Below are 56190 nucleotides of genomic sequence, written 5' to 3' on the forward strand. Positions count from 1 at the left end.
ACGGGTCGAACTTCTGCATGATGACCTTCAGGCCGCGGAGTTCGAGAAGGGTGGCGAGGGAGGATGCAGCGAGACCTTTTCCCAATGAGCTGACGACGCCGCCGGTGACAAAGATGTATTTCATAGGCTTGGAAGTAGGAGGGGTGGGCACGTGTGGGGGAGGTAGGGTCAGGGGGTGGTGGAAAGCTGGCGCTCGATGGCGTCGGCCTGCTCGCGGGTATCGACTCCGGGAGAGAGGTCTTCAGTGAGGATGACGCGGAGGCGGGTGCCGTTTTCAAGGGCACGGAGTTGCTCCAGGGACTCGGTCTGCTCAAGCCGCGAGGGCGGCCAGGCGACGAACCTGAAGAGGAAGTCGCGCTGGAAGCCGTAGAGGCCGAGGTGGCGGAAGTGCTGGGTGTGCGCGCTGGCATTGCGCACGAAGGGCAGGGGAGAGCGGGAGAAGTAGAGCGAGTCGCCATTCACATCGAAGACGACTTTGACGACATTGGGGTCGGCGACCAGGGCCGTGTCATGAATCGGCGCGGCGGCGGTGATCATGCGGATGCTGGCATCGCGCTGCAAAGCAAGGGCGAGCTGGTCGATGAGGGCAGGGGAGATGAGGGGTTCATCGCCCTGGACATTGATGATGGTGCCGTAATCGGGGAAGGCCTGGGCGGCCTCGGCGATGCGGTCGGTGCCGCTGGGGTGGTCGAGGGAGGTGAGGACGGCTTTGGCACCGAAGTCGGCGGCGGCCTCGACGATGCGCTGGTCATCTGTGGCGATGACGATGTCATCCACGGCACGGCATTGCTGGCAACGCTCCCAGACGTGCTGGACGAGCGGCTTGCCGGCGATGAGGTGGAGCATCTTGCCAGGGAATCGGGTCGATCCCCAGCGGGCAGGAATGGCAACGAGTGTGCGTGATTTCTCGGTGGCGGCCAAGGTGGTGTCGGGCGGGTTCGTTTGAGATGGCGCGGAGGGCGCTGGGGTGCAAGGGCGGAGTTTGAGCTTCTCGTGTTTCGGCTTTCGTCGGGAAGGGAGGTGGATGTGAAAAGTCGTGCACGAATGCTGTGCTCGGCCTACTGCTGCGGACGTTACTTTATCCCCTCATGTCTTCTCCCGGCCGCTTTATCCGCTTCGCGCTCATTATGTTTCCATTGGGTCTGGTGATCACCAGCATCGCCTCCTTTGGCATCTGGTGGTGGAAACGGACGCAAGTCGAGGAGCGCAGCTACGGCTATGCGACGGCCCTGCGGCGGGAGATGACGGTGCAGGCGCTGGACCGGTACACGAGCATTTTGCGTGAGGTAATGCAGCCTGAGGGGCAGGAGCGTCTGGCGGCGGTCGCCAGCTTCGTGGACTCCTCGATGAGTGCAGAGAACATGGGCTACGATCCACGGCGGGACCGTTTTTTTCACGGCAGTCTGGAGGTCTCGAATGTGGAGGTGGAGATCACGGGCAAGCCGCGCTGGCAGGAGGTGAGGCTGGTGCTTGTGCCTTACGGTGATTTGGCCCGCACGGAAGCTGAGGTGCAGGCTCTCGCAGGGATGATGGCGCTTGGTCATGCGATGACGGGTGAACGGCGTGAGAGTACGGTGCGCTTTGCTGCCGTCCCTTTAGGCGTGATGGATGCCAGCGGCCAGTCGGGTGTGGCGCGGCTCGGCGCGGCGATGTTTGGGCGCTCAGAACGTGTGATGCAGATCATCGTGCTGGGGGGAGTCGGCGAGGATGTGCTTCGCCAGATCAGGGATGCATTTCGAGCAGAGCAATCCGGCGCTGTCATTGAGGCGCTGCCTGCGACAGAAAAAACTGAGGCCACACTCCAAGCGATGAAGGCTGTGAAAGCGCGGCTTTGAACTGCTTGCAAAAGGCGAGCATGAAAATTTTCATCCATAAAGATTCCGTTGGTGACAAAAAAGTGCTGCCTGCTAGGCTCGTGGCCCATTTCCAAAAAAACCGACCACTTTTTTGCCTCCCACACCCACCATGATGACTCAGGACAGCCCATCGCGAATCGCAATTGTGGCAGATGATAGGTGATTGTGGTCTGTCGTTTAGCACCGTTTATCTCCCCATGTTTGTCATGCGTCATTCCTTCTGCGCTGCATTGATTCTAGTTTCCGGGTCCATCTCGGTCCTGGGACAGGCTCCGCCACCGGCTCCAGCTGCTCCTGCAGCTCCAGGAGCCCCCGCCGCCGCCCCAAGTGGTGCATTGAATATCCAGCAGGAAACCGAGGCGCTGATGAATGCAGGGCTGGCGCTTTTCCAGGAAGGTAAGTATCAGGAGGCACTCTCCAAGATTGCCGAAGTGGAGAAGAACCTCAGCGGCAAACCATTCCCGCAGGTGCTGTTTGTCAAAGGTGCCTCCTATTTCAATCTGAACGACTACCCGAACGCCATCACGGCGCTTGAGGCATACCAGGCCAGCTTTGCCGATGGTGATTACATTAATCCTGTCCGCATGGCCCTTGGTCGCAGCTATATTAACAAGGGTGAGCCGGACAAAGGCATCGAAGTTCTCAAAGGTCTCGTCACCAGCGCGCCAGCCATGAAGGCTGAAGCGGGTCTCTTCGTGGCTGAGGCATTAAAAAAACAGGGCAAGGCTGATGACGCCATCGCCATTCTGAACTCCGTGCTCGCTGATGGCACCCGCAGTGCCGAAGGTATCCAGGCCGCCATGATGTGTGCTGATCTGTATGTGGCCAAGGGTGAGCTGGATAAAGCCGGTGAACTCATGGAGAAGGTCAAAGGCTTCGCCACGGGTGGTGACAATGTCGCCCACATGAATAACATCTATCTGAAGCTCGGTGACCAGATGCTCGAAAAGAAGAGCTTCCGCGAAGCACTCGGAGCCTACCAGCTCGTCCGCCGCAAGAGCGAGATCAGCCGCATTCAGAAAGAGGTGATCGCCAAGATCGAAGAAAGCCTCAAGACCCCTGGGAAAGGGCCGATTCGTGGTACGAAAGAGGAGTTGGAAGAGAAGCTGAAGACGAATAACTCCCTGCTGGAAGAGTTGGAGAAGCGTTCCGATTACGACGCCTCTCTCTACTACCGTCTTGGCCGCTGCTACTTTGAGATGAATCGTCTCTGGGAGTCCATCCTGGCCTTTGATGTCATCGTCAAAGACTACAAGGAATTCGCCCAGCGTGACCGCTGCATGTTCGGCATGATCATCGCCAATGCCCAGCTCAAACGCGTGAGCGCCGCTCGGAAACTTTGTGAGAAGTACATCTCCGACTTCCCGGATGGTGCCGATTTGGGCACGGTCTCCGAAATGTTCGGGATGCTCGCCTATGAGAACGGCCAACTCAGTGAAGCTGTTGATGCCTTTAACAAGGCCGAGGGCTTTCCCAAGGCTGAGAAGGAGCGTCTCCGCTTCCTTCGCGGCAATGTGCTTTTTGAAATGCAGCGTTTCGATGATGCCCGCACGACCTTCGAACTCCTAGTCAATGAGTTCCCCCAGTCCGCCTATAAGGACGATGCCATGTATCGTGTGGCACTGAGCTACTTCTACCAGAACGACTCCGTCAACGTTTCCAAAGCGATCAAGGCTTACCTTAAAGAGAACCCGAAGGGTCAATACGTCATTGATGCCCGCTACCGTCTGGCTTTCATCAAGTTCCAAGCCCGCGAGACGGATGACGCTATGAAGGATCTGGAGAGCATCGTCACAGATGCGCCGAACGATCAGAACATCGGTCAGGTCTATGCGCTCCTCGGCGACGGATACAATCAGAAGCAGGATTATGAAAAGGCTTTGGATAATTTCGCCCAGGCTGTGGACAAGGCCAAATCGGATGACGTGCTGAGCTACGCCATGGACCAAGCGACCGACCTCTACGCCTCCATGGGCAAGTGGAAGGAACTCGGGGACATGTGGGACAAATATCTCAAGACCCACAAGGACAACGAGGAACAGGAACTCAAGGCAGTCCTTTGGATTTCCCGCGCTCGCGTGAAGGAAAACAAGCAAGACGAAGCCAGGAACCTGCTCGCTACGGCAATCAAACCCAAGATTCCCAATCCTGCCAACGAACAGGTCGAAGGACTCATCCAGCAGCTCGTTTCCCTGATGGCGCCGAAGCGCCGTGCTCGCCCCACCGCTGCTCCAGCCGCACCTGCACCCGCCGCAGATGGTGCAAAACCAGCTGATGGAGCCGCTGCTCCTGCTCCCACTCCGGCACCAGTGCCTGCGGCTCCTGTTGTCACCTTTGAGGAAGTCGAAAAGCAGCTCGAAACTCTGCTCACACCGCCTGAGGCTGCCATGAATGGTACCGCTCAGATGCGCATCCTTTTTGCCAAAGCCTGGCTCGCCAAGACCATGCGTGAGCCCGAGAAATCCGAGAAACTCTTCACGATCATCATCGAAGTTGCTAAAGCCGAGGATCTCAGCCCGATGTTGCTTGCCACCGTCGGTGATAATGCTCGCAAGAAGGGGGATCTCGACAAGGCCACAGCCTGCTACAATCGCCTCAACGAGTTCTTCAAAGACACTGAGTATGCCGACGGCGCCGCCGTGGGTCTCGCTGAAATCGCTTTTGAAAAGAAGGAGTATGACAAAGCGCTCGAACTCTTCCGCAAGGCCATGGTGGAATACGAGGGCAGTTCCCGCCTCCTCGATGCCACCCGTGGTGAAGCCAGGAGTCTTTACAAACTCAAAAAATACGACGACGCCAAGAAGATCTACGAGAACATCCTCAATACCAAGGAATGGCGTGGAGAGGCCCATGCTGAAGCTCTGCTCATGCAGGGTGAGATGCTTTACGACCAGCAAAAGTGGGGCGAGGCCATACCCTTCTTCCAGCGCGTTTTCATCGCCCATCAGAAATGGAAACCCATTATGGCGAGGGCCTATGTCCAGTGCGCTCGTGCTTTTGTGAAGTTCAACCGCCCTCAGGAGTTGCCTGATCGTCCAAACTCGGACCGCGAGGCGGCCAAGATTCTCCTTGTTGAAATGACCAAGCGCCAGGATCTCCAGACTCTCCCTGAGATGAAGGAAGCCCAGCAGGAGCTTAGCAAACTGTAATCTGTTCTTTTCCTCCGTCCGATGTCACGCATCCTTCCCAGTCTCATCGCACTCGTTTGCCTCATGGCAGGCGCAGCGCACGGTCAGTTCCTCATTCTTAAAGACGGCAGTCGCATTCCCTCTTCCGAGTTCACCATCAAAGATGGTAAGATCATTCGCACCATTCTTCTCGGTGACGATAAGACTGCCACGACTCAGCTCCCGATTCAAAACGTCGGGTCGCTTGATTGGCCTGAAGTTACTGAAATTGCAGAGGCTCGTGGCCTGATGTCTCAGGGCAAGGCCGAGGAATCACTCGCTATCCTCGCCAAGGCCAAAACATTCTTTGGCGCTTTTGAAACCCTGCCTGGATCTCCCTATACGGAAGTCTTCTTCACTTATGTCGAGCTGCTCAGCCAAGCCGGTAAGTTTGAGGAGACTGTCAAACTCATCCCTCAGCTTAAAATCCTCAGGCTGACTGAGAGCCAGAAGATGCAGCTTCGCATCATTCAGCTCGATATTGATCGTCAGACCTCCTCAGAGTTCACCTCGATTCTTGCCGAGGCTGACAGCATTCTCAGCGAAACAGACGACTCAAGCGTTGGAGCAGCTATCTGGGCGATGATCGCTGACATTCACGCACGTCAGAAGGAATGGGAAAAAGCGCTCATGGCTTATCTCCGAATCCCCGTCTTTTACGGCACACAACTTCAGCGCGTGCCTGATGCAGAACTGAAGGCTGGTCAGATGCTGGCCAAAATGAAGCGTTATGAAGATGCCCAAGCCGTTTTCAAACGCCTCAATGAATCTTACCCCGGCTCTGCTGTGGCCGATCTTGCTTCCAAAGAACTCGCCAAAATCAATGGCATGAAGAATGAGCCCGAAACCGAGGCAGGCAAAGATGGCGCAGCCAAGGAAGGCGAGGCCGCCAAGCCTGCCGAAGCGACGACCGCCCCTGCTAAATAATTTCTTGTTTCAGTCTTTCCCCCAAACACATCCCAATCTAACCGTCATCATACCCTAGCCACCATGCACCTCCGCACCCCTGCCTCCCTGACCCAGTCCCTCGTCCGCGCCGCGGCCTGCGCTCTGATGCTCTTCGGCAATCTCGCCGTCTTTGCCCCTGTCCACGCCCAGGAGCCAGCTCCTGCTGCTGGTACAGAGGCACCGACCAAGATCGAGCATACGCTCATGGATCGTTTCCATGAAGGTGGCTGGGTCATGTATCCCATCACAGCTTGCTCCATCGCTCTCATCTGGCTCACCGTGGATCTCTGGATGCGCACCAGCCTCAAAAAGATGGCTCCTCCTGCCGCCGTGGCTCAGATTCAGGATCTCTTCCGTGCCGGCGACTATGTCGGTGCCTATCAGTTCGCCAAAAACAATCCATCCCCCTTTAGTGATGTGTCCCGCGTTGCTCTCAGTTTCGTCGGCGATGGAGAGGAGGCGGTCGATAACGCTCTGTTCACCGAGTTGAACAAAGTGAACTCCACCATCACCACCCGCATCAATTACCTTTCCGTGATCGGGGTTTGCACGCCGATGATCGGTCTGACGGGCACCGTGACAGGGATGATGAGCGCTTTCGCCACTCTCGGCACCAGCGGCGTGGGTGATCCATCCAAACTCTCCGGTGCTATCGGTGAGGTGCTCATCGCCACCGCGTCTGGCCTCTTCATTGCCGTGCCGGCCTTCATGTTCTTCTACTTCCTGCGCAACCGCCTCCAGTCCGCCATGACCGGACTTCAGGACGTCATCGCTGCTCTCTTCCGCAAGATGCCTTACAGCCATCTCAAAGATGCACACGTGGGCGAAGAAGAGTTCTACGCAGCCATCCCGAACTGGGTCGGTGGCGAGCCTGTGGCTGTCGCTGCCTGATTAGCATTGAACTGTAACACCAACTTTAACCTGATACCACTATGGGCGGAGGAGGCGGAGGCGGCGACGGCGAACCAGAGTTCCAGATCGCTCCGATGATTGACGTGCTGTTGGTGTTGCTCATTTTCTTCATGAGCATCACCTCGGCGCAGGTGCTTCGTATCGACAAGGATATCAAACTCCCTGTCGCTGCTGACGCGAAAAAGAAGGAGGACAAGAACGCCATGTTCGAAGCCGCCATCAACATCCGCTGGCTCTCGGGCAAGCAGGAATCCAAGATCAAGCTCGATGATCGCGAACTTCCAAACGAGGAGATCGTGAGCACCCTCACCGAGCGTAAAAACAACAATCCGACCTACCGCGTCGTCATTCGTGGAGATCGCGATACTCCAGCGGTGGAAATTCAGAAGGTCATGGCCTTGATTGCCCAGTCGGGCATTGATGACATCTCCTTCTCAGCCCTCAACCAGGACAACTGATCTATCATGGCCCACGGACACGGCTCAAAGCATCGCACCATCGAAACTGACAATCTCGTCATGGGCTTCCAGATTGCACCCATGATTGACGTGGTCTTCGTAATCATGCTCTTTTTCATGGTCATGGCTGGCGCAGTCAAGGTGGAGCGCGAACTCAAGACGCAGCTCCCCGGCATCGGTACGCCAGCCCTCAGCAATGAGGACACTCCGCCCGATGAAATCATCGTCACCGTCGAGGAGACAAACATCGTCACGCTCAACGAGGAAGAATTCGATACACCAGAGAACAAATCTCTGCCCAACTTTACCGCCACACTGATGCGCCTCAAGCAGGAGGCTGATAGCCGTAACGCCAAGGTCATGGTTACCATCCAGGCTGAAGAGCAGGCTCGCTACGAGCGCGTCATTGATGTGCTCAACGCCATGGCCAAAGCCCGTATCGGTAACGTCACCTTCACCGTTGGTGGTGAGGAGTTCTAATTTGTAGCATAAGCTTTTCGAGTCTGTGATTCGGCCTGGAGGCGCAACAGCTTCCAGGCCGTTTCATTTCTGGGTGATCACCACTGGCGGCCCGTCAAACTTCGGACGGGTTTGCAGCAACGTCACATCCAGCACCGCCTGCACCCGCGCTAGATACTCCCGAAGATAGGTCGTGGGAGCGATGCTGCGTGAGACATCGGCGGCGTCGAACCCTTCAGCATCCAGCCCGTGCCGACGAGCCAGGAAGATGGCCCGCTCATTGTGAAAATGCTGGGAGACGATGATGAAGCGTGTCTGGCCGAAGATGCTCTGAGCACGCACCACGGAATCAAGAGTGCGAAAGCCAGCGTAGTCGCAGTAGATCGCCGCCTCCGGCACGCCTCGGGCGACCATTGTTTCCTTCATGGCCGTGGGTTCGTCGTAGTCGTGGCTGCCGTTGTCCCCGCTGACGATGAATGCCTTCACTTTGCCCGCGCGATACAGCGCCACGGCCGCAGCGATGCGATGCTCGAAGAACAGATTGGGACTGCCAGCGACCTTCGGTGAGCAGCCAAGAACAAGCGCGACAGGCGTGACCGGCACGGCTTCCACCTTGTGATGGCAATGGCTCGCGGCGCTGTGCTTCACCCACGCATCACAGCCCCAGATGACGGCGGCGGTCAGCCAGAAACCTATCACGAAGAGCAGCATGGCTTTTCTCCAGGTCAGCCAGCGAGAGATGAGAGACAGACGCATGTGCTGACGATACTGCTGCGCTTCGCCAAGACCGCAAGCACGCCCATCATGACCCGCCGACACTTTCTCACGACCACCGCCGCCTTTGCTGCTTCTCAATCCCAAGCAGCCACACCTCGGCTGAAGATCGGCCAGATCGGCACCAGCCATGCTCATGCAAGTGGCAAGATGGCGTCCATGCGTGGACTGCCGGATCTCTGGGAGGTCGTAGGCTTCGTAGAGGCTGATGAAGCCCGTCGCCATAGTGCCGCTGAAACGCCGACCTATCGTGGCCAGCCATCGCTGAGCGAGGCTGAACTGCTCGGCAATACCGAGGTGAAAGCTATCGCCGTCGAGACAGATATCGCCGCCTCCTGCACCACGGCTTTGCGCTGCCTCCAGGCGGGTAAACATATCCATCTCGACAAGCCGGGCGCGCTTGGTCACGACGAATTCAAAGCCATGCGTCTGGAAGCCGAGATGCGTGGCCTCACGGTGCAGATGGGCTACATGCTGCGCTACAATCCGGCTTTTGAGCTGCTCTTCCGCGCTGTCCGCGAAGGCTGGCTCGGTGAGATCACTGAGATCGATGCCGCCATGGGCAAGCTCGCTGACAAAGGCACGCGTGCGAAGCTCGGCGAACTGGCAGGTGGCGGCTTCTTCGAGCTCGCCTGCCATGTCACCGATGCCGTCGTCACGCTGCTCGGCAAGCCCAAGGCCGTTCATGCCTTCTCAACGCCGACAGGAGTCGATGGTGTGAAGGATAACCAGATGGCTGTGCTCGAATACGCGAAGGCCACAGCTGCCATCCGCTGCAATCACGCCGATCCTTTTGGCGGACCACGTCGTCGCTTCAACGTCACCGGCACCAAGGGCACTTTTGAAATCGTCCCGCTGGAGTCCGGCAAGGTGAGCCTCTCACTCACCCAAGCCCAGGGCGGCTACAAGAAAGGCACACAATCCTTTGCGCTCGATGTGCCGAAGGACCGCTACATCGGCGAGTTTACAGACCTCGCGAAGATCGTGCGAGGTGAAAAGAAACTCGCCTGGGATGCGGCGCACGACATCGCCGTGCATGAGACGGTGCTGCGTGGAGCTGGCGTGTGGCGTTGACCTGTGAGCCGATCACCTTTATCAAAAACCACCATGTCCTTCCCATTCCGTTCCCCTCGTGACACCGTCGGCGGCATCACCGTCTTTGGCCGCATCGTCGATAAAATCCGCTATCAGGCCCGCGAAGGCAAACTGCCCGAGGGCTACCATCTCGACTTCATCCCCGGCAGCCGCACGTTTGATGATCGCATCTGCACCCTGCTCGGCGTCAGTTTCGCCGCGCTCACCGCCCGCGTGTTGGAAGGCGGCACGGATGAGGAAGTGCTCGAATGGTGCTTCCAAAACGGGCGCAAACCCGACGACGAACACATTCGCCTCTTCAACGGCTTCATGCAGAAGCGCGGCTGGCGCGATGAAGCGACGGCGGGGCTGATCCAGCAACGCGCCGAAGCTGGGCTTGGTCATCGCGAGGACATCGTCACCTTCTTCGATCTCATGGATGTCGAGGAAGGCCGGATGCCGTGATCACTTCCGCAGTCGATCCCGCAGATACATCGCCCAGCCGAGCGGCAGGCCGATGAACCAAAGCAGCCTCGGCAAGACCGGGTGCAGGCTTTTCCACTGCTGCATGAGTCCTGCCTGGCAATGCAGGCTGAAGCGTGTGAACTGCACCGCCACGCGAAGTAGTTTCAGCGGGGCGGTGGTGAAGTATTTCGCCTCCAGATTCAGCACCATGCCAAACATCCGCCGGTGCCCGTCCGCATTCGTTGCCGGATCAGAGCGCCCATGCACGAGCGATGGCGCGTCCATCCAGTAGATGCGCAGTTGCTCGTTCACATGCCGCGTTTTGTAGCGCTGCGAGACCTGCGACCAGACATAGGACTCGGGGATGAAGTTCCCCTCGCAATCGTCAGGGAAGGGGAACTGGCGCAGGACATCGAGTCGAAGAAAGCCCCACTTCTCGCCATGCACACGATGCACATACTCCAGTTCGGCGGCGGTGCAGTCGAGTGGCTCGGCGGGGAAGCGATTGCCCACGAGCTTGCCATCCTGATCCTGACAAAGGCCTGTCACGCCGGAGAAATGAGCGCGTTCACTCTCGGGGATGCTTTGCCAGTGGAAATGAAGCCGCTCCAGCGCCTGCGGCACGCAGCCATCATCCGAGTCGAGTTTGATGTAGAGCTGCCCCTGCGCGATTCCGAGGCAGTGATTGTGCACTCGATGTGCCCCGCCATGGGGACGCGGCTCGTAGCGGATCGGCAGCAGTCCTTCCTCCTGCCAGCCGGCGATGAGCGCCGCCGTGCCATCCGTGCTGCCGTCATCCACGATCAGCCATTCAAAGTCCCGAAACGTCTGCGCCTTCAGGCTCTCGTAGCAGCGATGCAGCGTGTGAGCCCGGTTGTAAGTCGGGGTATAGACGGTGAAAAGCGGTGCAGACATGTGGCGGTTGCTGTCCAACGATAAGCCACCTCACCACTTTGTCTCAAGCGTTGTTCATGTTCACGGCATGGAACGTCTTGCCGCAGGCAGGAAAGCGGTCCACAGACTGCGCTGCTCTCCCCCATGCGTTTCCTCGACAAACTTGAATCCCGCTTCGGACGTTTTGCCATCCCTGGGCTGGTCCAGTTCATTGCTGGATTACAACTGCTGACCTTCATCATTTTAACAATGCTCCAGCCGGAGGGTAAAGCTGCCTATCTCAATTTCCTCATACTGGATACTGCGAGTGTGCTTCATGGGCAGGTCTGGCGCTTGTTTACCTACATATTCATTCCTGGGACCGATAATTTTCTATTCGCCATCATCGGCACCATGTTTCTCATGTGGCTCGGTCGGGGCCTGGAGGCAGCCTGGGGGCCGTTCAGGCTCACCCTTTACTTCGTTGGTGGAATGCTGGCAGTTGCTATCGGCTCCATGATCTTTGGCTACACAGCTACGGGCTTGTTCCTTTTCCAAAGCCTGTTGCTCGCCTTTGCGGTGATCTATCCCAATGAGGAGATCCTCATGTTTTTCATCATCCCGGTGAAGATCAAATGGATCGCCTGGCTCGACGTGGCACTCACGGTGTTGCTCGTCATGGGCACTCCCTCCGCTTTTTGGCCGGTGCTTTTCGCTCACTTGAACTTCCTGATCACCTTCGGCCCCGGCTTCATCAAGGAGCGCCAGCACATGGCGAAGGTCGGGCTGAAGCGTGCTGCCTTCGAATCAGCCTCGAACTCCGGCGCGGCCTTTTTTCATCAATGCACCGTTTGCAAGAAAACCGAGGTCGATGACCCCAAGCTCGAGTTTCGCGTGAATGCCGAGGGCGATGAGATCTGCGCGGGCTGCCGCGCCAAAGCGCAGAACGTAGGCTGAAAAGCACACCGCTCTTGCCATCGCGGCGGCTGGTGCCACCTTTCCCACCCCCCCACACCAACCATGCGCTGCCCTAAGTGCGGAAGTTCCCAGGATAAAGTGATCGACTCACGCGAGGCGCGGGAAGGCCATGCCATCCGTCGCCGCCGTGAATGCATGAGGTGCAACTTCCGCTTCACCACCTACGAGATTGTCGAGCGCGAGGAACTCCGCGTCGTGAAGCGCAACGGTGCCCGCCAGAATTTCGACCGCGAGAAGCTCATGTCCGGTCTGCGCAAAGCCTGTGAAAAGCGCCCTGTGAAGATGGAGCAGCTCGAACAGTGCGCTGACGACATCGCCAACGAACTCGAAGAAGAAGGCTATCGCGAGATCCCTTCCACCGTCATCGGCGCGAAAGTCATGCGCAAGCTGGAGGCCATCGACCACGTCGCCTACGTCCGCTACGCCTCGGTTTACCGCCAGTTCGAGGACGTCGGCGAGTTCATCGACGAGATCAAATCACTCGACCGCCGCCGCGCCATCACCGACGAGCAGGAAGAGCTTTTCCCGTAACCCGCCATGTCTGAGAAAACTATCTTCCAGAAAATCATCGACCGCGAGATCCCTGCGCCCCTCGTCTATGAAGACGAACTGGTGGCCGCCTTCAACGACATCAATCCGCAGGCACCCATCCATGTCCTGATCGTGCCGAAAGAGGTCATCTCGCGTGTCGGCGAAGCCACGGCGGACGATCAAGCCACGCTCGGCGCGCTCCTACTCGCCGCAGGCAAGATCGCCGACAAACTCGGCATTAAAGATCGCAGCAAAGGCTTCCGGCTCGTTATCAATCACGGCAAAGATGCCGGGGAAACCGTGCCGCATTTGCACGTTCATCTCCTCGCCGGACGTGACCTCGCCTGGCCTCCCGGTTGAGTTTTTCACCAGCGGGCGAAACTTTCACCGCCCCGGCTGGTTATAAGTCCTCGTCATGGAACCGCTCACGCCCAACGACCCGCTCTGGAACCTGCTTGGCAAAACCAAGCCGGTCGAGCCGCGCCCCAATTTCGTCCAAAACGTCGTTCGCGCTGCTCGTCAAACCCCGCAGGAGCATGGTTGGCTTGCTTCGTTGAAGGCTTGGTGGCAGGAGAGCGAACTAGGTCATGCTCCGCTCGCCTGGGCTGCCGCCGCCGTCATCGCTCTCGCTGGTATTTCCCTCACACTCGCGCCTCAAGCCGATGTTCAGATGGCTGCTCAGCCTGCCGCGACGCAAGACGCTGTCCTAAGCGAAGCCGACTTCCTCGTTCCTGAATTTGAGACCGAATGGAAGAATCTCGAAACCATGGGTGACCTCCTCGCCGTGCAGGACACCTCCCAGCTCACGGATCGAGAGATCCACATGCTGCTTTATTGAGCGGGAGAATCTCTCCTCCAGTGGCGTTTTAATCCGCCATCATGCTCGCTGAATCACCGACCAAGGTCCGTCACAAGATCCTCGCCACCGCGACCATGGTGGCTTTTTTGATGTATCTGGACCGCATCTGTCTGGCGAACATCATCGGCTCGGACTCGTTTCAAAAGAACATCCAGCTCGGCACCGGTGAATCTGACTGGGTTAAGCTGGCCTTCTTCTGGGCCTATGCGCTCTTCCAGGTGCCCGCAGGCTGGCTGAGTGATCGCTTCGGTGCGCGCGTGCTCATCACCCTCTACATCGCTGCGTGGTCGCTCTTCACCGCAGCCACCAGCTTTGCCACCGGCTTTGCCACACTCTTCATCGCACGTCTGCTCTGCGGACTCGCCGAAGCTGGCTACTACCCGGCCAGCAGCAGTCTGCTCACTCGCTGGGCGCACATCGAGGGCAGGGGATTTGCCAGCAGTGTCATCTCCTGGGGTGGACGTGTCGGCGGTGCAGTGGCCCCTGGATTGACCGCGTATGTGATCCTTGAAGCCGGAGACTGGCGTTGGGCTGGCTGGCTTTACGGAACTACGGGCATCTTTGTGGCCCTCGCCTTCTGGCGAGTTTTCCGCGAACATCCGCGTCAGCATCCTGGCTGCAATGAAGGCGAGATCGCCTTGCTGGCTCATGGTCGTGGCGACTTCCAACCTTCGAAAGATCCGCCCAAACGCTTCCCTCTTCGAGCTGCTTGGCGCAGCAGCAATCTGTGGATGGCCAATGGTGTGCAGTTCTTCACCAATATCGGCTGGGCCTTCCTTGTGCTGTCGTTGTCCGACTACCTCAAAAAGGCGATGCATCTCAATGATCAGATGGCCGGCTGGATTACCACCGCCGCGCTTTCCATCGGCATTCTCGCTCTGCCACTTGGCGGTGCATTGACGGATGCGATCACTCGTCGTCATGGCAAACGCCTCGGGCGCATGTTGCCGATGTCGATCACTAAATTCGCCGCTGCTGCCTGTTATCCCATCGCGCTTTGGACTGACTCTCCCTGGGGCATGGCCATTGCGTTTGGTCTCGTGGCCTTCTTTGCTGACATCGGCCTGCCAGCCATGTGGACTACGATGCAGGACATCAGCGGCAAGCATCAGGCCCAGCTCTTTGGCTGGGGTAACATGTGGGGTAACATCGGAGCCGGCCTCATGCCGCTGCTTTTCACCGCCGTGCTGAGGGCCTACGACAGCAATCATGACTATCACGAAGGCGTCTGGCTCTGTGCCATCGCCTTCGTGATCGCTGGGCTCTTCGCTCTCGGAGTGAATGCCGAGAAGCTCGTCGTTGAAGAGGTCGCCTCCTGATACGCCCTACTTGCCCATCAGCATGAAGATGCCAGTGACGATGGCCAGGATGGGGACGAGGATTCCGAGTGAGCCGAGGCTAATGTCAAAGGCACCAATAATGCCAACGACGAGGAGATAGACGGCTAGGAGGAAGCGGCTGATGTTGCCTTGGAAGCTGATGATTTTCATGGAGTGGATTGGGTGTGTGGACTGAACTCAGACATACTTTCCGCCTGCTGCCAGCATGATGATGCCGCCAACGAGAGCGATGCCGCCGACGATGGGCGGCAGGGGGATGGTGTGGGTCTCCTGGGTCGTCACTTTGAGAGGTCCGATGTCGATGGCGTCCTCCGTGGTGGTGTAGGTGATGCCTTGATAAACAAAGGCGAGGATGCCGACAACGATGAGTGCGGCTGCAATGAGGGTGCGTGGTTTCATAGGGAGATTTTTAGAAGGTCCAGTTGATAGAGACGGTGCCGAAGATTTGCGCCTCCTGCTGGCTGTCGAACTCCTTCGAGCGATAGACAAAGGCGTAAGCGATCTTGGTGTTCTTGATGTTCATGGCCACGCCGACACTGAGATCAGCGACGAAGGGGTTGTGACCCACGGAAGGGCCGCTGCCAAAGGTGTTGCCATCCAGGAAGATATTGCGCGCCACGGCGCGGCCATCGACTCGGGCAAAAGCATACATCCCAAGATCAAACCAAGCACGATCTGCACCCATCATGCCATCGACAGGAGTCGAAGTGGTGGCTGCGGGGCCGATAACGCCGGTGCCGAAATCATCTGGTAAATTCAGGCCGAAACGAAGTTCGGCACCGAGATTGGCATAGGTGCTGACATTGCCAACAACGGCACCTGCGTGAGGCAGGAACTCCCAGTCCAGCCCACTGCGTTTTGCGATCTTTGGCATGCGCCAGATGCGCTCGTAGGCGAGGTTCACGCCGAGTTCGTTGTGCAGTTGATTGTCCCAGCCATTCGGGTGGTCGAGGCCACGCGCATCATGGACGAGCCGCTGCGCCTCCTGGGCATAGGACCAGGAGCCGACGACACCGAGATTGAGGACGAGCGAGTTCCTCACAGTGGCATCTTTCCACACGACGCCGAGGCCCATGTAGAGCCAGCCCGCGTAGGGGCGGTCATCTTCGAGAAGGCCATACGTTTCGGTGTTGTCGGGCGTGTAAATATTCTGCCCGAGCGAGAGGACGAGGTTCTTTTGATACTCGGCCTCATTGATGTAGGGTAGCAGGTCAAACAAGGGAAGGAACGGACTGGCGTAGGGCGTGTCGCTGAACTTCTCCAAGTTAGGTGAACTCCAGGCGAGTTGGGAACCGCTCGTATAATAGCGGTCGGTGCCAGCAAAGAGGTCGTTCTCCAGATAGACGCTGATAGTGCCGCCGGAAGTGTCTTTCCCCGCACCGTGAGTCAGCACGGGGGAGAGGAGTGCGAGAAAGCCGAAGCCGATAGCCTGCGGATATGAATGTAGGTTCATCATTTGGATGCTGAGGTTAGTCGTCCTTCTTCTTTTTGCGGTCGTCTGGCTTCAAGTTGCCACGCTCTTTGCTAGGTCGTGACGGTGCTGCTTGCGGTGGCTTGGGGCTGGGCACTGGCTTCCCTGGTGCAATTTGGGCATCTCCACCTTCGGCCTATCGGGAGCAGGCCGCCGTTTCGGCGGCATGATCTGAGGCAGGCGCTCTCGGGCTTTTGGCACCGCTGCCGCTGGCGGACGATTTTCGGTGCGCGGCAACTGCGGCGTTTCCACTTTATTCCTACCACCACGATTCGGCTTCTCCGTCGTGGTGAGCGGCATGGCTGGGCGGTCTGGCTTGTCACCTTTGGGCGCATTTGCAGGTGTCGGTGGGCGATCACCCGGGCGCATCGGTTTTTCTGTGACTGTGGGAGGCATGTCAGGACGACTTGGCCTGTCAGCGCCTTTGCCTTTAGGGACATCGGCAGGTGGACGCTCTCCTGGGCGGATCAAGCGCTCTGGAAATCCGGGCGGCATGTCTGGCCGCATTGGTTTGTCTGTTCCTTTGTCTTTAGGGGCATCGGTAGGTATCGGTGGACGTGCGCCTGGACGTGTCGGCTCTGTGGCTGAGGGCGGCATGTTTGGACGGCCTTTCTTATCCGCGCCTTTACCTTTCGAGGCATCGGCAGGTGTCGGTGGACGATCACCTGGAAGGGTCGGTTTCTCTGTGGCTGAAGGCGGCATATCTGGACGGCCTGGCTTGTCATTACTATTCCCTTTGGACTTCGAAGGGCGCTCGCCTGGCATCGTGGGCCGCTCATCAGGGCGGCGCTCTTCACGCACGGCGGCTTCATCGGTGACTTTGACAAAGGTGGTCGGTGGTGGCAGCCGGTCGGGTGCCTTCTCTTTGCTCTTCATGCGCTCACGCATGGTCGCGATTTCGTCAGGGGTTCCGGCGTTTCTCCAGCCGTGATTGACCTCCGCACGCTCGACGCGCTCGGCGAGCTGGCGCGGGGCAGTAGCGGCTCTGCCAGTGAATGGCAGGGCGAGCACGCTCATGGAATCACCTTCAAACCGTGACCGAAGATTCTCGGGGGATTGCCGACGCGAATTGCCATCGAAGTCCTGACGACGGTCCAGTCGATAGCGTTGGATCGGCTCACGGCTCTGACGCAGTTGCTGGTCGTAAACTGGGCCGCCATTATAAACGACATTGTTCACGTAGGTGATGTTGGTGATGTTCGTCGTCTGGTTGATGATCGAGACATTCCTGCTCTGATCAATGAAGACCGAGTTCAGGCGGCGAGCGCCAAAGTTGCGATTCTCGACAAAGCGATAGTGGCTTGGCCCGATGTCATAATAGTCATCCACCCAACTGCTCAGACCGATGGCGAGAAGCAGACGTGCCTCAGGTGGCAAAGGAGCCCAGCCGGTGTGCTGCGGGCTGTGACGCCATGAGACCCAGCCTGGTCCCCATTCCGTGCCCGGCACCCAGACCCAGCCCACGCGGCCCACATCGACCCAGCGGCCATAGTGATAGACGGCCCAACCATAAGGCTCGTTCGAGTCCCAGGTCCAGCCAGCGTCGGTGTAAACCCAGCGTCCATCACTGTAGGGGCGCCAGTCAGGACCGACATCGCGTGGCTGCCAGCAGTAGCCATAGCCGCCGACCTCGCGCCAGTCGCCGTGAGGTTCGAGATTGTCGTAAAAGAAGTCCACCGAGACCGCATCGCGGGCTTGGGCAGAGGGTGAGACCATGCCGAATAAAAGCGCGGCGGTCATGAAGGAGAGAAGTGTTTTCATAATGAATCAAAGTGCGTCAGGCCGCCGACATGGGCGGATCAGACGGTCAGAGGACGCGGCGTCCCTGGATGAAGCGGACGAGCATGATGATGACGGCGATCACGAGCAAAGCGTGAATGAGGCCGCCCATGGTGGAACTGGTCACCAGTCCGAGGATCCACAGTACGATGAGGATGATGGCGATGTTCATGAGCATAAGATGGGGCCCTTTCGGAGTTGAGTTTGAGAACCCAGCCAGCCGCAGCGTTTCCGCCACGACTGGCCGAGTTCACGGTGATAGTTGGAGGCGGCGACAGCGATTGACATGCGCCGGGCCACGTTCATCGCGCCCGGTATTTCGACCATCGTGTCTTCAGTGATTTGTTGCCGGCCATTTCGGCCAAACAACAACGCCTCAATGTTTTTAGTGACGCGCGGCACCTTCAATATGGCTGCCGGCGTGCTGCACATCCTGGCCCAGACCACGTACGGTTCGGCAACTTGTGCCTGCAAGAGCGGTGATGACGGTGGCAAGGAGGAGGAGGGCGATACGTTGATATGTTGATTTCATGGGGGTGTTAGTTTGGGTGTTGGGGGATTGTGCAGAAGTTTAGTTGTTCAAGGTGGTTTCAGCGCTCAGGGCGTCTCGATACTCTTTGATGGCGGTCTCAACGGCTTCCCGGCTTTCACCAGTGCGTCGTTGGATGCGACCTAGAAGCTCATCCTGCTGGCCTTCGATGAACTGGAGATCGTCTTCGGTAAGCCTCGCCCACTTCTGTTTGAGGCTACCTTTGATAATGTTCCAGTCGCCTTTGATTTCGAGTGTTGTCATAGGCTGCACAGTATTCAGCAGCGAAGCGTGAAGCCATGGGGTGTAACCCTACTCCCATCCCAATGATGCTCGCATACACCATTTATTGCAGCCTTGATGGGGTCTGGCTAAAGCCGACAAAGGTGGGGTTTCACCCCATCGACTTCATGATGAGATACATGGACTTTGCCCTGATCAAACCACCCGCAAAGCATGACTCTTGTGAAGCCTACGAAAATATGTCCTACCGACTTTTAGCAAGCTTGGGAGCCCGAACTTCGGTCAGACGAAATACTCTGATCTGGCCTGCCGTCATGCCTTGCATTCAACCACAAAAGGTTGTGGTCACGTCAGCCAGAGTCAACCACGCCTCATATCGCCAGCCTCAACCAGGAGTGAAGGCTTCCCTCTACAACGCGTGAATGTGACCATCACTGAAGTATTACGCAACGAAGTGCTGCTAAAGACAGGTGCATTACAGGACGCCATCCTCAATAGTGCAAACTTTTCCAGCATCGCTACGGATGAGAAGGGGGTGATCCAGATCTTCAATGTCGGTGCGGAGCGGATGCTTGGCTACTCGGCAGCAGAGGTGCTTAATAAGATCACGCCAGCGGACATCTCTGATCCGCAGGAAGTCATTGCACGTGCGGCGGCTTTGAGCTTGGAGCTTGGTACGCCGATCACGCCTGGGTTTGAGGCGCTTGTGTTTAAAGCCTCGCGTGGCATCGAAGACATTTATGAGCTGACTTACATCCGGCGAGATGGCAGCCGATTTCCGGCTGTGGTTTCTGTTACTGCCCTGCGTGATGATCAGGGGGGCATTCTAGGCTATCTGCTGATCGGCACGGACAATACCGCGCGCAAGCGGGTGGAGGAGGAACAAGCCAAGCAGCTCCAGGAGCATACGGTGGAGCTGCAAAAGGCCACTGCCATTGCCGAGAAAGCCAACCTCGCGAAGTCGGACTTCCTTTCGAGCATGAGTCATGAGTTGCGCTCGCCGCTCAATGCCATCCTCGGTTTTGCCCAGCTCATGGAGTCGGACACGCCGTTGCCCAGTCCCACGCAGAAAGCGAACATCGACCAGATACTCCATGCTGGCTGGTATCTGCTGGAGTTGATCAATGACATCCTCGATCTTGCTGTCATCGAATCAGGGCGCCTCTCACTCTCACTGGAGCCTGTTTCCCTGATGGAGGTCATGATTGAGTGCCAGTCCATGATCGAGCCGCTGGCTCAGAAGCGCGGTATCACGATGACGTTTCCGCAGTTTGAAAAGCCTTGTTTCATCAAGGCGGATCGCACGCGCCTGAAGCAGGTGCTCATCAATCTCCTTTCCAACTCGATCAAATACAATCGAGCGCGTGGAACCGTGACAGTTGGCTGCGCTTTAAGCCAATCAGGACGCATTCGCATCAGTGTCTGCGACACTGGTGCGGGCCTGTCTGCGGAAAAGCTGGCGCAGTTGTTTCAATCCTTCAATCGACTAGGCCAGGAAGCCAGTGGTGAGGAGGGAACGGGTATCGGGCTTGTCGTCAGCAAGCGGCTGATGGAGCTCATGCAGGGCCAGATCGGAGTGGACAGCCAAGTGGGGAAGGGGAGCGTGTTTTGGATCGAGCTGATCACCGATGCGGATCCCCACGCCGAGTTTTGCAAAGCGGTCCCGAACGCCGCAGTGGAGTCAGCCATGCCAGCCGGGACGCGACCACGCCTGCTGCTATATGTCGAAGATAATACCGCGAACGTAAAACTGATCGAGCAACTCATCTCACGTCGCAAAGACATGCGACTGCTCACGGCGGGGAATGGAAAGGACGGCATCGCGCTCGCCCGTGGTTACTTGCCAGATGTCATTCTGATGGACATCAATCTACCGGGCATCAGTGGTATCGAGGCGATGAAAATCATTCGCATGGACCCAGCCACAGCTCACATACCCATCGTCGCGCTCAGCGCGAATGCCATCCCGCGTGACATCGAACAGGGACTGCAGGCTGGCTTCTTCCGCTATCTCACGAAGCCGATCAAGGTGAACGAATTTCTGGAGACGCTGCAAGTGGCGCTGGAGCAGGTGGAGACTCTGGCAAAGCTGAAGAGATGATGCCGGGCGGTCATGTACACTCGCGCTATCACCGGTTCCAAGAATCGTCGGGTAGGGTTTCACCCCATGGATAGCCCGTCGAAGCTGAGGGAGGATGGGCATGGATAATCCACCAGCCAAGGCAGGCATCGCTGAGGAGGTGGCTGGGTCAAAACACATGAACAAAACCAAGTTAAGCCTGCTGTCGGATCAATATCTGATCGCTCTGCGCACCCATTTGGGGAACGACCCGCAGGCAGCTATGCCGACGGCGCACGAGCTTGGGATCATGACCTTAGCACTCGGATTGGAAACACTGGATCTAGCCAAGATTCACGAGTGGGCGCTGGCGATTTTGGTTTCTCCGGACTGGTCTCCCACGGTGCAGGAAGAGATGACAGCACGCGCAGTCGCCTTTTTTACGGAAGGGATTGTGCCGATCGAAGAGACACATCGCATCGCGCGGCAGGCTAGTGCAGATTTGAAGCGGCTGAATACTTCGCTGGGAGAGCGAACGCTGGCGCTGGCGGACTCGAATCGCGAACTGCGGCGCGGGATCAGCGCCCGCAAGGCGGCCGAGGCGGCTCTGAAAACTAGCGAGCGGGCATTCAGCCAGTTGTTGAAGGAGTCTCTGCTGCTGGAGAAGAACCTCAAGGGCATGACGCGCAGGATACTTGCCGCGAATGAGGAGGAGCGGAAGAAAATGAGTCTCCAACTGCACGATGAGATCGCCCAGACTCTGCTTGGCATTCATGTAAAACTGCTGTCTTTGAAGAAAGAGGCCACAGCCAAGCACGTGGGCCTGGCCAAAGAAATCGCCACCACGCAGCGGTTGGTAGTATCCTCCGTGAAAACCATCAATCGATTTGCCCATGAGTTCGGCGGACCCAATGAATCCTAATCTCAGCGATATGTCGCGGCGTTACCTCGTCGGCTTGCAGACCTATCTCAAGGAGGGAGGTCAGGCTGACTTGGAGCCCGCGCGTCAATTGGGGCGTCAGGCCATCGCTCTGGGATTGGAAACCCTGGATCTGGCCCGGATACATGAGATCGCCTTGGTGGCCGTCGTGCTGCCTGGATACTCTTCGAGCACAAACGACGGTCTCATGGGCCGGGCGGGCATCTTTTTCGCCGAGGCGCTCACGCCCATTGAGGAGACGCATCGAGGGGCGCGGGAGGCGAACACGCATCTGAATCAAATGATCAAGGCGCTGAGCCAGCGCACGTTGGAACTGGCAGAGTCTGTGAAGGAGCTGAAGCAGGAGATCGTGCAGCGAAAAGCTGTGGAGGATTCGCTGCGCACCAGCCAGCAGACTTCCAGTCGGCTGCTGGAGAAATCACGTCAGATGCAGGAGGAGCTGCGGGATCTGTCACGACAGCTTTTGTCCGCACAGGAGGAGGAGCGCAGGAAGATCAGCCGTGAGCTGCATGACGTCATCGCCCAGACTCTCACGGGTATCAATGTGCGGCTGGCGTCTCTAAAAGACGAGTCCACAGCCAGCATGAAGGATCTGCAAAAGAAGATCACCAGCACTCAACTGCTGGTCGAGAAGTCAGTGGACATCGTACACCGTTTCGCGCGTGAACTGCGCCCCTCCGTGTTGGATGATTTGGGCTTGATCCCCGCACTGAAGTCCTTTTTGAAAGGCTACATGGAGGACACCGGCATCCGCGTCACGCTCACCGTGTTTTCCGGCATCGAGCAGGCAGACAGTGACATGCGCACCGTCCTCTACCGCATCGCCCAGGAGGCGCTGACCAATGTGGCACGTCATGCGAAAGGCAGTCGAGCCGATGTGGTCATCCAGGAAGTGGATGGTCTCATCAGCATGGAGATTAAAGACAACGGCCAGGGCTTCGAAGTGGACGGCACCTCGCAGGCCAGGGCCAGGAACAACCGGCTCGGGCTGCTCGGCATGAGGGAGCGCATCGAGATGGTTGGCGGCACTTTTTGCGTCGAATCTGCGCCTGGCCATGGCACCACGATCCGCGTGGAAATCCCAGTGGACCGTTGCGCAGGAGCAGGTGGCATACCCCAGAAGACTGCCGAAGAAGCTTCACTCAAATGCCCATGAACCGCTGCTATGTGCTGTCATGTCATGATCCATGCAGCCCATGACAAACAGATGAATGATTCAATTTAGTAAACCCAAACTCGTCGAACCCCAATGAATCCTATCACCGTGCTGCTGGCTGAAGACCACATGATCGTCCGCGAGGGGCTGCGGGCCTTGCTCAAACTGGAGGATGACATCGAGGTTGTCGGCGAGGCGGAGAATGGCCGCCAGGCCGTCGAGCTAGTCGGTAAGCTGCAACCCCAGGTCGTGGTCATGGACATCGCCATGCCATTGCTCAACGGCATGGAGGCCACTCGTCAGATCCTCCACACCCATCCCGATACCAAGATACTGATTCTTTCCGCCCACAGCGATGACGCCTACGTCGCTCTGGTCATGGCCATTGGTGCCTCGGGTTATCTCATCAAGCAGACCGCCTCGCATGTGCTGCCAGAAGCGATCCGCCTTGTTCATCAGGGAAAAACTTGTTTCAGCCCGATCATCTCCAAGCGTCGCAACCATCAAAAGCAGAAGTCCCAGGCCCGTGGAGAACTGCCCACGGACAAGGTTCCACCTCCCTTGAGCTCACGCGAGATGGAAGTGCTCCAGCTCATCGCCGAGGGGAAGGCCAATAAAGAGACTGCTGAGCATCTCCACATCAGCATCAAGACTGTCGAAAAGCACCGCCAGAGCCTCATGGACAAGCTGAACATCTACGACACAGCCGGACTGACACGACATGCCATCGCCACCGGCATCATCGAGAGCAGTGTGCAGGTGACGATTCTGTGATCCGGCAGTAGTTCATTTGGGGTATGCACCCCATGGCGGGCGCTTGTCCGCAGCGTCTAACGCTGGTGGCATGAAAGCCCTCCTTTATCACGGCCCTGGAAAGAAGACCCTGGATGATGTATCGAAGCCCGTCTTGAAAGAGGAGACTGATGCACTCGTCCGAATCACCAAAACGACTCTTTGCGGCACGGATTTACACATCCTGAAAGGTGATGTGCCGACGGTGACGGAGGGACGCATCCTGGGGCATGAAGGCATTGGCGTGATCGAAGAGGTCGGCTCATGCAACTCACGCTTCCGCGTGGGTGATCGCGTCCTCATCTCCTGCATCACCGCGTGCGGGAAGTGCGAGTATTGCAGACGTGGCATGTGTTCTCACTGTGAGGCTGGTGGTTGGATTCTCGGGAATACCATTGATGGCACCCAGGCTGAGTGTGTCCGCATTCCCTGGGCAGATACGAGTCTGCATCACCTCCCTGCTGATGCAGATGAAGAGGCCATGGTCATGCTCAGCGACATCCTGCCCACCGGCTATGAATGCGGTGTGCTCAATGGCTGCGTGAAGCCTGGCGACATAGTGGCTATTATCGGCGCGGGGCCTATCGGACTGGCCGCACTGCTCACTGCGAAGTTCTATGCTCCGGGAGACATCATCATGGTCGATCGTGATGATCATCGGCTCGACGTCGCCAAAAAACTAGGAGCCACGAAGCTGATCAACATCGACCGTGAAGATGCCGTATCAAAAGCAATGGCGATGACCTTGGGAAAAGGTGTGGACGTCGCCATCGAGGCAGTCGGCATCGCGGAGACTTTCGAGATGTGCCAGGCCATCATTGGCGCAGGCGGTCACATCGCCAATGTGGGCGTGCATGGGAAAAGCGTGCCGCTCCACCTGGAGACCCTGTGGTCGCGAAACATCACCATCACCACCCGGCTCGTGGATGCCGTGACCACACCGCTGCTGATGAAAACAGTGGTCTCTGGCAAGCTGCAGCCCAAGCAACTCATCACGCACCGTTTCCCGTTGAGTGAGATCATGAGTGCCTACGACACCTTTGGCAACGCCGCCAGGGAGCGCGCCCTGAAGGTGATCGTGACGAATGATTGACACAGTCTAGGCACCCAGGCGGCGTGCTGGCGTGCTGTTTGGCAACACGCCAGCACGCCGGGCCGCCAAGCTGAATCCGATTGATGCGCTGCGGCATGAGTAGGGCTTCACCCCATCGCATTCCCTGGGGTGAGCCGCTTAGCATCGACATCTTATGAAAACACTTTTCACGGCTGAGGTCGTTTCGAAGGCTGGGCGATCAGGCACTTTAAAGTCACCGGAGGGGCTGCTGGATATTACCTTGGGCAACCCACTTGAGAAAGGCGTCGAATCACACGGGCTGAATCCAGAGTTGATGTTCGCGGGTGCCTACGCGGCCTGTTATAACGGCGCATTGGTTAATGCGGCCAAGACTCTTGGCTCCGAGGTCAAGGACACCACGGTCTCTGCCATGGTGAGCCTCATGGAAGATGACGAGGGCGGCTATAACATCGCGGTGGAACTCCATGCCGAGTTGCCGGGGATCGAGCGTGATCTGGCTCAGCGCATCATGGAGCAAGCTCATAAAACCTGCCCTTACTCCAAGATCATGCGTGGTGAAGCATCTGTCACGTTGGTGCTGGACTGAGTGGTCGGGTAACACCCCATACAGTCGGCGTGGCAACGGAGGCATCTTCACACGTCCCTGAACCATGAAACCACATCGAGCTTATGAACCAGACCCCTCCCACACCTGAAATCATTGGAGACACAAAACTCGCACCCGAAACCACCGAGGTCACTGTTTGGGATGAGCCGCCTGAAAAGCTGGATCAGCAAAACCTTGCATTGAGCGATGAGACTCCTGCTGAGGAGATGGTGAACGTCGGCACTGAAGAAGCCGACATGGAGCAGCGTGAAGCCGCTGCTGACCAGGAGGCAACGGCAGATCAAAGCTAGCCATCATCTCCAGCACAAAGATCACAAGCACATGACTGCTACGCCTAAAACACAGCCAAGGCTGGACCAAGACTTGGAAACATTCGAGCAACTCCCGGCCAAAACCAAGGAATTGGAAGTACTCCAGGACCAAGCACAAAAGACGATCGGTAAGGAGAACCTGGCCATGAATCAAAAAATCCGTGACAAGACCGAAGCGAAACTCAGCACAAAGCAGTCTGCGGATGGAGGGCGCTCCGCTCAGGCTGCCACCTCCTCGACGACGCTCAAGAAGCTGTTTTTGGATCGTCTCGCCGTCATCTACGACGCTGAGATCAGGCTGGTAACAGCCATGCAGCAAATGGCGAAAGTGGCGACCTGTGGAAAGCTGCAAGAAGCCATCACTGCGCATCTTCAAGAGAAACAAAGCCACGTCACAACTCTCGAATCGATCTTTGCCTCTCTCGAAGTAAGAGCCAACCGGAAGACCAGTGAGGCCACGATCGCACTTTTGTACGAGAGCCATGAAGTCATCTCTCAGTTCAAAGATTTTCCTGTCATCAATGCCGCATTGATCGGCTCGGTGCAGAAGATCGAGCATTACGAGATCGCCTCGTACGGCTGCCTGCGGGACTGGGCTGCCGTGCTTGGGTATGATGATGTGGCGCAGTCGCTTCAAAAGATACTCGATCAAGACAAGGCCACGAATCAAGCCCTCACCGATCTGGCACGCTCTCACAGCAATCATGAGGCACTTCACGAAAAAGCGACCGACAACCCAACACTGACTTCAAACACACACCCAAACATGAAAACGAACATCGGATTATGGATCGACCAAAGGAGAGCAGTCATCGTGCTCGGCTCTGGCGATAATGCGGATATCCAGGTCATTCTTTCCCACGCGGACCGGCAGCCAGGACGCATCGACGGCAAGCGTTCGCTGGCCCCGTATGAGACTCAGCAGGTGGAAGCGGACGATGTCAGCCAGCGGAAGTTCACGGGTGAGCTGGATCACTATTATGAAGAGATTCTCTCCGTCGTCCGTGGTGCGCAGTCACTGCTGATCTTCGGCCCCGGCGAGGCCAAAGGTCACCTGCACAAGCATCTCGAAGAATCCCTTGCGAAGACATGTACCGTTCATGTCGAGCCGGCGGACAAAATGACAGACCGCCAGGTCGCAGCGCATGTGCGCGAGCACTTCAAGAACGCGCCCCCCATCATTTTGTCGAAGTAGCCTTTTCAAACGGGGTACTCACCCCATGGCGTGGATGCAGCGTCCGCGCGTAGTCTCACCCTGTTCCGCTAACATTATGTCTATCCTCGTTCTTCTCCTCATCCTTCTCCTTCTCGGCGGTGGCGGCTACGGCTTCCGCTCCGGCAATCATTACCTCGGTGGCGGTGCCACACTGATTGTCATCATCCTCGTCGTCCTGCTCCTCACCGGGCGGATTTAATCCCAGCTCTTTTTCACCAATCGTCCCACACCCATGAAACTCACCTCCGCATTCTTCCTCTCTCTCTTCGCTGCCACCGCCATGACCTCCTGTGTCGTTCCCGGAGATCTCTCCTACGGTCCCGGCTACAGCTCAGCCAGTGTCGGCTATCGCCAATACAACACGCTTCCTTCTGGTTATGTCGGAAGCGCCTACTTGTATGGAGGCCGCTACTATTCAGGCGGGCGCTATGAGAACGGGTCCTTCTTCGATCAAGGCCGTTCCTACAATGACCGCTACTACTACAACGGTCAGTACTATTACGGAGGCACCCATCAGCATTATGGCAGCCGGCCCACAACGTCTCACCGCAGCAATCAACCCTACAGTCGGATTAAAACAAATGTCATGGTGCCGACGACGCATAGTTCACACAGCACCACCGTTCGCAGTCCCTTCCTCTACCGCAGATGAAAGCACGCAAAATCCCCATTCCAGTCCCCGTCGCCAAGGGGATGAATGGGGTGGCTGCGCTCCTGAGGGAAGGGGAGTCTGTGGCGCAGGCTCCGCCTGAAGAGCCTTGCCTGACCAGTGACAGATTTGGTCACGAAGTGATTTTATCCGCAAAGTCTGCGCGCACCAAGAAGCCCGTCGTGAGGTAGGCCTGTGATAAAGCGGCCGACGATGTCGTTTACCACAGATGCGATTCATTCTGACACTGCTGGCCCTCACTCTTCCTGCGTTCTCGGCTGACAAACCCAACCTGATTTTCGTCCTTTGTGACAATCTCGGGAATGGCGATGTACAGTGCTTCAATGCGCAGACGAAACATCGCACGCCGAATCTGGACCGCATGGCGGCGGAGGGCACGCGCTTCACCAGCTACTACTCCGCCAGTGGTGTCTGCACACCCAGCCGTGCGGCGCTGATGAGCGGGTGCTATCCACGCCGCATCAACATGCACATCAGCGCCACGGGGGGAGCCGTGCTCCAGCCCATCGCAGCGAAAGGTCTGAACCCCAGTGAGACCACGCTCGCTGAAGTCGTGAAGTCTGCTGGATACGCCACGATGATCATCGGCAAATGGCACCTCGGTGATCAGCCGGAGTTTCTGCCCACGCGACAGGGCTTCGACCGCTTCTTCGGCATCCCTTACAGCGATGACATGACGCGTGACAAGAAGCCCGACCTCTGGCCCGAGCTGCCTCTCATGCGTGATGAGAAGGTCATCGAGGCACCCGTGGATCGCGACTACCTCACGAAGCGCTACACCGAGGAAGCCATCCGCTACATCGAGACCCACCAAGCGCGTCCCTTTTTCCTCTACCTCCCGCACGCCATGCCCGGCAGCACGAGTGATCCGTATGCCAGCCCCGCCTTCAAAGATAAATCCGCCAACGGCCACTGGGGCGACAGTGTGGAGGAGCTCGACTGGTCCATGGGCGAGATCCTCGCCGCGCTCAAACGACTGAAACTCGATGAGAAGACACTCGTCATCTGGACCTCCGACAATGGCGCCCCGAACCGCAAACCTCCCCAAGGAAGCAACGCGCCCTACCAAGGCTGGGGCTACAACACCAGCGAAGGAGCCATGCGCATGCCCATGATCGCCCGGTGGCCTGGCAAAGTGCCCGCAGGTCGTGAATGCCGTGAGCTGTGTTCCATGCTCGACATCCTGCCCACCTTCGCCGCGCTCACCGGTGCCGCCTTGCCAAAGCAGACCATTGATGGGCACAACATCCAGCCTCTCCTGCTCGATGAAGCAGGGGCAAAGTCGCCGACGGATGACAAAGGATTCTTTTATTACCACATCGACCAACTCCAGGCCGTGCGCAGCGGCCCGTGGAAGCTCTACCTGCCACTGGCTGCCAAACGTGCGAACCTCGTCAACAAACGAGCCCCCTCACCGCTCCAGCTTTTCAACGTGCGCGATGATCTCGCCGAAGCCCACGAAGCTTCGGCTGAGCATCCCGAAGTCGTCGAACGTCTGCAAAAGCTCGCCGAAGCCGCCCGTGCTGACATTGGTGATGATGACAAACCCGGCACTGGCCAGCGCCCCTCAGGCCACGTGGCGAATCCCACATCGCGCAGCCTCTGACTCAGGAGCGGGACACGAGGAAATCCACGATCGTCTCCGCCAGCGTGCGGCTGATGCCGGGCACTTTCGCGGCGATGTCGTCAGCGCTCGCTTTGCGCAGACGCGCCACAGACCCGAAGACTTTGAGCAGGGCTGCCTTGCGGTTCTGGCTCACGCCGGGGCAGTCATCCAGCAGGCTCTCTTCCACACGTCTGCCGAGCAGGAGTTGATGGTAGCCATTCGCCCAGCGGTGAGCTTCATCGCGGATTCGTTGGAGCAATTTTAAGGCACCCAGGTCATGCGGGATGCGCACGGACTCCGCTTCGCCTGGAAAGAAGACCTCCTCGTGCTGCTTCGCCAGACCGACCACGGCCAGGCCGCCGAGCCCCAGCTTCTGAAGCTCAGCCACCGCCATGCCGAGCTGCCCCTTGCCACCATCCACGATGATCAGATCCGGCAGACGAACAAAAGGCTTGTTCCTGGCTTCGCCATTCGTCATCCGTGCTTCATCCTTCGCGATCCTCTCCATCGCATCGAGCGGTGACTCCTGCGTTTCGTCCGCCTCATCTCCACCCATGGCCTCCCGGCCTTCTTTGAGAATGCGCGAGAAGCGGCGGCGTATCACTTCCGCCATGCTCACGAAGTCATTCTGACCATTCACCACGCGGATGCGGTAGCGGCGGTAGTTCGAGTTGTCCGGCACCCCGTTTTTGAAGCGCACCATGCTCGCCACACAGTGCGCGGTGCCGATGTTGGCGATGTCGAAGCACTCCATGACGAGCGGCAGCTTTTCCAAGCCCAGCTCCTCCTGAAGTTCCTTCACATCCGCCATCGGATCGATGGTGGACATCACTCGGGCTCGTGATCCGCGTTCAAAGGTGCGCGTCGGCGTGATGGTCTTGCGCAGATCCTCCACCATGTCACGCAGCTCGGCGGCTTTCTCGAAGTCCAGCTTGGCCGCCGCCTTCTGCATCTCTGCCTCCAGCACCGCCAGCAGGTCCTTCATGCCCTTGCCTTCCAGAAAGCCGCAGGCCTCCGTCATCCTCTGCTGATATTCCGCCACCGTCACTCGGCCGATGCAGGGCGCGCAGCAGTTCTTGATGATGTCATTGGAGCAGTGTTTGTAGTCCTGCTCACCGGGGCGGATGGGGCGGCAGACACGGAGGCCGAACTTTTTGGCCAGCCAGTTGATCGTCGTGCGCAGGGCGCCGCTGTGGGCAAAGGGCCCGAAGTAGCGCGCCCCGTCGTCCTTCTTCATGCGGGTGAGGGTGAAGCGCGGGAAATCATCCTGGAGATGCACACGCACGAGCAGGAAGCGTTTGTCGTCCTTGAAGCTGATGTTGTACTTCGGGCGAAACTCCTTGATGAGCTTCCCCTCCAGCAGCAGCGACTCCGGCTCATTGCGCACCTGATGCACATCGAAATCCCAGATGCTGGCGATGAGCGCGCGTGTCTTCCGGTCTGCCAGCTTCGAGCGCGCCGGGGTGAAGTAGTTGCTCAGCCGCTTCCGCAGATCCCGCGCCTTTCCCACATAGATCACACTGCCCAGACGATCTCGCATGACATAGACGCCGGGCGTGTGCGGCACATCGCGCAGCTTTGCCATGAGGTCGGGTTTGTTTCGGGGAGCTGGCATGAAGTGGGGATGCCAGACTACGAACCGCAGGTGGAAGCGGCAACCGTGAACTGAGCCCTGTGGCCTTCGAGCACCGCACGACTTTGCCAGTCGTCAGCTGGTGGGGCGAGATGGCATCTCCAATGAAAAGGGGCTTTTTGCGACAGGATTCACCAGAGGGTCAGGATTAACAGGTCTGAAAATCCTGTCAATCATGTCAATCCCGTCAATCCTGTCACTAAGGCCCTGATTGACCCTCAGCGACCGATTGGATGCATCAGCCCCACCCACCCCCGAGTTGGAAACTCGGGGCACCAGCGTACGAGTTGAAAACTCGTTCTACGTTCTACGCCCTCCGCAGTGCCATGAGCAGCTCGTCCACCTTGGTGAAGAGCGACTGCATCTGCGTCTGACTGTATTCCGCATCCGCCACCTGGCTCAGCATGGTGACCGCGTTCGAGTTACTGCTCGTTCCCGCGATCTCTGCATTCAGTGTCGCCAACTGCACCTCTCCCGGCGGGCCGCTCTGGCCCATGGGGATGCCGAAGGTCAGGTGCAGCACGTCGCCGATGACAGACACACTCACCTCCGCCGGATCACCAGCGGGCAGAGTGTTCACCGCATCCACCACAGCGGAGGAGATCGTCGGCACCGCCTCGATCATCCCCGCCAGACCATTGAACTGATCCCGCAGCACCCCCGCCACCACCAGCGCGCCATCCTCCGGCAGCGCTGGATTGAAGGCGGACAAAGAGACGGGCGAGCCCTCCGTAGCTCGCCGAGCGAAGGAAGGGGGATTTAAAGAAAGCGTTTTCATAGTCAAAAGTCGGGTTATTTAGCAGAGTTCTTAGTTCGTAGTTCCGCCTTCAGGCGGTTCTGGGGAGGTTGATTGTTCAGACAATCAGATGAGAGGAGCGCGGGCACTCCTGCCCGCGGTGGGGTTGGGATATTCAGTGAAGCACCGGCGAGAAAGCCCAGGCTACCGTCGCCGCGTCAGGCCAGACGACCTCCGAGGACGTGGGGGGTGGACGAAGCCCGTCCACCCTCCCAGTCTCCGCGTCTTTCCTTACGCCGCCGTGCGCATCACCACGGTGGACCAGTCACTCATGCCGCCGCTGCCGCCGATGGCCGCCACGCGGAAGGCATACTCCACGCCCACGGTCATGCCATTGAGCGTCAGAGTCGGCTTACCACCCACCTCGATCAGCTCCCAGGGGCCGACCACTCCGTTCACCACGATGGCCTGCTGCAAAAGGTAGCCATTGTTGCCGCTCACCGCGCTCCAGGTCAGGATCATCTTGCCCACCGTGCCGTTCAGGTCCACACGCAGGCCCAGCGGCGGCGGCAGCTCACCTGCGGGTGTCGGTGGGTTTTTCACGCCCAGGCCGCTGCTCAGGATCACCTGCCGGTTTCCGTTGCTGGCCCCTTGTACATAGGCACCGCGCACATTCATCGCCGCCAGCATCTGCGCCCATTCCTGGTCACGCAGCGCCACGGCATCCCGCCAGACCGTCTCCATGGAGTCCGCCGCCAGTGCCGCGTTCCGGTAGGCCGTGAACCGCGCCAGGAAGTCCACCGCCGTAGGCAGCGGCGTGGTGTAGTTCGGGTTCCCCGTCATCTGGGTGATGTGGTTTTCGATGTACATCAAACGGTCGCTCGTCTTGCGGTGAGTCAGGTCCATCTTCACCTTCGCCCCATCCGAGGTCGGGAGCGGCACCGGATCACCCACGGCGTAGCGGGCACCACTGTCGAAGTGTACCTGCCCGTAATGCGGCTGCTGCTGGGCAGCGATTGCATTCATGATGTCCTGCAACGTGGGCATTTTCGGCAGGAAGTTCGGAGTCTCCGCTTGAGTGGAGCTGGCAGCGTTGCCGTTGCCGTGGTTGCCGCCTTCGTCTTAGGCGGGCGCTTGGAGTGTTGTCGTATTTTTCATGGTCTGGCTGTTGTTATTTGTTTAACGGACAGCCCAGCCACATCACCTCACGGGTATCACCATCTCAGGTGTCCCACCCCCACCAGGGGGTAGAGGGGCAGCTCCAAAAACGCGGAGACTGCCCGCCACAGCATCAGATTCCTTTCTCCCACACACCCCTGGGCGCCATGGGGCCGCCCGCCCGTGAATCATCACTGAAGCACGCACAAAGTTAGTAACAGGTTGGTTGGCTGGACTCATCATTTGAATGTCCCGAAACCTCGGAACATTTGAAATTTAATATCCACCATAACAATAGCAAGTAAAAATTATCATTTTTATCAATTGATGTGCTTAATGAAGCTTAACCACCTTCTTGAATGATTGTGCACAATGCCATTAAGTGCCCTGCAAGAAGATCTTCATAGAATCTCTTTTGTCGCTGAATCCCTTATGCTTCCTTGATTCTAGCGTGGTCACATTCAAGGAAACCACCCACGTCCTTCCCCCTGGTGAACCATGCTTCTATCGCGGACTTCGGGGGTCCACCAGCGCTTACACAGCCTCCAAATCCGCCTGATTTACCCGCTTTTACCTCTCTTTTTTCCGGAAATGACACCCATCTCCCACGTGGAGAACGCGATCCACCACGTGGATGATACCCATCTCCCACGTGGAGAACGCGACCTACCACGTGGATGATACCCACCTCCCACGTGGAAAACGCGACCTACCACGTGGATGATACCCACCTCCCACGTGGAGAACGCGGTCCACCACGTCAAGGATACCCACCCTTTACGGCCAGGATACCCACCCTCCACGTCTGAAACGCGATTCAAAACGGCAAGGCTCGCCCTCATGGACACCTCAAACTCAAGGATCCTCTCTGAAGAAGCCGACCTCAGACCTTCCCTCAGTCAGGTCATTGAGGCCAGAAGCACGGTGAGCCGTGAGGTGCTCCCTGAAGAAAGACTTGCCCGGACCAAGGAATATGCTCAAACTGTCATGCGAAACCTTGGAGGCACCCATCTAAATTTCTGGAATCTCGCCAAATGAATCCCTCCCCCCTTACCCACCCCGCGAACACTGTTCCCCCACGTGCCAAACGCAGCACTCTGCCCCGATCCATGACCCAACTTTTCATCCTCCTGACTCTGCTGACTTGTGTTCCCCTGGCGTTTAGCCAGGACGTGGCGGGCTCAATCCTCTTATGCTTGGATGCGCCTGTGGGAACCTTGGAATACGCCTCCATTCATGAGGCGGGGCATGTGGTCTGTGCAACCAGTATCGGCATAACCGTGACGCTTGCGATGGTCTTTCAGCGCTCCAAGCCCGGGATCGGCGTTTATTGGAAGGGTACCACCTCTCTGCGAGGTGCTAACATGCGCAGGGGCATGGCAGTGGCCAAGCTGGGCGGCAATTTCGCGGAGTTCTTTCTGGCGGATAGAACCAAAGCGGTCGTGGTTCCCACTTTTCTGGATGTCGTGGGCAACAGGAACGTGATCAGTCAGTCCGATGTCATCACCCAGTCGGATTTGGGCTCCGACAGCCTCCTCACCGCGCAGCACAAAACCTACCGTGCGCTGACAGGCAATGTGGCACTGCTGAGCAGGGTTTATCAGAAGCTTCGCACCACCTACATCCATCCATGAGTGGCAGGCTTAACTTGGCGCTCCGTATCAAAGCAAAACTCGCTCTATTTAACGCATCGACAGCATAATCGGACTGACCGATATTCCCTAGATACCCATTATGAACGCAGTTCCCTTAAAGTTTAGCCTTGTGCGCGCGACTACTTCTTTGTGCCGCGCAGGTTGGGCACTGCTCGGCACGCTGACGACCCACCACGCCCTGGGCCAGGCAGCTCCCGAGCCCTCGGTCATCGTCCGCAAAGCGGAGACAACGGTCACCCTGGATTCCCCCGAACCCATCGCTGTCCTACTCCAGGGGGCGTCGCAGATCGCCACTCCGATGTCCGAGGAAGAGTCCTCGGCCCGGCTTGCTAAGATCCTCAAAGTCAAGAACACCGACGAACGCCACGAGCTGCTGGCCGCTTTTGGTATCGCAATGGGTGAAACGAACCCCGTGCGTGGCTTTCAAATGGCTCTAACGGAGTTCAATCACCTCCATGACACGCAGACTTTCGGCATTCCATTGCTTCGCCATTGGGCCAAAGCTGATCCGCAGGCAGCCTTGGAGGCCTGCAAGCAAATCCCCGAGGGAGAGCGACGAGCGATGGCCTATTCGGCAACCCTCAGCGGCTGGGCCAGAGTAGACCCACATGCGGCATCGGAATGGGTTCTCGAAAACCTGTCCGGCATCTACCGCCGCACCGCCATCGCCCGTATCGGCAAGGTGTGGGCTGCCACAGAGCCCCGCCAAGCGGCCAAATGGGCGCTCACTAATTCCTCGGAGGTTGATCAGGTGTTCAGCCTCAGCGAGGTCATCGACATATGGGCAGATGACTACGGCCAGAATGCGGCGGAGTGGTGCGCAAACTTACCCGCAGGCAAGCTGCGCGACTTTGCCCTCTCCAAAGCCGTGCTCAAATGGGCCGATTACTTCTCCCAAACCGCCGCCGAATGGCTTGTCGCTCATCCCGATGACCTCTGGCTGCTGCCGCGGGTGATCGCCCGCTGGGGTCAGCACGCCCCGGAGGCCGCCAATGCCTGGCTGGACAAGAACGTCAACGAATCATCTGCCCAGGAGTGCCGCCAGGCCATGGTACAGGAATGGGCTGAGTACAACCCCCGCGTCGCGCTTGAATGGGTCGCCACCGCATTGAAGGGCCCCTCTCGCGAAGTGGCCTCTTCCTCAGCCCTCAGCCAATGGGCCTCCGAGTATCCCCAAGAGGCGCTGCATTTTGCTGCCAGGCTGGCCGATGAAACCGAACGCCACAACGCCCTCGCGTCCGTTTTCTCCGCTTGGTGCGGCCAGGATCTGGAAGACTTCTCCGCGTGGTTAAAGCAGCAGAAGCCCAGCATCGAAAAAGACATCGCCATTGAGCAGTTGGCCGATGTTTTGATCACCACCAGTCCCGCCGCCGCGCTAAGCGAGGTGCTGACCATGCAAGCCCCGGACCGTCGGCAGCGGGCCCTTACCCTGCACTATCAAAACTGGAAGCTCACCGAGCCACTGGCCGCTGAGGCTTGGCTGAAACTGCACCCGGAAGCGGCCAAGTTCATGTCGCCCTGATTCGAGGCAGCACAACAGAGGTGAAGGAAGCCAAGGAGTGGCCTTCTTGAAAGGGGTCAGGTGTTTCAAATGGCAAGATTCCAGTTTTTAAACGGCTCTTGAGCCATGCTCAGACAGGTCCGCCTTCAGTATCCGGGAGCGCTTGATCCTGGGGACTCCCGGCGAACCACGGGTGGGCTCAGGGCCGAGGGCTTTCGTAGAAGATGTAGCTGGTGGAGTAGTCGCTGAACTCGAAGTACACGCGCTTTTCGGCGGCTGATTTTTCTCCGTCGAGGTTTTCGTCGAGGATGCCGTAGCCATAACGATAGGGCCGGGCTGAGCCGCCGTCTGTGGCTGCGGCGGTGGTGAGCTTGTCCACATGGATGAAGCGTTTCACCAACTTCTCTCCGGCGTAGATTTCGAGGATGCCATTGACTCCGGTCCAGTTTTGAATGGAGCGGCCGATCTGATTCTGGCTTTCCTGAGTGCAGGCGGAAAAAAAGACGATGAGGCTGAGAAGCAGGAGGGGTTTCATGCGGGTGGATAACCCACGCTGCAAGGGCTGCGAGTGGCATTTCGGGTCAGATTTATAATCCTGGGGGCAGGTGAGTGGTGAAGGTTGCAAACGAGCGTCGAAATTACGCAACTTCCCTTCATGACGTGCGTTCCAATGGCTCCCCTCGCCACGTCTCCCGCATGTCTTTCGCTGCCTCTACCCTGTTACTTCCGTCTCCTGATGCTTCGTGGCGCCTGTGGAAACCGAGGACTGGCGGGCCTGGTGAGGCTGTGGAGATCCCTTCGGAGGTTCAGGCCAGGGGGAAGCCTCTGGTGGTGGGACTGCCTGCCTCTGCCTGCCGCACGGTGGGCATGCTGCTGCCGAATGCGGACCATGAGATGCTGGAGCAGATCATCATCACCCAGCTTGAGCGCCGGGGGCTGAAGCTCGTGGGTGGGGCTGAGCGGAATTTCCGCTGGCATCTGCTGACTCAGACGGCCTCCAGCGCGACGGTGAGTGTGGATGTTTTGGCAGATCCTTTCCCCTCGGATCTGGCTCTGATGCAGGCCTCTGACTACACGGCGGCGCTGCGGCTGGTGAGCCTGCCTGCGGGGCAGATCGTGATCCTGGAGGAAAATGGCTCGCAGGTGCTGGCTGCGGGCTATCAGGGGAAGCTGTATCACAGTCATATCTTTGCTCCGGCGGCCACGCTGAGTGCGGAGGAGCTGGCGCAGGAGATCGTGCTGGCGCGGATCTCTTTGGAGGCTGAGTTGGGGGAGGGGCTGTTCACGGGCATCAGTCTCGTCGGCCAGCCCTGGGATCAGAAGCTGATGGAGATCCTGCATGATCTGACCGGCATGACGGTCCGCCCGCTGGCGCAACTGCCGCCAAACTCGGATCTCGATACGCACTCCTGGCCGCGCCTGCTCCCGGCGGTGGTGCGTGAGTCACAGCAGAGTGCGGTGCGCCGCGCCAAGATCACGCGCTTTGGCATCCTCGGAGCTCTGCTCTTTGTCGCCCTGGCGTTTCTGGCCTTCACCTACCTGCGGTTCCAGGAAAATCATGCCGCGCAGCTCCAGGCGAGCGTGGATGAAACCTCTGCGCCTGCTGCTTTGGTGCGCAAGACGGCGGACATGTGGAAGTCTCTCTCTCCCGCCATCGAACCGAAGCGCTACCCGATGGTGCTGCTGACGGAGGTGACGAAGCTCATGCCGCCGAGCGGGATCGTGATCCGGCGCTTCCAGATCAAGGATGATGCCATCGACATCCAGGGCGAGGCGCGGGATGCGCAGACGGCGGTGCAGTTCATGGAAGATCTGCAAAAGCACTCCGTCCTGAGCCGCTACACCTGGTCGAAGCCCAGCCCGAACGTGCGGAACGGCAAGGCTGAATTCCGCACGCAGGGGAAGGCGCAGTAGCCCTTTAACTTTCAGACATCGCATCTCAGAACCATGGCCACCAAGCTGACATCTCGTGAAAAGAATCTCCTGCTCCTCTGCGTGGGCGTGCTCGTGCTGATGGCGGGGATGATCGTCGCCAAGCAATTCCTCGACCGCCGGAAGGTGGCGCTGGAAAAGATCGCTAGCCTGGAGCGGCTGAAGATGGAAAATGATGGCTGGGTGAAGGAAAGTCCTTTTTGGGACAAGCGCCGCAACTGGCTGACTGAGATGATGCCGACCACGGACAGCCTGGGCCGCGCGCAGGGTCAGCTTTTGCAAGATCTGGAGGACTCGGCGCTGGAATGGGGCATCACTGCCGAGCAGCCCACCCTGCCGCCGCTGGGTGCGCCGAATCCCAATTACCGCGAAGTCACCGTCTCCGTGCGTCTGCGTGGCGACCAAACCACGGTGCTGGACTGGCTGGCGGGGCTGCAATCGCCGGAAAAATTTCAGGCCGTGAGGGAACTCCAGGTGGAAATCGACACCCGCTCCCGTGAAAAGACCCCCCAGGTCATCTGCAACCTCACCCTGGCGCGGTGGTTCAAGCCCGAAGCTGGTATCTGATCCCTCTGCCCCCCACCGCCATGAAACTCATCACAACGCTGTTTCGCTCCCTGGTCCTCCTGCCCATGGCAGTGCTCGCCGTGGATCCTGAACCCGTTTCTGATCCGGATCTGCCGCAGCCTTTTGATCCTGAATCCCTGGCTTCCATCTCCAAGAGTTCGCCCTTCACCCGGATGGTGAACATGTCGGACAATCTGGTGCTCACCAGCATCTCCTACATCAACGGCAAACCCGTGGCGACGATCTTTAACAAGGAGACGAAGGAAAGCTTCATCGTCTCCAATGAGCCGAACTTCCAAGGCTGGGTGCTCAATGAAGCCCTGCCGGCACCAGACATCACCCGCAGTCGTGCCATCGTCACCATCGGTGGAGAGCAGGTGAAAGTCAGCTATGCAGCGATCACGGCGGCTGACATGAAAGGGGAGAAGAAGGATAAAGGCAGTGGTGACCGCCCGCCACCCCCCGGAGGCGGCGATGGCTTCCGCCGCGAAGGGCGTGGTCCGAGCGATGAAGACCGCAAAAAATACGAGTCTCTCTCGGACAAATCCAAGGAGAAGTTCCGCGACATGATGCGCTCCAAATTTAGCGACGAGAAATTCCGCAACGCGCCTGAAGAAGAACGCCGCAACATCATCCGCAAAGAATTCGAGCGGATCGAGAAAGAGGACAAAGGCGGGAAGTAACCCCGTTTCTCCACACGCGCCGACTTCAGCCATCATCTCTTTTTACTGACATTTCATGCATCGCTCCCGACTCCTCGTTTCTCTCGCCTCATCTCTGACACTCGCGGCATCACTCGCCGCCCAAGATGCCGCTCCCGCACCTGCCCCAGCGGCACCCGCACCCACGTCTCCGCCAGCCGCGCCAGCCACTCCGGCAGCGCCTGCGGCCCCCTCTGCGGACGGTGAGCGCCCGGCGCTGCCACCTGGAGCAGAGGGTGCCCGCCCAGGCGGACCCGGTGCACCGGGCGGAGTTCCCGGTGGTCCTGGCGGTGGCTTCGGTCCCGGCAGTGGGCGTCGTCGCTTCGGCGGTGGTGAAGGCGGGCCTGGCGCTGGCTTCGGCGGCCCTCCCGGCATGGGCGGAGCCCCCGGTGGCGATACCGCGAGCACGCTCTCCCAGACCATCCGCATGGAGGGGGAGAAGATCGTCCTCCAGTTCCCGAACAACCCCGTCATGGACATGCTCAGCATCTATGAGCTGCTCACGGGCGTGACTTTGATCAAAGACACCAGCATCCTCGAAGGTGCGCCTGTCAGCCTAGCCACCCCGAAAGCGGTCGAGAAGGCTGAAGCCGTCAAACTCATCGAAGCCACCCTGCTCACCAACGGCTATGCCATCGTCATGGAAGCCGATGGCAAAAGCGCCCGCATCCTGCCTGCGCGAAATCAGGGAGCCAATGCCGTCCAGTTCTCCCATGGCGTGAAGTTTTACACCTCCGCGCAGGATCTCCCCGTGGGTGAGACCATCGTCACCTACTTCATGAAGCTGGACAACCTCGACCCCGAGACCGCCGGCACCATGCTTTCCGGTCACGTCGGCCTCGGCGTCTATGGCCGCATCACTCCCGTGCTCGTGCCGCCAGGCCTTTTGATCACCGAAAGCAGCACCGTCGTGAAGCAGCTCATTAGCATTCGTGAAGCCATCGACATCGCGGCCAGCGCCGCCTCACTCGTCACGAAGTTCATCCCGCTGGAGCACGCCGACGCGGCCACGGTGGCCCAGATCATCCAGGCCACGCTCACGGCCCAGGCCGATGAAAAAGAGAGCAAAGGCGTGAACACCATCCGTGGCGCAGCCGCCAGCGATGGGCGCAAAGACAACGACAACAACAATAACAACAGCAGCAACCGTGACCCTCGCGACAACGCCCCGCGTGTGAACCCCGTCTTCATCAACGGCCAGTGGGTGATCCCGAACTCTCCCTCTGAGCCTGCCACCACCGCGCAGGTCGTCGCTGATACCCGCCTCAATCAGATCCTCGTCGTCGCCTCCACCGCTGACTACACCTACATCGCCAGCATGATCGCTGAGTTCGACAAGCCGCTGAAAGTGGATGTGCCCTACGAGCGGAAGCTCAAATACGCCGCTGCCGTCGATGTCATGGCTGCCGTCGTCGATCTCCTCACCGAGCCCACGGGCGGCACCACGTCACTTCCCGGAGGTGGCAGTCTTCAGAGCCAGCGCCAGCAGAGCTTCGCCTCCACGAGCAGCCAGCTCCTCGGTGGCCGCACCACCACAGGTTCTCGTGGTGGTCAGGTGCTCTCCACATCCGGCGGCGGTAGCACGGATGACACTGCGTCTGCGACTTCCGGCATCGGCTCACGGGCGGATCTGATCCAGGGACCATCTGAAGATAATGCCCCCATCTCGGTGCTCGTCGGCAAGACCCGCGTCGTCGCTGATCCCATGGCGAATTCCATCCTCGTTGTCGGGCGCACCAGCGAGATTGAGAAGGTCAACGGACTCCTGGACAAACTCGACCGCCGCCCTTCGCAGGTCTATCTCGCCACCGTCATTGGTCAGCTCACTTTGGATGACGGCTTCGAGTTTGGGATCGATTACCTTACCAGGGTGAACAACCAAAACGGTGACAATCCCAATTTCACCGCCGGCAACTTTGTCTCCAATCGCGACCTCTTTAGCCGCGTGCCGGATGTCCGCACCAACCTCGCCAATGCCATCCCTGGGGTGAACGGTCTGAATCTCTACGGGGCCATCGGTTCAGGCGTGGAGGCATTCGTCTCCGCCCTCGAAACCACGGACCGCTTCAAGGTCCTCTCCCGTCCCTCAGTCTTTGCTTTGAACAACAAGAAGGCCGTCATCACCTCCGGCACCCTCATTCCCGTGCCCGCCCAGACCGTGCAGAACCTGAACGCCAACAATGCGGGCACCTTTACCACCACCATCGAGTATCGCGATGTCGTGCTGAAGCTCGAAGTCGTGCCGCTCATCAATGAGGACGGTGAGGTCAACCTCACCATCGCCCAGATCAACGACACGGTGATCGACACCACGGTGATCGCGAACAACACCGTGCCCATCATCGCCACCGAGCAGATCGTCACCTCCGTGAATGTGCGCGACAGGAACACCATCGTGCTCGGCGGACTCATCTCTGAAACCAAGGACAACAGCACCTCCGGCACACCTTTCCTCAGCCGTGTTCCTGGCGTGGGGCATCTATTCAAGCGCACGAACAACAGTCTCGCCCGCAAAGAACTCATCATCTTCATCCAGCCCACCGTGGTGACCAGTGAGAATGACATGAGGATCAGCTCCGCCAAAGAGGACTACCGCACCAAGATCGGGGCCGATGTCGCCGAGCGCTTCCCTGAAGACGTGAACATCCAGGCCGCTCGCACCTCTTATGAGGCGGACCGCGCAGAAGAGCAGAAGAAGAAAGGTTTCTTTGACCGCATCTTCACCCGTGACGGCAACATCAAAAAAGCCCCGCCGCCACCGAGCTTGAGGAGATAGTTCAGCGTCACTTCAGCCAAGCTCATGCCTGGGCTGCAAGATTCCCATGGATTGAGCCGGTTAAATGCCCCGACTTCTCTCATGACCTCCCCGCTCGCCCTGCAAGATGCCCTGAACCGCCGTCTCTTCCTCCGCAACAGCGCGGCGGCCCTCAGCAGTACTGCCCTCGGCTCCCTCATGGCCGGAGCCACGACTCTGCATCACGCGCCGAAGGCCAAGCGCATCATCTACCTCTTCCAGTCCGGCGCACCCTCGCAGATGGATCTCTTTGATCCGAAGCCGCAGATGGCCAAAGAGCGTGGCAAAGACCTCCCCGAGTCCATCCGCAAAGGGCAGCGCCTCACCACCATGACATCGGGGCAGAAGAACTTCCCCATCGCCCCATCGATGTTCAAGTTCGCCCAGCATGGGAAGGGCGGCGTCTGGCTCAGCGAGCTCTGGAAGCATCTCCCCAGCGTGGCTGATGAACTCTGCGTCATCCGCTCCATGCACACGGAGGCCATCAACCACGACCCCGCCATCACCTTCTGCCAGACCGGCAGCCAGCTTGCCGGGCGGCCCAGCATCGGCTCCTGGCTCAGCTACGGCCTCGGCAGTGCGAATCAGGATCTGCCAGCCTACGTCGTCATGACCTCCTTCGGCACCGGCAGACCTGACGATCAGCCTCTCTACGACAGACTCTGGAGCAGCGGCTTCCTCCCCACCCAGCATCAGGGCGTCAAATTCCGCAACAAAGGTGACCCCGTCCTCTTCCTCTCCAACCCCGCCGGTGTCTCCCGCGAGATGCGCCGCGGTATGTTGGATGAGCTTGCCACGCTGAACCAAAAGGACCACGCCGCCTTTGGCGATCCCGAGACCACCGCCCGCATCGCCCAATACGAGATGGCCTTCCGCATGCAGACCAGCGTCCCCGATCTCGTGGACATCTCGAAGGAGCCCCAGCACATCCTCGACCTCTACGGCCCCGATGTGAAGAAGCCCGGCACCTACGCTGCCAACTGTCTCCTCGCACGCCGTCTCGCCGAGCGTGATGTCCGCTGCATCCAGCTCTTCCACATGGGCTGGGATCACCATGGCGGTCTGCCGAAAGCCATCCAGGGTCAGATCAACGACACCGACCAGCCCACCACCGCCCTCATCAAAGATCTCAAACAGCGTGGCCTCCTCGATGACACCCTCATCGTCTGGGGCGGCGAATTTGGCCGCACCATCTACAGTCAGGGCGCCCTCACCGAGACGAATTACGGCCGCGACCACCACCCGCGCTGCTTCTCCATGTTCATGGCCGGAGCCGGAGTGAAGAAAGGCATGACCTTCGGCGAAACGGACGACTACAGCTACAACATCGTCAAAGACCCCGTCCATGTGCATGATCTGAACGCCACCCTCATGCATCTGCTCGGCGTCGATCACGAACGTCTCACCTACCGCTTCCAAGGCCGTGACTACCGCCTTACCGACATCCACGGCAGCCTCGTGAAGCCCGTGCTCGCGTGATCACGATGGATTGTTTTTCTTCCGGTGTCGGTCTGCACTGAAAAGCCCGCAGAGGCATCGGATGCAGTCATTTGCGAATGCAATAAAGCCGACGCGGGGCGGGTATGATTGACCATCTATGAAATGGCACTCACTCTTTTTTGTCGCCTCGCTCGCCGCTGCTGCTGATCTGCCGCCGGACAAGGGCAACGTGATCCCTGAAAGCGCGAAGCGTCCCGTGGTCATCACGGGGGAGTCCTCGCTGGAAATGCCAAAGCACGATCTGCCGCCTGGATACAAGCTGGAACTCGCGGCTGCGGCACCGCTGGTCACGCATCCAATCATGGGCTGCCTGGATGATCGCGGGCGGTTATTCGTGGGTGATGCGACGGGGGTGAACTGGAATAAGAAACAACTCGAAGAGAATCCGCCGAACCGCGTGCTCATGCTGGAGGACACGGACCAGGACGGCAGCTTCGACAAAAGCACCGTCTTTGCCGACAAGATGACCTTCCCCCAGGGGGCCTGCTGGCTGAAGGGCAGCCTCTACGTCTGCTCGCCTCCCGGTCTCTGGAAGCTGACAGACACGGACAACGATGGTGTGGCGGATCAGCGCGAGCAGATCGTCACGGGCTTTGATTACACGGGCAATGCCGCTGACGTTCATGGCCCCTTTTTGAATCCGCAAAATGGTCGCCTCTACTGGTGCCACGGGCGCAAGGGGCACAAGGTGGCGCAGAAGGATGGCACCATCGTCGATGAGTCGCTGGCCTGCGGCATCTGGAGCTGCAAGCCCGATGGCAGCGACGTGGCCTGGCATTCGCTCGGCTGTGGTGACAACCCGGTGGAGGTCGATTTCACCCCCAGTGGCGACATCGTCGGCGTGCAGAATCTCTACTACTCCCAGCCGCGTGGAGATACGATCATCCACTGGCTTTACGGCGGCGTCTATGAACGCGCGGACCAGCTCAAGGCCATCTCTCATCTGCCGCGCACGCTCGATGTCATGCCGGTCATGTACAACTTCGGCCATGTGGCGGTGAGTGGTGCCTGCTTCTGGCAGCGCGCGCCGATGCAGGGCCTGCAATATCTGGTCACGCATTTCAACACACAGCGCATCGTGCGCATGGAACTGACACCGCAGGACAGCACCTACAAGGCGGTGGAGAATGAATTCCTCAAACTCCACAACCCGGACATCCACCTCACCGATGTGCTGGAAGATCCGCGCGATGGCTCTCTTCTGGCCATCGACACCGGCGGCTGGTTCCGCATCGGCTGCCCCAGCTCGCTGATGGCAAAGTCGGATCTGCTCGGCGCGGTGTATCGCATCCGGCAGGAGAAGCCGGCTGCATTGGCCTTGAGGAAACCAGCGGTGGTGGGCAAGACGGATCTGAAAGCGCAGATCGCTCAACTTAAATCGAGTGATCCTCATGCGCGTCGTCATGCTCTGGAGTGGGTGGTGCAGGAACTGCCAGAGAACTGGGCGCAGGACAAGAAGCTGAGCACGCAGGTGCAGCAGCTCGGCTCGGCCATGCGCGAGATGATGCGTGAGCCGCTGGATGCCGTGCTGGAGCACTCACTGCTCTGCGCCGCCCAGACACTGAACCTGCTGGCGGTGACGCTGGCAGACCTGAAGGCGGAGACGAATCCCACCGCACTGCGCAGGATGCTGTCGAGCTTCGTGCCGGATGATGCCTCCAGCATGAACCAGAGCATGGTCATCGCCGCACAGCATCTCGAGTCCGCAGACAAAGATCTGGCACGCGTGGCTCTGAAGCTCGCCATCGAGCATGCAGATGTAGATGAAGGCAGCAGCCAGAGGCTGGCGAAGTGGCTGAATGAGAAAAGCCTCTCCAATCCCAGGATTCAGGCGCTGGAAGGTTACTGCGCAGCGCTGATCGCCCAACCGAAGGTGCAGAATTTGATCACCACGATGCTCGGCCACACATCGGCCGAGGTGCGGCAGGCCACCCTGCGTGTGCTCGCGGGTCAAAGCGCTGGCATCACTCAGGAGGCATGGTTTGCCAGCCTCGATTCAAGTCTCGCCGAAGCTCCGACTCCACTGCTGCTGGATGCGATCAAGAAGCTCAAGACACCCCACTTTGATGCCGCGCTCCAGGCCATCGCGAATGAGCCGAAGCGTCCGCTCGCGATCCGCCTGAAGGCGCTGGATGCCGCGGAGAGCGTGAAGCTCACAGGCGAGACCTTTGACATGGTCAAAGGCGTGCTCACCGATCCTGCGTCCACTTCAGCCGCAAAGATCCAAGCGGCGGGAATGCTCGCCAGCGCCCCGATGACCAAGGAGCAGATGCCTCAGATCTCGCCACTGCTGGCCAGCGTGGGGCCGGTGGAACTGAAGACGTTGCTGCCGTTGGTCAAGCGCCACAAGGATGTCGAGATCGTGCGCGAACTCGCCCGCCAGATCGCCCGGAATCCTGCCATCGCCAGCCAGCAGGAGAGCCACTACCGCACCTTGCTCGCGGACCTGCCGACGGACATTTTTGAAACGATCATCCTGCCCGCCTACACTGCCGCCGTGGCGGCGACGGAGGCCAAGAAGCGCCAGCTCGGGCCACTCTCGGACAAGGTCGTCAGCAGCGGTGATGCAGCGAAGGGGGCGGCACACTTTGCCGCAGGGAAGGGGACCTGCATCGCCTGCCACAAGATCGGCGACGCAGGGCGTCCCATCGGCCCCGATCTCTCAAAGATCGGCGCGATCCGCACGGAACGTGATTTGCTGGAGAGCATCCTGTTTCCCTCAAACACCCTGGCCCGCGACTACGAGGCGCACGTCATCGAGACGAGTGATGGCCAGCAGACGCTTGGCGTCATCAAATCCCACACCGCCGAAGGCCTGCTGGTGATCGACATCGCCGGACAGGAGAAGAACGTGCCGCATCAAACCATCACTGGGGACACCACCCTGCCGACAAGCCTGATGCCCGCTGGCCTGGATCAAACCCTGCCCGAGAACGAGCTCCTGGACCTCGTGGCCTGGCTGCGGAGTTTGAAGTAAGCGGATGACTTCACCTCACATGCTCCAGCATCCAGCGCGCGATGGTCGCGTAGATGGGGAAGTCGGTGATGAGCACGTTGTGGTGATCGGCTCCGGGGACTTCGATCCATTGCTTTTCCAAATCTGCTGGCAGGGAGGCAAAGAGGCGACGGCCTGACTCCAGCGGGATCACCCGGTCCGCCGTGCCATGGGCAATGAGGGTGGGCAGGGTCAGTGTGGAAGCTGGCAAGTCCGAGCGGATGCGGCTCAAGGACACTCCGGTTCTCCATTCGTAAATCCATCCGGCGGCATGTCTCCACAAGCTGCCAAGTGTGGTGCCGATACGGTCGGCGACGTTCTTTTGGATCGCCGTTTCCAGCCGGTCGAAGCTGCTGATGATCACCAGTGTCTTCCAAGGGCGATTCGGCAATGCGGCGGCGTGCATGGACACCGCGCCGCCCATGGACATGCCGAGCAGTCCGGCGGGTTGCTCGGAGAAGGCAAACTGGCTGGCAGCTTCATCCAATACCTTGGCCGGGAGATCAGCCTCCCGGAGTCCGAAGGTGATGGTGGGGGCAGGATGTTCGCCGTGGGCGGGCATGTCTGGCAGCAGGCAGCGGAAGCCAGCCGCGCAGAGTCGCTCGCCGATGAGGAGGTAGTCTTCCTTTCGTCCTTTGCGGCCATGGACGAGCACCAGGGTGCCGATGATCTGCCCTGGGGGTGGCAATGCCATGTCCTGGAGTTGCGCACGCACCTTCTCACCCCGCAGGCCGAGTCGGCGATCTGCCAGCGGCTCCATCATCAGGCAGGGCGTGCCATCGCTGAGAGTGAAAGGCTTCACCGTGACTCCATGCGCCGCCGGGTCAGCGAGGAACTCGCGGTGGTAGTCCTGCAAAGGTCGCCGTCCGGGAGAAGCGAGTTCATTCCCCGCCCACCAGATGGCTGCTGCAACTCCGACCAGAAGCAGAGCGCAGAGAATGATCATGAATCGGCGGAGACGTGGCATATGAAACTATGGCATAAAGGACGGCAACCTTACGCAAACACCCAGTTCTTGATCCAGCCAGCCACGATCACGCATAGCAGAAGGCCAAGCATCACTATTGAGGCAAAGCGAACCAGTCTTCTTCCCGCTATAGGCTCACAACTCGCGCAGATCGCAGAAAGGAAGATGATCGGACACAAAGGCATAGTGAACATGATGGCCATGGTCGTTTCGCTATCTCCAGGCCCCTTGGCGAACAGCATGGTGATAAACATAATCAGCAGGCAGGCTCCAACCGTCAGGAACAGAGCCAATGCCAGGCTTTCCAGGATACGAAGGATTGTAGCACCGGCTGTTTTCACGACATGCGAGATGCTCACTCGTCCTCACGCGCTTTCCTGCCTTCCACTCCGAGGAGAATGCGGAAGCCGGTGTCGGAGAGCTGGTCGGTGATCTTCACTTTGCGGCGGAAGGAGGCCAGCAGCTCGCGTGGGTCATGCGTGGTGAAGGCTCCGCCGCGGACGATGCCTTCGCTGGTATCGGTGGCCCAGGCGTCAGAGACCCATTCCCAGACGTTGCCGGAGAGGTCGTGGAGCTGGGTGCGTGGATCGGCCCGGAAGCTGGCGACGGGGGCGGGACCGGCGTGACCGTCGGTATAACCTGCGATGGCTTTTTTGCCGGTGGGGTCGGCGCTGAGGTCGGCGAAGTTGCCGGTCTTCTGAGGTGGGATGGCGGTGAAGCCCCAGGGGTAGAAGCCGCCGATGGCTCCACTGCGCTGGGCGGCGGTGGCTCCGATCTCGCGGGGGAGATTCGTGGCCATGCTCCATTCGTCATCGGTGGGCAGGCGATACTCCTGATCCGGCTCCAGCAGGCCTTTGGCTCGCTCGCGATCCGTGAGCCAGCGGCAGAACTGCTCGGCCTCTGTGCGCGAGACATTGGTGACGGGCAGCTCGGGTGCTTTGTCGAGATCGCGATTGAGAATCGGTGGCAGATTCGAGCTGCGGGCAAATTCGGCGAAGTCCTTCCGTCGTGTCTCGGTGGCGGCGAGCATGGCTTTGCCGAGCGGCACCAACTTCATGCCGAGGCTGTTTTCCCAGGCCTTGCTAAAGACAACGGCTCCGGTGGCACGCAGGCGGAGATTGAAGCTCACGGCCTGACCTTCTTTGAGGGTGCCGCGCACAAACTCGTTCTTGTAGCCGGGCATGCGCACTTCGAGCTGGAACTTGTCCGCACGGGTTTTGTCGAGCTTCAGCGGGGTGCGGCCGACTCGTAGCTCGCCGTCATAGACCTCGGCTCCGGCCGGGGTGCTCTCGATGCTGAGCCTGCCGTAATGCACGAGCACGATCTCGGTGCGCAGGGCCTGCCTTCCGGGCGTGGGCATCATGCCGGGGGGCAGTTTGATGTTGGCGGGACGCCAGGCGTATTCGTGGTCGATGTCCAGCCGCCCGCTCTGCCGGTCTCGTGAGGTCATCCAGGCGCTAAAAGCATCAGCATCGGCTGCGGGGACCATGACGCAGTTGATCACGCGCTTTTCCGGGGTGGTGAAAGGCACCACGTCAAAGGCGGCGGCGCGCAAGGTGGCCTCCAGGAAGGTTCGGAACTGCGTCACCTCGACCGGCAGATCGGCGATGTGGCGGTCTTTGGTGAAGCTGAACCACTGGCTGAAGATGTTTTGCCAGGGCTTGCCGTTCTGGGGTTGGATGGGCGCGGGCGCGGGCTTCACCGGCAGCGGCAGGTCATAGGCCCAGTGCTGCTGGTATTTGCCTGCGTGCAGGGCGCCGCCGAGCATGGCCGAACCAAGAAGGGTGTAAATCGCCGTGCGGGCGAAGCGGCGGGAGAAGCTCTCGGCGCGCTTCTCGCCGACGCGTTGCAGGGCTTCGGCGAAGTCGCCCGCGGTCTGGAAGCGTTCGCTGAGATCCGGCGCACAGGCGCGGCAGATCACCCGGTTGAGATCCATCCAGAAGGGCCACTCTTCATCGCTGAGATCGACCGGCACTTCGGGGAACTCCATGCGGTCTTTGCCGCTGCTCATCTCGTAGAGCACCTTGCCGAGACTGTACACGTCCGCCTGCGGTGTGCCGGGACCTTCCGGTGGCACAAAGCCCTCCGTGCCGACGAAGGTGCGCTCTCCCAGCGCGGCGACGAGGCCGATGTCCGCCAGTTTGCACACGCCGCCGCAGAAGATGATGTTCGAGGGCTTGATGTCACGATGCGTAAGCCCGTGCGTGTGCATGTAGTGCAGCGCGTCCGCCAGATAGACGCCTGCGTCGCGACAGAAGACGAGGTCGAGCCGGCCGTGGCTCTTCATGTCCGTGCCCAGCGTGCGCGGCACGTAGGTTTGGAGGTTCTCGAAGTTCGGCCCCTCCTCCGCATCATCGGCGAGCTCCATGACGCAGTAATAAAAGCCACGCGCTTCATTCCAGCCGACATGCAGGATGTGGACGAGGCAGGGATGCCCGCGCGAGATCGGCTCGAACTGCTGGATGCCGAGGAACTCGCGGTGGAACGTCTTCGTCAGCTCGAAGTCCTCCCGCCAGACGATCTTCACCGCGCGATAAGCTCCCGTCACGCTCTGCGCCAGCCAGACCTCCCCATACGCTCCCGAGCCGATGCGCCGGATCAGGGTGTAGTCCGAGATCACGATGTCATCCCGATGCGATGGCGGCCCGTTCTTTTGCCGCGAGGCCACAGCTCGCTGCACCGGCGGCGCGGGCAGCTCCTGCATGGTCGATGGGGCGAGCGGCTCCGCTGGCACACCCTCCCCAGGCGCGGGCGCGTCGGGCGGAGGTAGATCAAGGGAGTCGGAGGTCATTCAGCAGGAAAAGGATACGCATCTGCGGAGCCAGACACAACACTCGACTGCGGATCATCTGAAATTCCCGCAGGGCTGCGCATCCAATCGACACCTGATTGTCAGTCACGGCCCTGAGACACAGGATTTACAGGATTCGCAGAATGAACAGGATTTTTCAGACCTGTGAATCCTGCCCAATCCTGTCAATCCTGTAGCATTAGCCACTTCCATGGTGAGATGCGTATGCCCTGAATTTCTCGCGCCCCATCCTTGCCGCTTGCGAGGATGGGAGTTGACCCGGCGTTCATTCCTCCCCAAGACTCCCGCCGACCACCTCGAACCATGAAACGTCTCGCCCTGCCTTTTTGCCTCCTCGCTCTCGTCACCTGGACACTCCTCGCGGCGGACCCTGCCAAGCCCGCGCCGCTGAAGGTGCTCATGGTCTGCGGCGGCTGCTGCCACGACTACACCAACCAGAAGATGATCCTCGCCGAAGGCCTGAGCTCCCGCGCCAACGTCGAATTCACCGTCGTCCATGAAGACGCCCCCAAGGGTAAAGACGAGCGCGAGCACCGCGTGAGCATTTATGAAAAAGACGACTGGGCCAAGGGCTACGACGTCGTCCTGCACAATGAATGCTTCGGCAAGGTGACCGACGTGGCCTTTGTCGAGCGCATCGCCAAAGCGCATCACAACGGCGTGCCTGCCGTCATGCTCCACTGCTCCGCCCACAGCTACCGTGCCGCCGCGACGGACGAGTGGCGCAAGTGCATCGGCCAGACCTCCATGAGTCATGAAAAGAACCGTGACCTCCTCGTCAAGAACATCGCCCCCGAGCATCCCGTGATGAAGGGCTTCCCCGCCGAGTGGCTGGATGCCAAGGACGAGCTCTACAAGAATGAGAAGCTCTGGGAAAACTTCGTCCCGCTGGCCAAAGCCTATGGTGAAGACACGAAGAAGGATCACGCCCTCGTCTGGGTGAACACCTATGGCAAAGCCAAGGTCTTCGGCACCACGATGGGCCACAACAACAGCACCATGGAGGCCCCCGTCTTCCTCGATCTCGTCGCCCGTGGCCTGCTCTGGGCCTGCGACAAACTCGATACCGAGGGCAAACCCGTCGCCGGTTATGAAGCTCGCCAAAAGTAACCTCGCCCTCTCACACGAAACCCATCTCGGAAGATGAGGAGCCAAAAACAGAGCAACAAATCCCCCCGCCCCTTCAAGAATGGATCATCCGGCGGGCGCTGGTCGGGTGGTCAGGGGAATGGCGGCTTCATTCCCGCCCCCAAATTCATTCAGCGCGTGAAGAAGCCTGAGCGGGCTCCGCCACCCGAAGCGCCACCGCCAGCTCCTTAGTTAGGGATTGCACATCCAATCGGCAACTGAATGTCAATCATGGCCTCAGTGACAGGATTGACATGATTCACAAGATGAACAGTCTTTTTCAGACCTGTAAATCCTGCCAATCTTGTTAATCCTGTCGCAAAAAGCCCCGTTTCATTTGGATGCGCGAAGCCCAGCCTCCTAGTTAGGCTCACTTCGATCTCGCGATCCCTGACTTGGCATTGGCGATCGCTTTGTCGATCTTCAGCAGCATGGTTTTCTTGTCCCCCGTGGTGGCGTAGGCGATGGCCTCATCCACATAGCCGATGGCGTCCTTGCGCTGGCCCTCCTTGTTTGATTTGGCATTGACGAGGGATTTGCGTGCGGCCTGAAGACTCGTGAGTGGTTTGGCTGCTGTCTTGGCCGCTTCCAGATGACCGATCGCCGCCCTCATGCGTGGATTACCGTCAGGATCCTTCGCTGCAAGCGGGGCGAAGCCTTGGATGAGTGCGATGAGAAGAACCCAAACGAATCCGGTGCTGTGTTTCATGGTTTGTTTGTCGATAGTGTGACGCTTCGTGACTGGCTGCATCTGAAAAAGCCACCAGATTCCTAGCGGGCGATCAACCCGGCCCGAATACTGCTTTTTAGCAGCTCCTTCATGTATTCTCCCACTGTTCCCTGGCAAGTTCTCTCCTCCCGTGTTGGCGTCGGTGTCCTGACCGAAGGCTGGAATCTCGACGTCACTGATCCTCAGACGGAAGTCTCACGCAGCTTCACGGTGGACATCGCCTTCGCCTCGTCCTTTTCCTCCGTCCCCGTGGTGCAGCTCGGCCTCACGGGATTCGACATGGATCAGCGTGAGAGTTCCCGCATCACCCTGAAGGCGGAGAACATCACCGAATCAGGTTTCCAGGCCGTCATCTCCACCTGGGCCAGTTCACAGGTCTTCGCCGTCGAGTTCAACTGGCTGGCCATCGGCCCGTAAGCGGGCAGTCAGATGAGCACAGCCTTTGACCGAAGCCGCAGACTGCAAAGCTGTGCTGGAAATACTCGCGAGGTGAGTCCCCTTTGGCCATCGCCTCAGAATCCTATGAAAGCCTCCTCCGTCCTTCTCACCCTCACGGCATTGCTGATCCTCGGTCTCCCTGCCCAGGCTCAGACAGACACCGCGCATCACCGGGCCGTTTACAGCCAGATCAACGCGCAACTGGCCTCATTCCAGAAAGTCACCGCCACCCACAAGGACGAACCCACCGAGTTCGCACTGACCGGCTGGCTCGATGGAGGCAAAGTGCGAAAGATCGTCGCCAAAAACGGTGACGATGGCGAAGGCGTCGAGGAATACTATCTGGAGAACGAGAAGCCGCTCTTTGTCTTCAGCACCTACTACCAGAACGCCGAGGACGGCAAACGCGGCGCCAAGGTCGAAGAACGCCTCTACTTCAAAGAAGGCAGCATCTTCAAATGGCTCACCACCGCGAAGCCCGCACCCGTCTTCCATGGTGAGGACTACCAGGCCATCACCGAGCGTCTCGTCACGAACACCGCCGCCTTCGTCGCCGCGCTGAAGAAGGGGAGCCAGGCCACGCCAAAGACCCAGGTGGCCGAGGGCACCTTCGTCCGCATCGAGGAAGGAGACTACTTCCACTGGAACATGACCTCGAAGTCCGGCGATGCCCTTTCCTTCTTCATCCTCAAAGGTGATGCCACCGTGGACAAAGTCATCGACAACCCCCAGGCGTATGTTGGCAAAAAGTGCCGCGTCACCTGGAAGAAGAGCACCGAGAACATCCCCGAAGCTGGCGGCAAAATGGAGATCGAGCAGATCCTCAGCGTCGAGTGGCTCGGAAAGAAATGAGTCGGCCCATGGCAGACACACCTATCCTTCGGTTGCCAGATCAGGGCAGGGGAGGTGGACAATCGGTGGGTGCTGCGGAAACGGCTCAACTCTCCCGAGGAGGGGCTGGGGACAGTGGCCGGGAAAGTCGCGGCAAGCCAGGGGAAGCCGGGCTGGGGGAGCTGGGCTCTTCCATCGAGGCAGGAACAGCTCAGTTGGCTGAGGACGACTTTTAGGCGGGACGAGGGAAGCCTTTCAGGACTCCAGAAAACTCTTTTCCAGACCGAGGGGAGCTGACTTTCCCTGCACTGAATGCAGATTTTCAACGAGTTGAGTTTTGGGGTGCACTGCGGTGGGAGGACCAGCAGTCATGACCTGAAGCGTCTTCAACCGCCTCAGCTCGACTTCACCACGCGCACGCTTTGCACCCGCAGAAGCTGACCCTCAAAGGTCTGCCATTCCGCTGAACTCTCAGCGCCTGTCGTGGGATGCAGCAGCATCAGGCGGCTGGCCTTGCCGGGATGCCGCTGTGTGGCGAGCTGGCCGTAGCAGATGAGCTGGCGCACGTCGTCGATCTTCGGCCAGTCATCACCGATGGGGCGCTTGTACTTCGCATCGCCCACCCAGACTTCGTTATCCTGATGCCAGAGGAAGTCGGCGTCTTGGCCGAGCTTTTGAGTCGGAGAGATGAGCAGTGAGCCGAGGCGCACCTGCTCATGTACCACAGCGCCGGAGGAGCGCTCGATCCAGCGGGTGCAGTAGCTCTCGAAGAGCTGATTCATGTCCAGCAGGAAGACGAAGCTCTCCGTGCCGCCTGCGTGCATCTCACGCCCGAGACCTCGGAGCACGGCGAGCGCGAGATCATGGCAGGGCCGCCAGCGGGCATTCAGGCGGCTCCAGCGGATGGCAGTCGCAGCACTCAGCGCCTCCAGCGGATGCACGGGCTCCACTTCCTCCAGCATGGCCAGAGCATCACGCAGATCCGCAGCGGCTCCAGGCAGGCGCACTCGGCTTAAAAGCAGCTCCGTGGCGCAGCGCAGCAGGCGGGCCAAAGGTGTGTCCGGCGTGAATTCATCCCAGGCGCAGGCGATGACATCCGGCCTGCCAAAAAGCACGGTCGCCTGCCGGGCAAACTCGATGCGGCCACGCACCAGCGGCAGATCATCGCGCTGGCTCACATACTCCTGCGGCATCCCGAGGCTGAGCTGGTGCCGCAGCCGCCGGGCGAAAAGCCAGGCCAGGAGGTCAGAGATCGAGTCGGGAGACTCCTCCACACTGGCCTCTCCGGCATCCACCAGTCCGCCATAGCCAGACTCCTCCAGCAACCAGAGCAGACTGGTCATCACCGAGGTGGTGCGGCTTTCGATCAAGCTGGGATCATCCATCAGTGCAGAGTCCAGCTTCGGGTAAATCTCCACGCACACGCCGCCTGCCTCGATGACTCCGACATGCTGCTGCACGCATAGCGTGCAGCCATCCGCTCCCTCGAAACTCAAAGGTGGTTGGGAGAGGCCATGCGCCTCCTTCCAGACTTCCGCCGCCGCCAGCACCGCCTCACGCACCTCCCGACTCCAGTCCACGCGGACGGACTGGTATTCGCAAAGGCGCAGCAGGTCAGAAGGCATGGTTCTGGAGTGATTCCCAGGGTCAAGACGCAGCGTGGAGGTCAGCTTCCCAGCGTTTCACTGAGTCGTGACCAGCAATCCATGTCCGGCTCCACATCGGTGAACCAGCGCCAGCGGTTGCGCTGATACTTGGCATCGGCGGAGGCTGCGGTGATCTGGCGCAGGAAGCCTGGCTCGCTCTCCCGACCGATCTCTCCGAGCACGAAGCGTGCGCCGTCGATGTCATTGAAGAAGTACTCCTGCAAAAGCGGCACCACCTTGCGGACAAAGGCACGGTTGAAGCCCTCCGCTTCCTTTACGCCCATAAAGAAGGCATGGCCAATGCGGTGATCGCGATCCTTGCGCAGTTCGATGCGTTCGTTGAGCCGCTTCAGCACGCCACGCATCTCTTCCGGCAGATCTGCGCAGGCCGTGAAGTCGGGGGCCAGCTCACGGAACTCAAAGCGACGCCGCAGTGCGACATCCAACAGTGCCAGGGACTTGTCCGCCGTGTTCATCGTGCCGAGCAGGTAAAGGTTCGGCGGCACCGTGAAAGGCTCGCGCGATGAGGGCAACGTGACCCGCAAGGCATTCGCTTCGCCCTCACGTTTATCGTCCTCGATCAGTGTGATCAGCTCACCGAAGATTCGGCTGATGTTTCCGCGATTGATCTCGTCGATGATGAGGACATAGGTCGGGAAGTTTTTGTCTGCGCGGAGCTGCCAGCCGGAGGCGGGGCCGAGTTCGAGGTAGGATTGGACCGTCTTGGAGACAAATTCGTCATCATCCCTGTCGGTGAGGTTATTCTCGATCTGTCGCGCCCGGCTAAACCTTGTTAGCCCTTTGGCTTTGCGCCAATGACCGTACTGAGTGTGTGCAGTGTGATTGTTTATCCCTTCTGCCAGAGCTTTATCAATCACGGCCAGACGTGTTGCCGGGGTGTCGTTGGTGGAGAGTTCATCGGCGATTTGCCACACCCTCCCGGTGATGGTGTTTTCACCAGGTCGGCGGGGCAACTTACTCATGGTGTCATTCAGATCAGTCTCTGAGATGCTTGTGTTCGGGGGCAGGGCAGGAACCTCCTCCAAACACGCAAACAGCGCTTCCGTGGCAATCTCTTTGAAGATGCCGTCACGCACTTGGAAGGCAGCTTTGCCATCCTCCTCCATCACCGGGCGGATGCCCTCGATGAAGTCTTCATAGCTGAAGGACTGATGGAAGGTCGCCAGTCTGATTCGATCCTCGGTAGAAGCTTTGTCATAGGCCATTTTGGCCGCTTGATCGTCAGCTATCGGCTGCCCGGCGATGATCGCCGCTGCCTCGCGTATGACACGGTAGGTCTTCCCAGTGCCCGGTGGGC

Annotated in this window: 57 protein-coding genes (1 of these 57 only partly in view); 36 read left to right on the forward strand and 21 right to left on the reverse strand. The window is 59.1% G+C overall.

Features of this window, described 5'->3' with window-relative positions:
• Together AC6FTP_RS02635 and kdsB are read right to left on the reverse strand one after the other, a co-directional pair.
• Positions 1 to 124 (reverse strand): hypothetical protein (locus AC6FTP_RS02635; RefSeq protein ID WP_497205422.1); only part of this gene is annotated, 124 nt, incomplete at its 3' end.
• A 44-nt stretch (positions 125 to 168) separates the two neighbouring features.
• Complete coding sequence (kdsB, locus tag AC6FTP_RS02640; protein WP_497205348.1) at positions 169 to 921, reverse strand: 3-deoxy-manno-octulosonate cytidylyltransferase; 753 nt, start codon at positions 919 to 921, stop codon at positions 169 to 171.
• A 167-nt stretch (positions 922 to 1088) separates the two neighbouring features.
• Here kdsB and AC6FTP_RS02645 point away from each other — a divergent pair, with 167 nt between their 5' ends.
• From AC6FTP_RS02645 to AC6FTP_RS02670, 6 genes are all read left to right on the forward strand, one after another.
• Positions 1089 to 1835, forward strand: coding sequence for a hypothetical protein (locus AC6FTP_RS02645; RefSeq protein WP_497205349.1), 747 nt, complete (start codon positions 1089 to 1091; stop codon positions 1833 to 1835).
• Between the two features lie 227 nt (positions 1836 to 2062).
• Complete coding sequence (locus AC6FTP_RS02650) at positions 2063 to 5005, forward strand: tetratricopeptide repeat protein (protein ID WP_497205350.1); 2943 nt, start codon at positions 2063 to 2065, stop codon at positions 5003 to 5005.
• Between the two features lie 21 nt (positions 5006 to 5026).
• Positions 5027 to 5950: a tetratricopeptide repeat protein gene (locus tag AC6FTP_RS02655; protein ID WP_497205351.1), complete on the forward strand. Its 924-nt coding sequence runs from the start codon at positions 5027 to 5029 to the stop codon at positions 5948 to 5950.
• A gap of 63 nt (positions 5951 to 6013) precedes the next feature.
• Positions 6014 to 6862, forward strand: coding sequence for a MotA/TolQ/ExbB proton channel family protein (locus AC6FTP_RS02660; protein ID WP_497205352.1), 849 nt, complete (start codon positions 6014 to 6016; stop codon positions 6860 to 6862).
• Between the two features lie 41 nt (positions 6863 to 6903).
• The gene (locus tag AC6FTP_RS02665; protein WP_497205353.1) at positions 6904 to 7341 is read left to right on the forward strand and encodes an ExbD/TolR family protein; all 438 of its coding nucleotides are present in this window, start codon (positions 6904 to 6906) and stop codon (positions 7339 to 7341) included.
• Positions 7342 to 7347: 6 nt separating this feature from the next.
• Positions 7348 to 7821 carry an ExbD/TolR family protein gene (locus AC6FTP_RS02670; RefSeq protein ID WP_497205354.1) on the forward strand — a complete coding sequence of 158 codons (474 nt, stop codon included), beginning with the start codon at positions 7348 to 7350 and terminating at the stop codon, positions 7819 to 7821.
• Between the two features lie 63 nt (positions 7822 to 7884).
• Here AC6FTP_RS02670 and AC6FTP_RS02675 read toward each other — a convergent pair whose 3' ends face one another.
• Entirely contained in the window at positions 7885 to 8556 is a 672-nt protein-coding gene (locus AC6FTP_RS02675) for a SanA/YdcF family protein (protein ID WP_497205355.1), read from the reverse strand.
• A 48-nt stretch (positions 8557 to 8604) separates the two neighbouring features.
• On the opposite strand from AC6FTP_RS02675, the gene AC6FTP_RS02680 reads away from it, so the two are divergent.
• Positions 8605 to 9648, forward strand: coding sequence for a Gfo/Idh/MocA family protein (locus tag AC6FTP_RS02680; protein WP_497205356.1), 1044 nt, complete (start codon positions 8605 to 8607; stop codon positions 9646 to 9648).
• 33 nt (positions 9649 to 9681) lie between these two features.
• Positions 9682 to 10113: a DUF5069 domain-containing protein gene (locus AC6FTP_RS02685; protein WP_497205357.1), complete on the forward strand. Its 432-nt coding sequence runs from the start codon at positions 9682 to 9684 to the stop codon at positions 10111 to 10113.
• Here the strand turns inward: AC6FTP_RS02685 and AC6FTP_RS02690 are convergent, their stop codons facing one another.
• Positions 10114 to 11028, reverse strand: coding sequence for a glycosyltransferase family 2 protein (locus AC6FTP_RS02690; RefSeq protein ID WP_497205358.1), 915 nt, complete (start codon positions 11026 to 11028; stop codon positions 10114 to 10116).
• Between the two features lie 123 nt (positions 11029 to 11151).
• Between AC6FTP_RS02690 and AC6FTP_RS02695 the strand changes: the two genes are divergently transcribed.
• From AC6FTP_RS02695 to AC6FTP_RS02715, 5 genes are all read left to right on the forward strand, one after another.
• Positions 11152 to 11943: a DUF1751 domain-containing protein gene (locus AC6FTP_RS02695; protein WP_497205359.1), complete on the forward strand. Its 792-nt coding sequence runs from the start codon at positions 11152 to 11154 to the stop codon at positions 11941 to 11943.
• A 63-nt stretch (positions 11944 to 12006) separates the two neighbouring features.
• Positions 12007 to 12495 (forward strand): transcriptional regulator NrdR, encoded by a 489-nt coding sequence (gene nrdR, locus AC6FTP_RS02700; RefSeq protein ID WP_497205360.1) that lies wholly within the window; start codon positions 12007 to 12009, stop codon positions 12493 to 12495.
• Positions 12496 to 12501: 6 nt separating this feature from the next.
• A complete protein-coding gene (locus AC6FTP_RS02705; protein ID WP_497205361.1) occupies positions 12502 to 12855 on the forward strand; it encodes a histidine triad nucleotide-binding protein in 354 nt (117 codons plus the stop codon).
• A 55-nt stretch (positions 12856 to 12910) separates the two neighbouring features.
• On the forward strand, positions 12911 to 13333 hold the full coding sequence (locus AC6FTP_RS02710; RefSeq protein ID WP_497205362.1) for a hypothetical protein: 423 nt from the start codon (positions 12911 to 12913) through the stop codon (positions 13331 to 13333).
• 41 nt (positions 13334 to 13374) lie between these two features.
• Positions 13375 to 14673 (forward strand): MFS transporter, encoded by a 1299-nt coding sequence (locus tag AC6FTP_RS02715; RefSeq protein ID WP_497205363.1) that lies wholly within the window; start codon positions 13375 to 13377, stop codon positions 14671 to 14673.
• Positions 14674 to 14679: 6 nt separating this feature from the next.
• On the opposite strand, the gene AC6FTP_RS02720 is transcribed toward AC6FTP_RS02715, so the two are convergent.
• The 7 genes from AC6FTP_RS02720 to AC6FTP_RS02750 all read right to left on the reverse strand — a co-directional run bounded on the left by AC6FTP_RS02720 (position 14680) and on the right by AC6FTP_RS02750 (position 18737).
• The gene (locus AC6FTP_RS02720; RefSeq protein WP_497203635.1) at positions 14680 to 14844 is read right to left on the reverse strand and encodes a hypothetical protein; all 165 of its coding nucleotides are present in this window, start codon (positions 14842 to 14844) and stop codon (positions 14680 to 14682) included.
• A 27-nt stretch (positions 14845 to 14871) separates the two neighbouring features.
• Entirely contained in the window at positions 14872 to 15093 is a 222-nt protein-coding gene (locus AC6FTP_RS02725; RefSeq protein WP_497203636.1) for a DUF3185 domain-containing protein, read from the reverse strand.
• Positions 15094 to 15103: 10 nt separating this feature from the next.
• Positions 15104 to 16150 carry a lipid A deacylase LpxR family protein gene (locus AC6FTP_RS02730; RefSeq protein WP_497205364.1) on the reverse strand — a complete coding sequence of 349 codons (1047 nt, stop codon included), beginning with the start codon at positions 16148 to 16150 and terminating at the stop codon, positions 15104 to 15106.
• A 48-nt stretch (positions 16151 to 16198) separates the two neighbouring features.
• Positions 16199 to 17926, reverse strand: coding sequence for a DUF6600 domain-containing protein (locus AC6FTP_RS02735; protein ID WP_497205365.1), 1728 nt, complete (start codon positions 17924 to 17926; stop codon positions 16199 to 16201).
• Between the two features lie 46 nt (positions 17927 to 17972).
• Positions 17973 to 18122, reverse strand: a complete 150-nt coding sequence (locus AC6FTP_RS02740) for a lmo0937 family membrane protein (protein WP_497203639.1) — start codon at positions 18120 to 18122, stop codon at positions 17973 to 17975.
• A gap of 207 nt (positions 18123 to 18329) precedes the next feature.
• Positions 18330 to 18476: an entericidin A/B family lipoprotein gene (locus tag AC6FTP_RS02745; RefSeq protein ID WP_497205366.1), complete on the reverse strand. Its 147-nt coding sequence runs from the start codon at positions 18474 to 18476 to the stop codon at positions 18330 to 18332.
• Positions 18477 to 18515: 39 nt separating this feature from the next.
• Positions 18516 to 18737 (reverse strand): CsbD family protein, encoded by a 222-nt coding sequence (locus AC6FTP_RS02750; RefSeq protein WP_497205367.1) that lies wholly within the window; start codon positions 18735 to 18737, stop codon positions 18516 to 18518.
• Between the two features lie 397 nt (positions 18738 to 19134).
• Here AC6FTP_RS02750 and AC6FTP_RS02755 point away from each other — a divergent pair, with 397 nt between their 5' ends.
• The 11 genes from AC6FTP_RS02755 to AC6FTP_RS02805 all read left to right on the forward strand — a co-directional run bounded on the left by AC6FTP_RS02755 (position 19135) and on the right by AC6FTP_RS02805 (position 29148).
• On the forward strand, positions 19135 to 20817 hold the full coding sequence (locus AC6FTP_RS02755; protein WP_497205368.1) for a PAS domain-containing hybrid sensor histidine kinase/response regulator: 1683 nt from the start codon (positions 19135 to 19137) through the stop codon (positions 20815 to 20817).
• Positions 20818 to 20974: 157 nt separating this feature from the next.
• Positions 20975 to 21697, forward strand: coding sequence for a histidine kinase (locus AC6FTP_RS02760; protein ID WP_497205369.1), 723 nt, complete (start codon positions 20975 to 20977; stop codon positions 21695 to 21697).
• Positions 21687 to 22871 (forward strand): ATP-binding protein, encoded by a 1185-nt coding sequence (locus AC6FTP_RS02765; protein ID WP_497205370.1) that lies wholly within the window; start codon positions 21687 to 21689, stop codon positions 22869 to 22871. The genes AC6FTP_RS02760 and AC6FTP_RS02765 overlap by 11 nt, the downstream gene beginning before the upstream one ends.
• Before the next feature lie 93 nt (positions 22872 to 22964).
• Entirely contained in the window at positions 22965 to 23645 is a 681-nt protein-coding gene (locus AC6FTP_RS02770; protein ID WP_497205371.1) for a response regulator transcription factor, read from the forward strand.
• A 70-nt stretch (positions 23646 to 23715) separates the two neighbouring features.
• Positions 23716 to 24756 (forward strand): zinc-dependent alcohol dehydrogenase family protein, encoded by a 1041-nt coding sequence (locus AC6FTP_RS02775; protein WP_497205372.1) that lies wholly within the window; start codon positions 23716 to 23718, stop codon positions 24754 to 24756.
• 154 nt (positions 24757 to 24910) lie between these two features.
• Positions 24911 to 25324, forward strand: coding sequence for an Ohr family peroxiredoxin (locus tag AC6FTP_RS02780; protein WP_497205373.1), 414 nt, complete (start codon positions 24911 to 24913; stop codon positions 25322 to 25324).
• 83 nt (positions 25325 to 25407) lie between these two features.
• A complete protein-coding gene (locus AC6FTP_RS02785; RefSeq protein ID WP_497205374.1) occupies positions 25408 to 25635 on the forward strand; it encodes a hypothetical protein in 228 nt (75 codons plus the stop codon).
• 166 nt (positions 25636 to 25801) lie between these two features.
• Positions 25802 to 26851, forward strand: coding sequence for a DUF892 family protein (locus AC6FTP_RS02790; protein WP_497205375.1), 1050 nt, complete (start codon positions 25802 to 25804; stop codon positions 26849 to 26851).
• A gap of 76 nt (positions 26852 to 26927) precedes the next feature.
• Complete coding sequence (locus AC6FTP_RS02795) at positions 26928 to 27071, forward strand: DUF3309 family protein (protein WP_497205376.1); 144 nt, start codon at positions 26928 to 26930, stop codon at positions 27069 to 27071.
• A gap of 33 nt (positions 27072 to 27104) precedes the next feature.
• Entirely contained in the window at positions 27105 to 27524 is a 420-nt protein-coding gene (locus AC6FTP_RS02800; RefSeq protein ID WP_497205377.1) for a hypothetical protein, read from the forward strand.
• A 226-nt stretch (positions 27525 to 27750) separates the two neighbouring features.
• Entirely contained in the window at positions 27751 to 29148 is a 1398-nt protein-coding gene (locus AC6FTP_RS02805) for a sulfatase family protein (RefSeq protein ID WP_497205378.1), read from the forward strand.
• 1 nt (position 29149) lies between these two features.
• On the opposite strand, the gene AC6FTP_RS02810 is transcribed toward AC6FTP_RS02805, so the two are convergent.
• From AC6FTP_RS02810 to AC6FTP_RS02820, 3 genes are all read right to left on the reverse strand, one after another.
• The gene (locus tag AC6FTP_RS02810) at positions 29150 to 30763 is read right to left on the reverse strand and encodes an excinuclease ABC subunit UvrC (protein ID WP_497205379.1); all 1614 of its coding nucleotides are present in this window, start codon (positions 30761 to 30763) and stop codon (positions 29150 to 29152) included.
• 325 nt (positions 30764 to 31088) lie between these two features.
• A complete protein-coding gene (locus AC6FTP_RS02815) occupies positions 31089 to 31559 on the reverse strand; it encodes a hypothetical protein (protein WP_497205380.1) in 471 nt (156 codons plus the stop codon).
• Between the two features lie 249 nt (positions 31560 to 31808).
• Positions 31809 to 32543 (reverse strand): hypothetical protein, encoded by a 735-nt coding sequence (locus AC6FTP_RS02820; RefSeq protein ID WP_497205381.1) that lies wholly within the window; start codon positions 32541 to 32543, stop codon positions 31809 to 31811.
• A gap of 1241 nt (positions 32544 to 33784) precedes the next feature.
• Here AC6FTP_RS02820 and AC6FTP_RS02825 point away from each other — a divergent pair.
• Both AC6FTP_RS02825 and AC6FTP_RS02830 read left to right on the forward strand, forming a co-directional pair.
• Positions 33785 to 34309 (forward strand): hypothetical protein, encoded by a 525-nt coding sequence (locus tag AC6FTP_RS02825; protein ID WP_497205382.1) that lies wholly within the window; start codon positions 33785 to 33787, stop codon positions 34307 to 34309.
• 100 nt (positions 34310 to 34409) lie between these two features.
• Entirely contained in the window at positions 34410 to 35852 is a 1443-nt protein-coding gene (locus AC6FTP_RS02830; RefSeq protein WP_497205383.1) for a hypothetical protein, read from the forward strand.
• 178 nt (positions 35853 to 36030) lie between these two features.
• On the opposite strand, the gene AC6FTP_RS02835 is transcribed toward AC6FTP_RS02830, so the two are convergent.
• Entirely contained in the window at positions 36031 to 36366 is a 336-nt protein-coding gene (locus tag AC6FTP_RS02835; RefSeq protein WP_497205384.1) for a hypothetical protein, read from the reverse strand.
• A 161-nt stretch (positions 36367 to 36527) separates the two neighbouring features.
• Between AC6FTP_RS02835 and AC6FTP_RS02840 the strand changes: the two genes are divergently transcribed.
• From AC6FTP_RS02840 to AC6FTP_RS02865, 6 genes are all read left to right on the forward strand, one after another.
• Positions 36528 to 37745 carry a PilN domain-containing protein gene (locus AC6FTP_RS02840; protein ID WP_497205385.1) on the forward strand — a complete coding sequence of 406 codons (1218 nt, stop codon included), beginning with the start codon at positions 36528 to 36530 and terminating at the stop codon, positions 37743 to 37745.
• A gap of 33 nt (positions 37746 to 37778) precedes the next feature.
• Positions 37779 to 38330 carry a hypothetical protein gene (locus AC6FTP_RS02845; RefSeq protein WP_497205386.1) on the forward strand — a complete coding sequence of 184 codons (552 nt, stop codon included), beginning with the start codon at positions 37779 to 37781 and terminating at the stop codon, positions 38328 to 38330.
• 20 nt (positions 38331 to 38350) lie between these two features.
• Positions 38351 to 39013, forward strand: coding sequence for a hypothetical protein (locus AC6FTP_RS02850; protein WP_497205387.1), 663 nt, complete (start codon positions 38351 to 38353; stop codon positions 39011 to 39013).
• Between the two features lie 55 nt (positions 39014 to 39068).
• Entirely contained in the window at positions 39069 to 41807 is a 2739-nt protein-coding gene (locus AC6FTP_RS02855; protein WP_497205388.1) for a secretin GspD/PilQ domain-containing protein, read from the forward strand.
• Positions 41808 to 41888: 81 nt separating this feature from the next.
• Positions 41889 to 43304 (forward strand): DUF1501 domain-containing protein, encoded by a 1416-nt coding sequence (locus tag AC6FTP_RS02860; protein ID WP_497205389.1) that lies wholly within the window; start codon positions 41889 to 41891, stop codon positions 43302 to 43304.
• Between the two features lie 118 nt (positions 43305 to 43422).
• Positions 43423 to 46302: a PVC-type heme-binding CxxCH protein gene (locus AC6FTP_RS02865; RefSeq protein WP_497205390.1), complete on the forward strand. Its 2880-nt coding sequence runs from the start codon at positions 43423 to 43425 to the stop codon at positions 46300 to 46302.
• A 10-nt stretch (positions 46303 to 46312) separates the two neighbouring features.
• Here the strand turns inward: AC6FTP_RS02865 and AC6FTP_RS02870 are convergent, their stop codons facing one another.
• From AC6FTP_RS02870 to AC6FTP_RS02880, 3 genes are read right to left on the reverse strand one after another with little or no spacing between them, the layout of a single operon-like run.
• Positions 46313 to 47266, reverse strand: coding sequence for an alpha/beta hydrolase (locus AC6FTP_RS02870; protein WP_497205391.1), 954 nt, complete (start codon positions 47264 to 47266; stop codon positions 46313 to 46315).
• 50 nt (positions 47267 to 47316) lie between these two features.
• Complete coding sequence (locus AC6FTP_RS02875; RefSeq protein WP_497205392.1) at positions 47317 to 47628, reverse strand: hypothetical protein; 312 nt, start codon at positions 47626 to 47628, stop codon at positions 47317 to 47319.
• 14 nt (positions 47629 to 47642) lie between these two features.
• A complete protein-coding gene (locus AC6FTP_RS02880) occupies positions 47643 to 50078 on the reverse strand; it encodes an SUMF1/EgtB/PvdO family nonheme iron enzyme (RefSeq protein WP_497205393.1) in 2436 nt (811 codons plus the stop codon).
• Between the two features lie 324 nt (positions 50079 to 50402).
• Between AC6FTP_RS02880 and AC6FTP_RS02885 the strand changes: the two genes are divergently transcribed.
• Together AC6FTP_RS02885 and AC6FTP_RS02890 are read left to right on the forward strand one after the other, a co-directional pair.
• On the forward strand, positions 50403 to 51209 hold the full coding sequence (locus tag AC6FTP_RS02885; protein WP_497205394.1) for a ThuA domain-containing protein: 807 nt from the start codon (positions 50403 to 50405) through the stop codon (positions 51207 to 51209).
• Between the two features lie 33 nt (positions 51210 to 51242).
• Positions 51243 to 51419: a hypothetical protein gene (locus tag AC6FTP_RS02890; RefSeq protein WP_497205395.1), complete on the forward strand. Its 177-nt coding sequence runs from the start codon at positions 51243 to 51245 to the stop codon at positions 51417 to 51419.
• Between the two features lie 178 nt (positions 51420 to 51597).
• On the opposite strand, the gene AC6FTP_RS02895 is transcribed toward AC6FTP_RS02890, so the two are convergent.
• A complete protein-coding gene (locus tag AC6FTP_RS02895; protein ID WP_497205396.1) occupies positions 51598 to 51936 on the reverse strand; it encodes a hypothetical protein in 339 nt (112 codons plus the stop codon).
• Between the two features lie 111 nt (positions 51937 to 52047).
• On the opposite strand from AC6FTP_RS02895, the gene AC6FTP_RS02900 reads away from it, so the two are divergent.
• Positions 52048 to 52374 carry an H-type lectin domain-containing protein gene (locus AC6FTP_RS02900; protein WP_497205397.1) on the forward strand — a complete coding sequence of 109 codons (327 nt, stop codon included), beginning with the start codon at positions 52048 to 52050 and terminating at the stop codon, positions 52372 to 52374.
• Between the two features lie 105 nt (positions 52375 to 52479).
• Positions 52480 to 53247 carry a hypothetical protein gene (locus AC6FTP_RS02905; protein WP_497205398.1) on the forward strand — a complete coding sequence of 256 codons (768 nt, stop codon included), beginning with the start codon at positions 52480 to 52482 and terminating at the stop codon, positions 53245 to 53247.
• A 374-nt stretch (positions 53248 to 53621) separates the two neighbouring features.
• On the opposite strand, the gene AC6FTP_RS02910 is transcribed toward AC6FTP_RS02905, so the two are convergent.
• Both AC6FTP_RS02910 and AC6FTP_RS02915 read right to left on the reverse strand, forming a co-directional pair.
• Positions 53622 to 54851 carry an McrC family protein gene (locus AC6FTP_RS02910; protein WP_497205399.1) on the reverse strand — a complete coding sequence of 410 codons (1230 nt, stop codon included), beginning with the start codon at positions 54849 to 54851 and terminating at the stop codon, positions 53622 to 53624.
• A 41-nt stretch (positions 54852 to 54892) separates the two neighbouring features.
• Positions 54893 to 56190, reverse strand: partial view of an McrB family protein gene (locus tag AC6FTP_RS02915; RefSeq protein ID WP_497205400.1) — the 3' portion only. It continues 1009 nt past the right edge of the window; 1298 of the gene's 2307 nt are visible here — the last part of the coding sequence; its start codon lies beyond the right edge, outside the window — the gene reads right to left on this strand; the stop codon is at positions 54893 to 54895.

Source organism: Prosthecobacter sp. (genome assembly GCF_044378005.1).
In the GTDB taxonomy this organism is placed as follows: Bacteria; Verrucomicrobiota; Verrucomicrobiia; order Verrucomicrobiales; family Verrucomicrobiaceae; genus Prosthecobacter.

Coding starts and splice junctions, on each gene's coding strand:
- AC6FTP_RS02645 (WP_497205349.1), top strand. CDS start 1,089: ATGTCTTCTCCCGGCCGCTTTATCCGCTTCGCGCTCATTATGTTTCCA.
- AC6FTP_RS02650 (WP_497205350.1), top strand. CDS start 2,063: ATGCGTCATTCCTTCTGCGCTGCATTGATTCTAGTTTCCGGGTCCATC.
- AC6FTP_RS02655 (WP_497205351.1), top strand. CDS start 5,027: ATGTCACGCATCCTTCCCAGTCTCATCGCACTCGTTTGCCTCATGGCA.
- AC6FTP_RS02660 (WP_497205352.1), top strand. CDS start 6,014: ATGCACCTCCGCACCCCTGCCTCCCTGACCCAGTCCCTCGTCCGCGCC.
- AC6FTP_RS02665 (WP_497205353.1), top strand. CDS start 6,904: ATGGGCGGAGGAGGCGGAGGCGGCGACGGCGAACCAGAGTTCCAGATC.
- AC6FTP_RS02670 (WP_497205354.1), top strand. CDS start 7,348: ATGGCCCACGGACACGGCTCAAAGCATCGCACCATCGAAACTGACAAT.
- AC6FTP_RS02675 (WP_497205355.1), bottom strand. CDS start 8,556: ATGCGTCTGTCTCTCATCTCTCGCTGGCTGACCTGGAGAAAAGCCATG.
- AC6FTP_RS02680 (WP_497205356.1), top strand. CDS start 8,605: ATGACCCGCCGACACTTTCTCACGACCACCGCCGCCTTTGCTGCTTCT.
- AC6FTP_RS02685 (WP_497205357.1), top strand. CDS start 9,682: ATGTCCTTCCCATTCCGTTCCCCTCGTGACACCGTCGGCGGCATCACC.
- AC6FTP_RS02690 (WP_497205358.1), bottom strand. CDS start 11,028: ATGTCTGCACCGCTTTTCACCGTCTATACCCCGACTTACAACCGGGCT.
- AC6FTP_RS02695 (WP_497205359.1), top strand. CDS start 11,152: ATGCGTTTCCTCGACAAACTTGAATCCCGCTTCGGACGTTTTGCCATC.
- nrdR (WP_497205360.1), top strand. CDS start 12,007: ATGCGCTGCCCTAAGTGCGGAAGTTCCCAGGATAAAGTGATCGACTCA.
- AC6FTP_RS02705 (WP_497205361.1), top strand. CDS start 12,502: ATGTCTGAGAAAACTATCTTCCAGAAAATCATCGACCGCGAGATCCCT.
- AC6FTP_RS02710 (WP_497205362.1), top strand. CDS start 12,911: ATGGAACCGCTCACGCCCAACGACCCGCTCTGGAACCTGCTTGGCAAA.
- AC6FTP_RS02715 (WP_497205363.1), top strand. CDS start 13,375: ATGCTCGCTGAATCACCGACCAAGGTCCGTCACAAGATCCTCGCCACC.
- AC6FTP_RS02720 (WP_497203635.1), bottom strand. CDS start 14,844: ATGAAAATCATCAGCTTCCAAGGCAACATCAGCCGCTTCCTCCTAGCC.
- AC6FTP_RS02725 (WP_497203636.1), bottom strand. CDS start 15,093: ATGAAACCACGCACCCTCATTGCAGCCGCACTCATCGTTGTCGGCATC.
- AC6FTP_RS02730 (WP_497205364.1), bottom strand. CDS start 16,150: ATGATGAACCTACATTCATATCCGCAGGCTATCGGCTTCGGCTTTCTC.
- AC6FTP_RS02735 (WP_497205365.1), bottom strand. CDS start 17,926: ATGAAAACACTTCTCTCCTTCATGACCGCCGCGCTTTTATTCGGCATG.
- AC6FTP_RS02740 (WP_497203639.1), bottom strand. CDS start 18,122: ATGCTCATGAACATCGCCATCATCCTCATCGTACTGTGGATCCTCGGA.
- AC6FTP_RS02745 (WP_497205366.1), bottom strand. CDS start 18,476: ATGAAATCAACATATCAACGTATCGCCCTCCTCCTCCTTGCCACCGTC.
- AC6FTP_RS02750 (WP_497205367.1), bottom strand. CDS start 18,737: ATGACAACACTCGAAATCAAAGGCGACTGGAACATTATCAAAGGTAGC.
- AC6FTP_RS02760 (WP_497205369.1), top strand. CDS start 20,975: ATGAACAAAACCAAGTTAAGCCTGCTGTCGGATCAATATCTGATCGCT.
- AC6FTP_RS02765 (WP_497205370.1), top strand. CDS start 21,687: ATGAATCCTAATCTCAGCGATATGTCGCGGCGTTACCTCGTCGGCTTG.
- AC6FTP_RS02770 (WP_497205371.1), top strand. CDS start 22,965: ATGAATCCTATCACCGTGCTGCTGGCTGAAGACCACATGATCGTCCGC.
- AC6FTP_RS02775 (WP_497205372.1), top strand. CDS start 23,716: ATGAAAGCCCTCCTTTATCACGGCCCTGGAAAGAAGACCCTGGATGAT.
- AC6FTP_RS02780 (WP_497205373.1), top strand. CDS start 24,911: ATGAAAACACTTTTCACGGCTGAGGTCGTTTCGAAGGCTGGGCGATCA.
- AC6FTP_RS02785 (WP_497205374.1), top strand. CDS start 25,408: ATGAACCAGACCCCTCCCACACCTGAAATCATTGGAGACACAAAACTC.
- AC6FTP_RS02790 (WP_497205375.1), top strand. CDS start 25,802: ATGAATCAAAAAATCCGTGACAAGACCGAAGCGAAACTCAGCACAAAG.
- AC6FTP_RS02795 (WP_497205376.1), top strand. CDS start 26,928: ATGTCTATCCTCGTTCTTCTCCTCATCCTTCTCCTTCTCGGCGGTGGC.
- AC6FTP_RS02800 (WP_497205377.1), top strand. CDS start 27,105: ATGAAACTCACCTCCGCATTCTTCCTCTCTCTCTTCGCTGCCACCGCC.
- AC6FTP_RS02805 (WP_497205378.1), top strand. CDS start 27,751: ATGCGATTCATTCTGACACTGCTGGCCCTCACTCTTCCTGCGTTCTCG.
- AC6FTP_RS02810 (WP_497205379.1), bottom strand. CDS start 30,763: ATGCCAGCTCCCCGAAACAAACCCGACCTCATGGCAAAGCTGCGCGAT.
- AC6FTP_RS02815 (WP_497205380.1), bottom strand. CDS start 31,559: ATGAAAACGCTTTCTTTAAATCCCCCTTCCTTCGCTCGGCGAGCTACG.
- AC6FTP_RS02820 (WP_497205381.1), bottom strand. CDS start 32,543: ATGAATGCAATCGCTGCCCAGCAGCAGCCGCATTACGGGCAGGTACAC.
- AC6FTP_RS02825 (WP_497205382.1), top strand. CDS start 33,785: ATGACCCAACTTTTCATCCTCCTGACTCTGCTGACTTGTGTTCCCCTG.
- AC6FTP_RS02830 (WP_497205383.1), top strand. CDS start 34,410: ATGAACGCAGTTCCCTTAAAGTTTAGCCTTGTGCGCGCGACTACTTCT.
- AC6FTP_RS02835 (WP_497205384.1), bottom strand. CDS start 36,366: ATGAAACCCCTCCTGCTTCTCAGCCTCATCGTCTTTTTTTCCGCCTGC.
- AC6FTP_RS02840 (WP_497205385.1), top strand. CDS start 36,528: ATGTCTTTCGCTGCCTCTACCCTGTTACTTCCGTCTCCTGATGCTTCG.
- AC6FTP_RS02845 (WP_497205386.1), top strand. CDS start 37,779: ATGGCCACCAAGCTGACATCTCGTGAAAAGAATCTCCTGCTCCTCTGC.
- AC6FTP_RS02850 (WP_497205387.1), top strand. CDS start 38,351: ATGAAACTCATCACAACGCTGTTTCGCTCCCTGGTCCTCCTGCCCATG.
- AC6FTP_RS02855 (WP_497205388.1), top strand. CDS start 39,069: ATGCATCGCTCCCGACTCCTCGTTTCTCTCGCCTCATCTCTGACACTC.
- AC6FTP_RS02860 (WP_497205389.1), top strand. CDS start 41,889: ATGACCTCCCCGCTCGCCCTGCAAGATGCCCTGAACCGCCGTCTCTTC.
- AC6FTP_RS02865 (WP_497205390.1), top strand. CDS start 43,423: ATGAAATGGCACTCACTCTTTTTTGTCGCCTCGCTCGCCGCTGCTGCT.
- AC6FTP_RS02870 (WP_497205391.1), bottom strand. CDS start 47,266: ATGATCATTCTCTGCGCTCTGCTTCTGGTCGGAGTTGCAGCAGCCATC.
- AC6FTP_RS02880 (WP_497205393.1), bottom strand. CDS start 50,078: ATGACCTCCGACTCCCTTGATCTACCTCCGCCCGACGCGCCCGCGCCT.
- AC6FTP_RS02885 (WP_497205394.1), top strand. CDS start 50,403: ATGAAACGTCTCGCCCTGCCTTTTTGCCTCCTCGCTCTCGTCACCTGG.
- AC6FTP_RS02890 (WP_497205395.1), top strand. CDS start 51,243: ATGAGGAGCCAAAAACAGAGCAACAAATCCCCCCGCCCCTTCAAGAAT.
- AC6FTP_RS02895 (WP_497205396.1), bottom strand. CDS start 51,936: ATGAAACACAGCACCGGATTCGTTTGGGTTCTTCTCATCGCACTCATC.
- AC6FTP_RS02900 (WP_497205397.1), top strand. CDS start 52,048: ATGTATTCTCCCACTGTTCCCTGGCAAGTTCTCTCCTCCCGTGTTGGC.
- AC6FTP_RS02905 (WP_497205398.1), top strand. CDS start 52,480: ATGAAAGCCTCCTCCGTCCTTCTCACCCTCACGGCATTGCTGATCCTC.
- AC6FTP_RS02910 (WP_497205399.1), bottom strand. CDS start 54,851: ATGCCTTCTGACCTGCTGCGCCTTTGCGAATACCAGTCCGTCCGCGTG.